This is a genomic window from Sulfitobacter sp. 1A13679 (assembly GCF_043557115.1).
Lineage (GTDB): Bacteria > Pseudomonadota > Alphaproteobacteria > Rhodobacterales > Rhodobacteraceae > Sulfitobacter > Sulfitobacter faviae.
Window position 1 is genome coordinate 168,497 of sequence record NZ_JBIFFO010000003.1, and the last position, 55,782, is coordinate 224,278.

At 63.1% G+C, this 55,782-nt stretch carries 52 protein-coding genes, 2 tRNA genes and 2 riboswitches (2 of these 56 only partly in view); of the genes, 25 read left to right on the top strand and 29 right to left on the bottom strand.

Annotated elements, in window-relative coordinates; genetic code table 11:
* From lptC to pcaF, 11 genes are all read right to left on the bottom strand, one after another.
* Window positions 1-140, bottom strand: the start of a protein-coding gene (gene lptC / locus ACGYLA_RS03975) for an LPS export ABC transporter periplasmic protein LptC (RefSeq protein WP_209216978.1). It extends 469 nt beyond the left edge of the window; only the first 140 of its 609 coding nucleotides appear in the window; it begins with the start codon at window positions 138-140; its stop codon lies beyond the left edge, outside the window.
* Window positions 141-146: 6 nt separating this feature from the next.
* Entirely contained in the window at window positions 147-1,115 is a 969-nt protein-coding gene (locus ACGYLA_RS03980) for an SIS domain-containing protein (RefSeq protein WP_394419886.1), read from the bottom strand.
* A complete protein-coding gene (locus tag ACGYLA_RS03985; RefSeq protein WP_394430483.1) occupies window positions 1,112-1,726 on the bottom strand; it encodes a ribonuclease D in 615 nt (204 codons plus the stop codon). Before ACGYLA_RS03985 ends, ACGYLA_RS03980 begins: the two co-directional genes overlap by 4 nt.
* Window positions 1,727-1,780: 54 nt before the next feature.
* Window positions 1,781-2,560, bottom strand: a complete 780-nt coding sequence (locus tag ACGYLA_RS03990; RefSeq protein WP_394430485.1) for a PaaX family transcriptional regulator C-terminal domain-containing protein — start codon at window positions 2,558-2,560, stop codon at window positions 1,781-1,783.
* On the bottom strand, window positions 2,550-4,574 hold the full coding sequence (paaZ, locus tag ACGYLA_RS03995) for a phenylacetic acid degradation bifunctional protein PaaZ (RefSeq protein ID WP_394430487.1): 2,025 nt from the start codon (window positions 4,572-4,574) through the stop codon (window positions 2,550-2,552). The genes ACGYLA_RS03990 and paaZ overlap by 11 nt, the downstream gene beginning before the upstream one ends.
* Window positions 4,575-4,584: 10 nt before the next feature.
* Complete coding sequence (locus ACGYLA_RS04000; protein WP_394430489.1) at window positions 4,585-5,649, bottom strand: 2Fe-2S iron-sulfur cluster-binding protein; 1,065 nt, start codon at window positions 5,647-5,649, stop codon at window positions 4,585-4,587.
* A 7-nt stretch (window positions 5,650-5,656) separates the two neighbouring features.
* Window positions 5,657-6,154, bottom strand: coding sequence for a 1,2-phenylacetyl-CoA epoxidase subunit PaaD (gene paaD, locus ACGYLA_RS04005; protein WP_394430491.1), 498 nt, complete (start codon window positions 6,152-6,154; stop codon window positions 5,657-5,659).
* 65 nt (window positions 6,155-6,219) lie between these two features.
* Window positions 6,220-6,942, bottom strand: coding sequence for a 1,2-phenylacetyl-CoA epoxidase subunit PaaC (gene paaC / locus ACGYLA_RS04010; protein WP_394430572.1), 723 nt, complete (start codon window positions 6,940-6,942; stop codon window positions 6,220-6,222).
* A gap of 32 nt (window positions 6,943-6,974) precedes the next feature.
* Window positions 6,975-7,319, bottom strand: a complete 345-nt coding sequence (gene paaB / locus ACGYLA_RS04015) for a 1,2-phenylacetyl-CoA epoxidase subunit PaaB (protein ID WP_259983744.1) — start codon at window positions 7,317-7,319, stop codon at window positions 6,975-6,977.
* A gap of 5 nt (window positions 7,320-7,324) precedes the next feature.
* Window positions 7,325-8,317: a 1,2-phenylacetyl-CoA epoxidase subunit PaaA gene (gene paaA, locus ACGYLA_RS04020; protein WP_394430494.1), complete on the bottom strand. Its 993-nt coding sequence runs from the start codon at window positions 8,315-8,317 to the stop codon at window positions 7,325-7,327.
* A gap of 28 nt (window positions 8,318-8,345) precedes the next feature.
* Window positions 8,346-9,551, bottom strand: a complete 1,206-nt coding sequence (pcaF, locus tag ACGYLA_RS04025; protein ID WP_394430496.1) for a 3-oxoadipyl-CoA thiolase — start codon at window positions 9,549-9,551, stop codon at window positions 8,346-8,348.
* Window positions 9,552-9,757: 206 nt separating this feature from the next.
* Here pcaF and ACGYLA_RS04030 point away from each other — a divergent pair, with 206 nt between their 5' ends.
* The gene (locus tag ACGYLA_RS04030; protein ID WP_394430498.1) at window positions 9,758-11,305 is read left to right on the top strand and encodes an alkaline phosphatase D family protein; all 1,548 of its coding nucleotides are present in this window, start codon (window positions 9,758-9,760) and stop codon (window positions 11,303-11,305) included.
* Window positions 11,306-11,362: 57 nt separating this feature from the next.
* Here ACGYLA_RS04030 and cobO read toward each other — a convergent pair whose 3' ends face one another.
* The 3 genes from cobO to aroC all read right to left on the bottom strand — a co-directional run bounded on the left by cobO (window position 11,363) and on the right by aroC (window position 14,097).
* A complete protein-coding gene (cobO, locus tag ACGYLA_RS04035; protein WP_067265789.1) occupies window positions 11,363-11,968 on the bottom strand; it encodes a cob(I)yrinic acid a,c-diamide adenosyltransferase in 606 nt (201 codons plus the stop codon).
* Window positions 11,969-12,038: 70 nt separating this feature from the next.
* Window positions 12,039-12,977 carry a DMT family transporter gene (locus ACGYLA_RS04040; RefSeq protein WP_394419876.1) on the bottom strand — a complete coding sequence of 313 codons (939 nt, stop codon included), beginning with the start codon at window positions 12,975-12,977 and terminating at the stop codon, window positions 12,039-12,041.
* A gap of 10 nt (window positions 12,978-12,987) precedes the next feature.
* Window positions 12,988-14,097: a chorismate synthase gene (gene aroC, locus ACGYLA_RS04045; RefSeq protein ID WP_394430500.1), complete on the bottom strand. Its 1,110-nt coding sequence runs from the start codon at window positions 14,095-14,097 to the stop codon at window positions 12,988-12,990.
* A 92-nt stretch (window positions 14,098-14,189) separates the two neighbouring features.
* Window positions 14,190-14,291: riboswitch (TPP riboswitch) on the top strand.
* Window positions 14,292-14,325: 34 nt separating this feature from the next.
* Here aroC and thiB point away from each other — a divergent pair.
* Genes thiB through ACGYLA_RS04060 form a run of 3 tightly spaced genes read left to right on the top strand, consistent with a single transcriptional unit; the run spans window position 14,326 to window position 17,514 of the window.
* Window positions 14,326-15,303: a thiamine ABC transporter substrate binding subunit gene (gene thiB / locus ACGYLA_RS04050; protein WP_394430502.1), complete on the top strand. Its 978-nt coding sequence runs from the start codon at window positions 14,326-14,328 to the stop codon at window positions 15,301-15,303.
* Window positions 15,279-16,835 carry a thiamine/thiamine pyrophosphate ABC transporter permease ThiP gene (locus ACGYLA_RS04055; protein WP_394430504.1) on the top strand — a complete coding sequence of 519 codons (1,557 nt, stop codon included), beginning with the start codon at window positions 15,279-15,281 and terminating at the stop codon, window positions 16,833-16,835. Before thiB ends, ACGYLA_RS04055 begins: the two co-directional genes overlap by 25 nt.
* Window positions 16,822-17,514 (top strand): ATP-binding cassette domain-containing protein, encoded by a 693-nt coding sequence (locus ACGYLA_RS04060; protein WP_394430506.1) that lies wholly within the window; start codon window positions 16,822-16,824, stop codon window positions 17,512-17,514. Before ACGYLA_RS04055 ends, ACGYLA_RS04060 begins: the two co-directional genes overlap by 14 nt.
* On the opposite strand, the gene ACGYLA_RS04065 is transcribed toward ACGYLA_RS04060, so the two are convergent.
* On the bottom strand, window positions 17,511-17,993 hold the full coding sequence (locus ACGYLA_RS04065) for a 6,7-dimethyl-8-ribityllumazine synthase (protein WP_394409422.1): 483 nt from the start codon (window positions 17,991-17,993) through the stop codon (window positions 17,511-17,513). The two genes, ACGYLA_RS04060 and ACGYLA_RS04065, sit on opposite strands and share 4 nt — an antisense overlap.
* Before the next feature lie 76 nt (window positions 17,994-18,069).
* Window positions 18,070-18,209, bottom strand: a riboswitch (FMN riboswitch).
* A 58-nt stretch (window positions 18,210-18,267) separates the two neighbouring features.
* On the opposite strand from ACGYLA_RS04065, the gene ACGYLA_RS04070 reads away from it, so the two are divergent.
* From ACGYLA_RS04070 to ACGYLA_RS04090, 5 genes are all read left to right on the top strand, one after another.
* The gene (locus tag ACGYLA_RS04070) at window positions 18,268-18,882 is read left to right on the top strand and encodes an FMN-binding negative transcriptional regulator (protein WP_394430508.1); all 615 of its coding nucleotides are present in this window, start codon (window positions 18,268-18,270) and stop codon (window positions 18,880-18,882) included.
* A 60-nt stretch (window positions 18,883-18,942) separates the two neighbouring features.
* The gene (locus ACGYLA_RS04075) at window positions 18,943-19,551 is read left to right on the top strand and encodes a glutathione S-transferase (protein WP_394430510.1); all 609 of its coding nucleotides are present in this window, start codon (window positions 18,943-18,945) and stop codon (window positions 19,549-19,551) included.
* A gap of 190 nt (window positions 19,552-19,741) precedes the next feature.
* Window positions 19,742-20,302, top strand: coding sequence for a ubiquinol-cytochrome c reductase iron-sulfur subunit (petA, locus tag ACGYLA_RS04080; protein ID WP_067623073.1), 561 nt, complete (start codon window positions 19,742-19,744; stop codon window positions 20,300-20,302).
* Between the two features lie 15 nt (window positions 20,303-20,317).
* Complete coding sequence (petB, locus tag ACGYLA_RS04085; protein ID WP_067265773.1) at window positions 20,318-21,661, top strand: cytochrome b; 1,344 nt, start codon at window positions 20,318-20,320, stop codon at window positions 21,659-21,661.
* Between the two features lie 11 nt (window positions 21,662-21,672).
* The gene (locus ACGYLA_RS04090) at window positions 21,673-23,067 is read left to right on the top strand and encodes a cytochrome c1 (RefSeq protein WP_394430513.1); all 1,395 of its coding nucleotides are present in this window, start codon (window positions 21,673-21,675) and stop codon (window positions 23,065-23,067) included.
* 271 nt (window positions 23,068-23,338) lie between these two features.
* Here ACGYLA_RS04090 and mtaB read toward each other — a convergent pair whose 3' ends face one another.
* Entirely contained in the window at window positions 23,339-24,592 is a 1,254-nt protein-coding gene (gene mtaB / locus ACGYLA_RS04095) for a tRNA (N(6)-L-threonylcarbamoyladenosine(37)-C(2))-methylthiotransferase MtaB (protein ID WP_394430515.1), read from the bottom strand.
* Window positions 24,589-25,422, bottom strand: a complete 834-nt coding sequence (dapF, locus tag ACGYLA_RS04100) for a diaminopimelate epimerase (protein WP_394430574.1) — start codon at window positions 25,420-25,422, stop codon at window positions 24,589-24,591. The genes mtaB and dapF overlap by 4 nt, the downstream gene beginning before the upstream one ends.
* A gap of 104 nt (window positions 25,423-25,526) precedes the next feature.
* Between dapF and ACGYLA_RS04105 the strand changes: the two genes are divergently transcribed.
* Window positions 25,527-25,602, top strand: a tRNA-Lys gene (locus ACGYLA_RS04105).
* A gap of 62 nt (window positions 25,603-25,664) precedes the next feature.
* On the opposite strand, the gene ACGYLA_RS04110 is transcribed toward ACGYLA_RS04105, so the two are convergent.
* Genes ACGYLA_RS04110 through ACGYLA_RS04125 form a run of 4 tightly spaced genes read right to left on the bottom strand, consistent with a single transcriptional unit; the run spans window position 25,665 to window position 30,002 of the window.
* A complete protein-coding gene (locus tag ACGYLA_RS04110; RefSeq protein WP_394430517.1) occupies window positions 25,665-26,513 on the bottom strand; it encodes an ABC transporter permease in 849 nt (282 codons plus the stop codon).
* A gap of 4 nt (window positions 26,514-26,517) precedes the next feature.
* Window positions 26,518-27,747, bottom strand: coding sequence for an ABC transporter permease (locus ACGYLA_RS04115; protein WP_394430519.1), 1,230 nt, complete (start codon window positions 27,745-27,747; stop codon window positions 26,518-26,520).
* A gap of 60 nt (window positions 27,748-27,807) precedes the next feature.
* On the bottom strand, window positions 27,808-28,851 hold the full coding sequence (locus tag ACGYLA_RS04120; protein ID WP_394430521.1) for an ABC transporter substrate-binding protein: 1,044 nt from the start codon (window positions 28,849-28,851) through the stop codon (window positions 27,808-27,810).
* 59 nt (window positions 28,852-28,910) lie between these two features.
* The gene (locus ACGYLA_RS04125) at window positions 28,911-30,002 is read right to left on the bottom strand and encodes an ABC transporter ATP-binding protein (RefSeq protein WP_394430523.1); all 1,092 of its coding nucleotides are present in this window, start codon (window positions 30,000-30,002) and stop codon (window positions 28,911-28,913) included.
* A 249-nt stretch (window positions 30,003-30,251) separates the two neighbouring features.
* On the opposite strand from ACGYLA_RS04125, the gene ACGYLA_RS04130 reads away from it, so the two are divergent.
* From ACGYLA_RS04130 to ACGYLA_RS04140, 3 genes are all read left to right on the top strand, one after another.
* Window positions 30,252-31,334 (top strand): NAD(P)/FAD-dependent oxidoreductase, encoded by a 1,083-nt coding sequence (locus ACGYLA_RS04130; protein WP_394430525.1) that lies wholly within the window; start codon window positions 30,252-30,254, stop codon window positions 31,332-31,334.
* Between the two features lie 118 nt (window positions 31,335-31,452).
* Entirely contained in the window at window positions 31,453-31,632 is a 180-nt protein-coding gene (locus tag ACGYLA_RS04135) for a hypothetical protein (protein ID WP_168613435.1), read from the top strand.
* Window positions 31,633-31,706: 74 nt separating this feature from the next.
* Window positions 31,707-32,102: a PleD family two-component system response regulator gene (locus tag ACGYLA_RS04140; protein WP_394430527.1), complete on the top strand. Its 396-nt coding sequence runs from the start codon at window positions 31,707-31,709 to the stop codon at window positions 32,100-32,102.
* A gap of 93 nt (window positions 32,103-32,195) precedes the next feature.
* Here the strand turns inward: ACGYLA_RS04140 and ACGYLA_RS04145 are convergent.
* Window positions 32,196-32,281, bottom strand: a tRNA-Leu gene (locus ACGYLA_RS04145).
* A gap of 168 nt (window positions 32,282-32,449) precedes the next feature.
* Here ACGYLA_RS04145 and ACGYLA_RS04150 point away from each other — a divergent pair.
* From ACGYLA_RS04150 to ACGYLA_RS04190, 9 genes are all read left to right on the top strand, one after another.
* The gene (locus ACGYLA_RS04150) at window positions 32,450-33,436 is read left to right on the top strand and encodes a complex I NDUFA9 subunit family protein (protein ID WP_394430529.1); all 987 of its coding nucleotides are present in this window, start codon (window positions 32,450-32,452) and stop codon (window positions 33,434-33,436) included.
* Window positions 33,436-34,242: an undecaprenyl-diphosphate phosphatase gene (locus ACGYLA_RS04155; RefSeq protein WP_271688732.1), complete on the top strand. Its 807-nt coding sequence runs from the start codon at window positions 33,436-33,438 to the stop codon at window positions 34,240-34,242. The genes ACGYLA_RS04150 and ACGYLA_RS04155 overlap by 1 nt, the downstream gene beginning before the upstream one ends.
* Before the next feature lie 159 nt (window positions 34,243-34,401).
* Window positions 34,402-35,835 (top strand): NAD(P)-dependent oxidoreductase, encoded by a 1,434-nt coding sequence (locus ACGYLA_RS04160; RefSeq protein WP_271688733.1) that lies wholly within the window; start codon window positions 34,402-34,404, stop codon window positions 35,833-35,835.
* A gap of 163 nt (window positions 35,836-35,998) precedes the next feature.
* Window positions 35,999-40,531 (top strand): glutamate synthase large subunit, encoded by a 4,533-nt coding sequence (gltB, locus tag ACGYLA_RS04165; RefSeq protein ID WP_394430531.1) that lies wholly within the window; start codon window positions 35,999-36,001, stop codon window positions 40,529-40,531.
* 108 nt (window positions 40,532-40,639) lie between these two features.
* On the top strand, window positions 40,640-41,344 hold the full coding sequence (locus tag ACGYLA_RS04170; RefSeq protein ID WP_394430533.1) for an SGNH/GDSL hydrolase family protein: 705 nt from the start codon (window positions 40,640-40,642) through the stop codon (window positions 41,342-41,344).
* Window positions 41,345-41,351: 7 nt separating this feature from the next.
* Entirely contained in the window at window positions 41,352-42,080 is a 729-nt protein-coding gene (gene mtgA / locus ACGYLA_RS04175) for a monofunctional biosynthetic peptidoglycan transglycosylase (RefSeq protein ID WP_168612441.1), read from the top strand.
* 58 nt (window positions 42,081-42,138) lie between these two features.
* The gene (locus tag ACGYLA_RS04180; protein ID WP_394430535.1) at window positions 42,139-42,807 is read left to right on the top strand and encodes a glutathione S-transferase family protein; all 669 of its coding nucleotides are present in this window, start codon (window positions 42,139-42,141) and stop codon (window positions 42,805-42,807) included.
* Entirely contained in the window at window positions 42,807-43,871 is a 1,065-nt protein-coding gene (gene queG / locus ACGYLA_RS04185; RefSeq protein WP_394430537.1) for a tRNA epoxyqueuosine(34) reductase QueG, read from the top strand. The genes ACGYLA_RS04180 and queG overlap by 1 nt, the downstream gene beginning before the upstream one ends.
* Window positions 43,872-43,882: 11 nt before the next feature.
* Window positions 43,883-45,889, top strand: a complete 2,007-nt coding sequence (locus ACGYLA_RS04190) for a hydantoinase/oxoprolinase N-terminal domain-containing protein (RefSeq protein WP_394430539.1) — start codon at window positions 43,883-43,885, stop codon at window positions 45,887-45,889.
* Between the two features lie 28 nt (window positions 45,890-45,917).
* Here the strand turns inward: ACGYLA_RS04190 and msrA are convergent, their stop codons facing one another.
* The 6 genes from msrA to ade form a co-directional block, all read right to left on the bottom strand.
* Window positions 45,918-46,427 carry a peptide-methionine (S)-S-oxide reductase MsrA gene (msrA, locus tag ACGYLA_RS04195; protein WP_394430541.1) on the bottom strand — a complete coding sequence of 170 codons (510 nt, stop codon included), beginning with the start codon at window positions 46,425-46,427 and terminating at the stop codon, window positions 45,918-45,920.
* Complete coding sequence (gene msrB / locus ACGYLA_RS04200) at window positions 46,424-46,873, bottom strand: peptide-methionine (R)-S-oxide reductase MsrB (protein WP_067263849.1); 450 nt, start codon at window positions 46,871-46,873, stop codon at window positions 46,424-46,426. The genes msrA and msrB overlap by 4 nt, the downstream gene beginning before the upstream one ends.
* Before the next feature lie 79 nt (window positions 46,874-46,952).
* Complete coding sequence (locus ACGYLA_RS04205; protein ID WP_168612445.1) at window positions 46,953-47,822, bottom strand: DMT family transporter; 870 nt, start codon at window positions 47,820-47,822, stop codon at window positions 46,953-46,955.
* A gap of 180 nt (window positions 47,823-48,002) precedes the next feature.
* Window positions 48,003-48,290, bottom strand: a complete 288-nt coding sequence (locus tag ACGYLA_RS04210; RefSeq protein ID WP_007118569.1) for an HU family DNA-binding protein — start codon at window positions 48,288-48,290, stop codon at window positions 48,003-48,005.
* Window positions 48,291-48,417: 127 nt separating this feature from the next.
* Window positions 48,418-49,881 (bottom strand): AMP nucleosidase, encoded by a 1,464-nt coding sequence (locus tag ACGYLA_RS04215; protein ID WP_394430542.1) that lies wholly within the window; start codon window positions 49,879-49,881, stop codon window positions 48,418-48,420.
* Window positions 49,878-51,680 carry an adenine deaminase gene (gene ade / locus ACGYLA_RS04220; protein ID WP_394430544.1) on the bottom strand — a complete coding sequence of 601 codons (1,803 nt, stop codon included), beginning with the start codon at window positions 51,678-51,680 and terminating at the stop codon, window positions 49,878-49,880. Before ade ends, ACGYLA_RS04215 begins: the two co-directional genes overlap by 4 nt.
* A gap of 123 nt (window positions 51,681-51,803) precedes the next feature.
* Here ade and ACGYLA_RS04225 point away from each other — a divergent pair, with 123 nt between their 5' ends.
* A complete protein-coding gene (locus ACGYLA_RS04225; protein WP_394430546.1) occupies window positions 51,804-53,048 on the top strand; it encodes a glycosyltransferase family 4 protein in 1,245 nt (414 codons plus the stop codon).
* A 2-nt stretch (window positions 53,049-53,050) separates the two neighbouring features.
* Here the strand turns inward: ACGYLA_RS04225 and ACGYLA_RS04230 are convergent, their stop codons facing one another.
* On the bottom strand, window positions 53,051-54,169 hold the full coding sequence (locus ACGYLA_RS04230; protein WP_394430548.1) for a polysaccharide biosynthesis/export family protein: 1,119 nt from the start codon (window positions 54,167-54,169) through the stop codon (window positions 53,051-53,053).
* A gap of 141 nt (window positions 54,170-54,310) precedes the next feature.
* Here ACGYLA_RS04230 and ACGYLA_RS04235 point away from each other — a divergent pair, with 141 nt between their 5' ends.
* A complete protein-coding gene (locus tag ACGYLA_RS04235) occupies window positions 54,311-55,204 on the top strand; it encodes an NAD-dependent epimerase/dehydratase family protein (RefSeq protein ID WP_394430550.1) in 894 nt (297 codons plus the stop codon).
* A gap of 10 nt (window positions 55,205-55,214) precedes the next feature.
* Window positions 55,215-55,782, top strand: the 5' portion of a protein-coding gene (locus tag ACGYLA_RS04240; protein WP_394430552.1) for a sugar transferase. It continues 44 nt past the right edge of the window; only the first 568 of its 612 coding nucleotides appear in the window; its start codon is at window positions 55,215-55,217; its stop codon lies off the right edge, out of view.

A 55,782-nucleotide genomic window follows, 5' to 3' on the forward strand; every position in this document is an offset into this window, starting at 1 on the left:
TCTTTGTCCGCAAAGGGGATCACGGCTTGCGGTTCAATCGCCCGCGACAGCAGGAATAGGGTCGATAGCAGCGCCAGCGCGATCAGCGGAAAGAGCACTTTCAGCCACGACACGACACGAGAGTGGCGATCCCCCTTCATCTCGCGTCACCCCAGCCCGACGCGCAGGCAGTCGTGGATATGCAGCAGGCCGATGGGCGATTTGCCGTCGTTCTGCGCGGGGTCAGTCACGATAAGGCAGGTGATCTTGCGGCTGTTCATCACGCCCACGGCCTTTTCGGCCAATTCGTCGGGGGTGATGGTCACGGGCGAGGGGGTCATGACGTCGCGGGCGGTCATGGTCATCAAGCCATCCAGATGCCGGGCGAGGTCACCCATGGTGATGATCCCGGCCAGCGCGCCTTCCGCATCGGTGACGCAGACCACGCCAAAGCCCTTGCGGCTGATCTCGCTCAGCGCCTCGGGCATCGGGGCGTCGGCGGTGACCAGCGGCAGCTTGTCGCCCACATGCATCAGATCGGCCACGCGGCTCAGCCTTGCACCCAGCTTGCCGCCGGGGTGAAAGTCGCGGAAATGCTCTGCGGTGAAGGCGCGGTTCTCCATCAGCGCCACGGCCACGGCATCCCCCATCGCCAGCGTCAGCGTGGTCGAGGTGGTGGGCACCACGCCGGTGCCGCAGGCCTCTGCCGCTCGGGGCAGTTCGAGCACCACGTCGCTATGGCGGCCAAGGCTGCTCTCGGGGCGGCTGGTGATGCCGATGAGCGGAATGGCGTAGCGGCGCGAATAGGCGATGAGGTTGGCCAGCTCCGGTGCTTCGCCCGAGTTGGAAATCGCCAGCACCACATCGGCGGCTGTGATCATGCCCAGATCGCCGTGGCTCGCTTCGGCCGGGTGGACGAATTGCGCGGGCGTGCCGGTGGAGGCCAGCGTTGCCGCGATCTTATTGCCGATATGGCCCGACTTGCCGATGCCGGTGACGATCACGCGGCCCTTGCAGGTGCGCATCAGGTCAACCGCGGCGCGAAAGCGGTCATCAAGGCTGTCGGCCAAGAGCGTCAGCGCGTCGGCTTCGCAGCGGATCACCCGGCGGGCGGTGTCGAGGAAAGGTGTGTTCATGCGTGTGCGAAGATGTCCGTATCCGGCCATCCCTCCAGATCCAGCCGCGCGCGCATGGGCAGGAAATCGAAACAGGCCTGCGCCATGTCCATCCGGCCTTCGCGTATCAGGCGTTTGTTAAGTTCATCGCGCAGCCGGTGCAGGTAAAGCACGTCAGAGGCGGCATAGTCGATCTGCGCTTGGGTCAGCTCTTCGGCCCCCCAATCGCTGGATTGCTGCTGTTTCGAGATATCGACGCTCAGAAGTTCTTGGCAAAGCTTCGCCAGCCCGTGCCGGTCGGTATAGGTGCGCACCAATCGGCTGGCGATCTTGGTGCAATAGACCGGCGTCGCGGTGGCGCCAAAGGTGTTGCGCATCGCGGCAATGTCGAAGCGGCCATAGTGGAACAGCTTCAGCACATGAGGGTTCTCCAGCAGCGCGCAGAGGTTCGGCGCCTCGGTCTGGCCCTTGGCGACCTGCACCAGATGCGCGTGACCATCGCCGCCCGAAAGCTGCACGACACAGAGCCGGTCGCGATGCGGATGCAGCCCCATCGTTTCGCAATCAATCGCGACCATCGGCCCAAGGTCGAGGTCATTCGGCAGGTCGTTCTGATAGAGGAAATTTGTCATGAGCACGTCTATATCCTGCTTGTCCGGCATGGGAAAGCAGGGCTTTGCGCCGCGTCAGGCGGTGGCCAGATCCTGCAGTGCGGGGCGCGGGTAGCGGCGCAGAAGGCGGTCGACCAGCAGATGGCAGCGGTAGCCGGGCCACTCGGGGCGGATCAGCCCGCCGGGCAGGGTGGGATGCTTTAACACCAATCGCCGCCAATTGTGCACGATCAGGCAGCGCAAGACCGCGACGTCCAAGGGGGTGAGTTGCTCCGGGGCGGGAAGCTCGGCATCCAAGGCCGTGAGCGCGGCCAAGAGTGCGTCATAGTCAGCCTCAAGCTCGGCGGGTTCCACTGCGCGGCGCAGCCACTCGGGCGGTGGGGTGCCGGGCAGGGCAAGGCAACCCGTGGGGGCCGCGCTCACGGCCCGGCCGACATAGACGCGGGGCAGGGCGGCGATAAACCCCGCCTCTCGCAAGGCGCTGTCGGTCTCGCGCCCGTTCTCCTCGGTCACGACCATCTGCCAAGGCTCCGACAGGTCCGGGGGCGCGGCGTAGATGCGCGGACTGGCAGCAGCGCTTTCCGCGCGGCCTTGGGCGGTCAGGCTGTGCTGGCTGATCCGCCCCACCTTTTGCGACTGTAGCCAGCCGTCATTGCGCAGCCGGTGCAGCGCCACGCGGCTTGCCTCGGGCCGCACGTCGAGCGCGGCCATGATCTGCGACAGCACCGGCCCGTCGATTGCGTCGCCCTGTCCCTGTGCCAGATCGCCGAAGAGGCTGACCATCAGCGACCAGACCCGCTGACCGCCAAGGCCAGCGAGTGCCGCGACGACCGAGGGGGCGTGGTCAGACGGCATTCATCGTCAGCAGGTCGTATTCGGCGACCGCTTCCTCACGCTGGTTGGTGAGGGTCACATGCCAGCGGACCTCGCCGTATTCCTCGTTGCGCGGTGTCTTGTGCTTGACCGAAAGCCGCACCTTGATGCTGTCGCCAGCCGAAACCGGTTCGAGAAACCGCAGGTTGTCTAGGCCGGTGTTGGCCAGAACCGGGCCGGGATCGGGCTGCACGAAGAGCCCGGCAGCGAAGCTTAGCAGAAGGTAGCCATGCGCCACGCGCCCCGGGAAGAACGGATTTGCGGCGGCGGCTTGGTCGTCCATGTGCGCATAGAAGGTGTCGCCAGTGAAATGGGCGAAGGTCTCGATATCTTCCAGCGTCACTTCGCGGCTGGGGGAATGGAAGGTCTCGCCCAGATCCAACTCGGTGAAGCGGCGGGTGAAAGGATGGGCGCGGTCGGTGACTTCCTCGGCTCCCGGCACCCATTGTTTGCCGATGGCCGTCAGGATGTCGGGGCTGCCCTGCACAGCGGTGCGCTGCATGTAATGCATCACGCCGCGCACGCCGCCCAGCTCTTCACCGCCGCCCGCGCGGCCCGGTCCGCCGTGCACCATATGCGGCAGCGGAGAGCCATGACCCGTCGCCTCGCCCATCGACTTGCGGTTGTTGAAATAAAGCCGTCCGTGGAAGGCCGCGGAGCCCATCGTCAACTCGCGCGCGACCTCGCCGTCGTTGGTGATGATCGACGCCACCAGCGAGCCTTGGCCGCGATTGAGAAGCCGCGTCGCATGGGCCAGATCGCGGTAGGGCATGAGGGTGGAGACGGGGCCGAAAGCCTCGGTGTCATGGACGCGCTCGGCGGCATCGGGATCGGCGCAGTGGAACAGCATCGGCGGCAGAAAGGCGCCCTTGTCGCGGTCGGCGCCCTTCACGGTGAAGTTGTCGGGGTCGCCGAAAACGCGCTCGGCTTCGGCGCTCAGCAGCCCGACTTTTTCCAATACGTCGCGTTTCTGGCTGCCCGAGACCAGCGCGCCCATGCGCGTGTCCTCGGCCCGCGGATCGCCGATGGTGGTCTTGGCGAGGCGTTCGGACAGCGCCGAGATCACCGCGTCGATCTGCGCTTGCGGCACCATGATGCGGCGAATGGCGGTGCATTTCTGCCCCGCCTTGGCCGTCATCTCGCGCTGCACTTCCTTCACGAAAAGGTCGAACTCCGGCGTGCCCGGCACGGCATCGGGGCCGAGGACGGAAGCATTCAGGCTGTCTTGTTCAGAGGTGAAGCGCACAGAATTTTCCATGAGCTTCGGATTGCCACGGAGCTTCAGCGCCGTGTCGGCGGAGCCGGTGAAGGCCACGGCATCCTGACAACCAAGCAGGTCGAGCATGTCGCCCAAGCCACCGCTCACGAATTGCAAAGCACCCTTCGGCAGCAGCCCGCTGTCCAGCATCAGCCGCACGCAATGCTCGGTGACATAGCAGGTGGCGGTGGCCGGTTTCACGATCGCGGGAACGCCGGCCAGCAGGGTCGGCGCGAGTTTTGCGAGCATGCCCCAGACCGGGAAGTTGAAGGCGTTGATATGCACCGCGACGCCCTGCAGCGGGGTGCAGATGTGCCGCCCCATGAACTGCCCCTCGCGGCCCAGTTGCTCGGGCGCGCCATCGAGGTAGACATGGGCGTCCGGCATCTCGCGCCGGCCCTTGGAGGCGAAGACCAGCATCGTGCCGATTCCGCCATCCACGTCGATCTTGTGGTCCGAGAGCGTGGCCCCGGTGTCGTAGCTCAGATCATAAAGCGCCTGTTTGTGCTCCATCAAATGCAGCGCCAGCGCCTTCAGCATGCGCGCGCGGTCGTGGAAGGTCATGGCGCGCAGGGCAGGGCCGCCATGCTCGCGGGCAAAGCCCAGCATGGCGGCCGCGTCCAGCGCGTCGTTGCCCGCCTGCGCGATCACCTCGCCGGTAATGGCGCTGGCAATGTTGCGGGCGCCGGCCCCGGGGGCCAGCCATTCGCCGGCGGCGTAACTGTGGATATCGCGCATGTCGGCTCCTTCAGTGGGTGTCGTAGTCGATGGTGAGTTTGTCGCTCAGCGGGTAGCTCTGGCAGGTCAGCACATAGCCGCGTTCGACTTCGTAATCCTCCAGCGCGTGGTTCGAGATCATCTCGACTTCGCCTTCCAGCACCTTGCCCATGCAGGTCGAACAGACCCCGGCCTTGCAGGAGAACGGCGCCTCCTGCCCGTTCTCCAGCGCCGCTTCGAGGACCGACTGCCCCTTCTGCATAGTGAAGCTGCGCCGCGCGCCGTCGATGATGACGGTGATCTCGGTGCCCTTCTGGCCCTCGCTGCGCTTGGCCATTTCCTGTTTCGCCAGACGGCCCTGCTGGCTTTCGCTGAACAATTCGAACTTGATCTGCTCGTCGGTCAGCCCATTGGTCTTCAGCGCCTCAGCGATGGCCAGCATCATCGGCTCCGGCCCGCAGATGAAGGCGGTGTCGATGTTGTCGATCTGAATCCAATGCTTGAACAGCGCGTTGCATTTGTCCTGATCGACGCGGCCCTCGAAAAGCTTCATGTCCTGACCGGATTCGAGGATATGGATCACCGTCAGGCGGCCCATGTAGCGGTTCTTGAGGTCTTCGAGTTCCTCGCGGAACATGATCGTGTTCACCGCGCGGTTGGCATAGACCAGTGTGAAGGTCGACTGCGGCTCGCGCTTCAGCACCGTCTTCAGGATCGACAGCACCGGGGTGATGCCCGAACCGCCCGCAAAGCCGAGGTAGTTCTTGGCCACCTCCGGTTCGATCGGGGTGAAGAACTTGCCCTGCGGCGGCATGGCGTGCAGCACGTCGCCGACCTTGAGCTCTGTATTGGCATAGGTCGAGAAGGCCCCGCCATCGACGCGTTTGATGCCGACCTTCAGCTCGCCGTCGTCGAGCCCCGCGCAGATCGAGTAGTTGCGGCGCAGCTCAGTGCCGTCGAAATCCTGCTTGAAGGTCAGGTACTGGCCTTGGGTAAAGGCAAAGGCCTCGGGGTCTTCCGGCTTTAGCGTCAGTACCACCGCGTCGCGGATGGTGTGGTGAATGTCGGTGACGGTGAGAGGGTGGAACTGGCTCATCGGGGCCTCAGATACATTTGAAATAGTCAAAGGGTTCGCGGCAGTCGCAGCATCGCCATTGCGCCTTGCAGGGGGTCGAGCCGAACTGGCTGATCCGCTCCACCGCTTTCGATTTGCAATGCGGGCAATGCTGCGGCCCGCCTGCGGGGCGGGGCGGCGCGATGCCATAGGCTTCGAGCTTGGCGCGGCCGGTGTCGCACATCCACTCGGTGGTCCAGGGCGGGGAAAGTTGGCGTTTAAGCTTTAGATTCTCGATGCCGTGGTCGCGCAGCGCCGTCTCGATATCGAGGTTGATGATGCTGGTCGCGGGGCAGCCCGAATAGGTCGGCGTGATGGTCACGACCAAGGTTTCGCCCTCCCAAGCGACATCGCGGATAATGCCGAGATCGGTGAGCGAGATCGCCGGGATCTCGGGGTCCGGAATGGCCGACAGCCAAGCCCAAACAGTCTCTAACGAGGGTTTTTGCCCGCCCCCCACATGGTTGCGCCGGGCGGGCGGGCGCACCACCCCCGGCACCGGCGCAGGGGCCGGCCGGCTGTGGGGGGCCGGCCGGCTGTGGGGGGCCGGTTTCACCATGTGGCGTCCGGGTAGGCGCGTTGCAGCCATTGCATCTGGGTCAGCATATGGCCCAGATGTTCACTGTGCCGCGCGCCGGTCTTCCCGCCTCGATGGGCAAAGTCGTCCTCGGGCTTACGCAGGGTTGCCGCCGCCAACGTGTCGCCCACCAACTGGTCATAGCCTGCTCGCAGGCTCTCAGGCTCGGGCGCGATGCCCGCCTCGGCCATCGCCGCATCGACGTCGTCGCCGATGAACATCTCGCCCACGTAGGGCCAGAGCAGATCGAGGGCCGCCTGCATGCGCCGGTGGCTTTCCTCGGTTCCGTCGCCAAGGCCGATCACCGTGTCTGAAGAGCGTTCGAGGTGGTAGGTGACCTCTTTCGCCGATTTCTCAGCGATGGCGGCGATTTCCTTGTCGCTGGAATCGATCAGCGCGGTCAGTTGCGCCAAATGCCAGGCGTCGAACAGGAACTGCCGCATCATGGTCTGGCCGAAATCGCCGTTGGGCTGTTCGACGAGCAGGACATTGCGGAAATCCCAGACATCGCGGTGAAAGGCGAGCTTGTCGGCATCGCGGCCTTCGCCCTCGACCTCGCCCGCCAGACCCAGCCAAAGCTGGGTCTGGCCGATCAGGTCGAGCGCCACGTTCGCCAGCGCGATGTCTTCCTCCAACACCGGGGCCACGCCGCACCATTCCGAAACGCGGTGCCCGAGCACCAGCGCGTTGTCACCCATGCGACAGAGGAATTCGAACTTGGGATCGGTGCTCACATCGCCCCCACTTCGTCGGGAATGTCGTAGAAGGTCGGGTGGCGGTAGACCTTGTCGTTCGCGGGCTCATAGAGCGCGCCCTTCTCCTCGGGCGAGGAGGCGGCGATGGCGCTGGCTTCGACCGCCCAGATGCTCACGCCTTCGTTGCGGCGGGTATAGACGTCGCGGGCGTTCTTGATCGCCATTTCCGCATCGGCCGCATGCAGGCTGCCGACATGGCGGTGGCTCAAACCGTGCTGGCCCCGGATGAAGATCTCCCACAGGGGCCATTCGGTGGCGCGCGCCTTGCCGTGGGGCGCGGCCTCGGTGCCGTCGTATTCGCTGGATTCAGGGCTGCTCATGTCGCTTACTCCGCTGCCATTTGTCTGCTGCGCTTTTTCTCGGCGTGGGCCAGAAGCCCCTCGCGCACCCAACGGCCTTCCTCCCAGGCCTTGTTGCGCGCCGCCAGCCGTTCGGTGTTGCAGGGGCCATTGCCCTTGAGCACCTGATAGAACTCTTCCCAGTCCGGTTCGGCGAAATCGTAGTGGCCGGTCTCCTCGTTGAACTTGAGGGTCTCGTCGGGGATCGTGAGGCCGAGGTATTCCGCCTGCGGCACCGTCTCATCGACGAACTTCTGACGCAGCTCGTCATTGGTGTTCATCTTGATCTTCCACGCCATCGATTGCGCGGAATGGACCGAATCCTTGTCCGAAGGGCCGAACATCATCAGCGCCGGGAACCAGAAGCGGTTAAGCGCGTCTTGCGCCATCTTGCGCTGCGCGGGGGTGCCGTTGGCCATCTTCATCATGATGTCGAAGCCCTGACGCTGGTGGAAGGATTCCTCCTTACAGATACGCACCATGGCGCGGGCGTAGGGGCCGTAAGAGGTCCGCTGCAGCGGCACCTGGTTCATGATCGCGGCACCGTCGACCAACCAGCCCACGGCGCCCATGTCTGCCCATGTCAGGGTCGGATAGTTGAAGATCGAGGAATACTTCATCTTCCCGGACAGCAGATCGCGGGTCATCTGGTCGCGGGTCACGCCCAGCGTTTCCGCCGCGCAGTAGAGGTAGAGGCCGTGGCCGGCCTCGTCCTGCACTTTTGCGAGAAGGATCGCCTTGCGCTCCAATGTGGGCGCGCGGGTGATCCAGTTGCCCTCGGGCAGCTGGCCGACGATCTCGGAATGCGCATGCTGTCCGATCTGGCGGATCAGGTTCTTGCGATAGCCCTCGGGCATCCAGTCCTTCGGCTCGATCTTGCCGCCCGCGTCGATGCGTTCCTGAAAGGCGCGCTCTTCGGGGTCCATCTCGTCAAGGGATTTGACGCCCTTGCCGGTGGATTTGATCATCTGTGCATACATCGGTCCGTTCCTTTCGAGGAAAGAAGTGTCAGCCAGCGTTTTCGAGGATCAGGGCGACGCCCTGACCCACGCCCACACACATGGTACATAGCGCGTATTTGCCGCCTGTCCGCTTGAGCTGCAGCGCCGCGGTCATCACCAGACGCGCGCCGGACATGCCAAGCGGGTGGCCGATTGCGATGGCGCCGCCGTTGGCGTTCACATGGGGCGCGTCATCCGGCACGCCAAGAGCGCGCAGGGTGGCGAGGCCCTGGCTCGCGAAGGCTTCGTTGAGTTCGATCACGTCCATCTGCTCGATCGTGAGACCCGCGCGGTCCAGTACCTTGCGCACGGCAGGGATCGGGCCGATGCCCATGACGCGCGGTTCAACGCCTGCAGCAGACATCGCCACGAAGCGGGCGATGGGGGTCAGGCCGTGGTCCTTCACGCCCGCTTCCGAAGCCAACAGCATCGCTGCCGCGCCGTCGTTCACGCCCGAGGCATTGCCGGCAGTAACAGTGAGATCCGCGCCGTTGATGCCGCGCAGCTTGCCGAGTTTTTCCAACGTGGTGCCAGGGCGGGGGTGTTCGTCGCTGTCGACGACGATATCCTCGCCCTGGCGCTGCGGAATGGTGACCGGGGCGATCTCCTCGGCAAAGATGCCTCTCTCGGCGGCGGCGGCATAGCGTTCCTGGCTGCGTGCCGCGAAGGCGTCCTGATCTTCGCGCGAAACGTCGTAGTCTGCGGCGACGTTGTCGGCGGTTTCCGGCATGGAATCCACGCCGAACTGCGCCTTCATCTTCGGGTTCACGAAGCGCCAGCCGATGGTCGTGTCATAGACGGCATTGTTGCGCGAAAAGGCGGTCTCGGCCTTGGGCATGACGAAGGGCGCGCGCGACATGCTCTCGATCCCGCCGGCGATGGCGAGGTCCATGTCGCCCGCGCGGATCGCCCGGGCGGCGGCGCCGACGGCGTCCATGCCGCTGGCGCAGAGACGGTTGATCGTGGCACCCGGCACATCGACCGGCAGACCGGCCAATAGCGACGCCATGCGTGCCACGTTGCGGTTGTCCTCGCCCGCCTGATTGGCGCAGCCCATGATCACGTCATCGACCCGCGCCCAATCGACGGAAGGGTTCCGCTCCATCAGCGCCTTCAACGGTACGGCGGCCAGATCATCGGCGCGAACCGAAGAGAGGGCGCCGCCGTAACGGCCAATGGGGGTGCGCTGCGCGTCGCAGATGAATGCCTGCATGGGGGTCTCCTGTTGTTGCACCGCAATCTACACATCGGGGCGATTCGGTTCAATAAAAATGTTACGGAATGAAATTAGAGGGTCGATTTTGGTAACACGTCACCGCCCTGTCACCAAAGCTTTGCCAAAGAGTCACGCATTCGTCGGCCATCTGTCACGCGCCGGGGGTTCTGTGCTGCCATCGCCACCCTCAGAGGAAGCTCAAGATGACCAAACTGATCCGCCCGACCCGCCGTGCTGTGCTGGCGGGCTCCACCGCCTTTGCCGCAAGCCTTGCCATGCCCAGCCTCAGCCGTGCGGCCTCGCGCCCGGTGTTTACCCATGGGGTGCAATCGGGCGATGTCGACACGCAGTCCGGCATGATCTGGACCCGTACCGACCGCCCGGCACGGGTGCAGGTCGAAATCTCCACCACCGAAAGCTTTGCCAACGCGCGCCAGCTTGCGCCGATGAATGCGTTGCCGAACCACGATCTGGCGGTGAAACGTCTGGTCGAAGGGCTGCCCTCGGATCAGGATATCTTTTACCGCTTCACCGCCGCCGATCTGAGCGACATCAACGCCACCTCCGAGCCGATCATCGGCCAGTTCCGCACCGCGCCCACCGCGCGCCGCGACGTGCGCTTTGCTTGGTCCGGTGACACCGCCGGTCAGGGCTGGGGCATCGACGATGAGGGCATGCGCACCTATGCGACCATGGCCAAACACCGCCCCGACTTCTTCCTGCATTCCGGTGACACCATCTATGCCGATGGCCCGCTTGAGGATGAGGTGCAGCTTGACGATGGCGCGATGTGGAAGAACACCACCATCATCGACGAGAAGCGCAAGGTGGCCGAGACGCTGGACGAATACCGCGGCCAGTGGAAATACAACCTGATGGACGCCCATGTGCGTGAGATGAACGCCCATGTGCCGACCTTCATGCAATGGGACGACCATGAAGTCGTGAACAACTGGTCCTCCTCGCGCAGCCTGATGGAAGACGACCGCTATAGCGAGAAGTCGATCCATGTCCTCGCCGCGCGCGCTTCGCAGGCCTTCCATGAGATGACCCCGCTGCGCATCACTCCTGCCGAGCCGGGCCGGGTCTATCGCAAGATCAACTACGGTCCGATGCTGGATGTCTTCTTCCTCGACCTGCGCAGCTACCGGGGGCCGAACAGCGAGAACATGCAGACCGAGATGTCGCAGGCCACCGATATCCTCGGGGCCGAGCAGATGGCATGGCTCAAGCGGGAGCTGACCAATTCGGCGGCCACGTGGAAGGTCATCGCCTGCGACATGCCCATCGGTCTGGTCGTCGGCGGCGGGGCCGAGGCGGTTGCCAATGGCGACAATGGTGCCACCAAGGGCCGCGAGCAAGAGATTGCAGGGCTGCTGCGTTTCATCAAGACCGCGCAGGTCGACAACGTGGTCTGGTTCACGGCGGATGTGCATTACACCGCCGCGCATTACTACAATCCCGACAAGGCGCAGTTTCAGGACTTTGACCCGTTTTGGGAGTTCGTCTCGGGCCCGCTGCACGCGGGCACCTTTGGTCCGAACGAGTTGGACGGTACCTTTGGCCCCGAGTTGAAATACGTCAAAGCACCGGAAGAGGGTCAGGTGAACCTGCCGCCTTCTGCTGGTCTGCAATTCTTTGGGTTGGTCGATATCGACGCCAAGACCCAGCAGATGAAAGTGCGCCTGATGGACCGTGCCGATACGGAGCTTTATTCGGTGACGCTCGACCCTAAAGGGGCGGCGATCTAAGCGCCCTCCGCTTGGCACAGTGAGAGGATCGCCCGGATGCGGGCGATCCTTTTCGTTTCAGTAGTCGACGCCGCGCTGTGCTTTGATGCCCGCTTTGAACGGGTGTTTAACCTCGGACATTTCGGTCACCAGATCGGCATAGTCGCAAAGCTCGGGCCGGGCGTCGCGGCCTGTCAGCACCACGGCGGTGCGCTTGTCGCGGGCGTCGAGCCCGGCGATCACATCTTCGATCTTGAGGTATTCATAGCGGATGGCGATGTTGATCTCATCCATCACCACAAGGTCATAGTCGCCGCTCTCCATCATCTCGCGCGCCTTGCCGAATGCGGCCTCGGCGGCGGCGATGTCGCGGTTGCGGTCTTGGGTGTCCCAAGTGAACCCTTCGCCCATCGTGTGCCATGTCACCTCATCCAGCCGTTCAAAGAACAATCGTTCGCCGGTTTTCCATTTGCCCTTGATGAACTGTACCACGCCGACGCGCTGCTTCCAGCCAAGCGCGCGCACCACGACGCCGAAGGCGGAAGAGGATTTGCCCTTGCCCGGGCCGGTATGGACCAGCACCAGACCCTTGTCCGGGTCTTGCAACTCGGCCACCTTGGCGCGCTGTTCGGCCTGACGCTGCTGCATCTTTTCCTTGTGATCTTTCGGATCCGCGTCGCTCATCGGTCATCTCCTCTATCCGGTTTCGGGGCACCATAGGGAGAGGACCGGTCAGGCGAAAGCCCGCATTCGATCACGCCTTGGGATCGGTGACAGACCGCGCCTTGCCGCGCTCCATCCCCAACTGCCGCTCACGCCAGATCACCAGCGCGCCTGCGCTGATCACCAGCGCCGCGCCCGCCAGCATCATCATCGTGGGCAGTTCGGCAAAGAAGACATAGCCCAGCAAAATGGCGAAAAGCATCGAGGTGTAATCATAGGGTGCGAGCATTGAGGCCGAGCCGAAGCGGTAAGCCGAGGTGATCAGGATCTGCGCCACCCCGCCGATCAACCCGGCGAGAACCAGAAGACCAAAGGTTTGCAGATCGGGCATGACCCAGCCGAAGGGCAGGGTGAAAAGCGCCAGAATCGACGCGGTGGCCGAGAAATAGAACACGATGGCTGCGGTGTCTTCGCTTTGCACCAACTGGCGAATGTGGATCTGCACAAGGCTGCGCACCATGGTCGCCATCAGGATCAGCAGCGCGCCGATGGTGGCCGTCTGCTCCATCGTGCCGATGCTGGTGAAGCGCGGCCAGAGGATGATCATTACGCCCACCAGCCCAATCGCCACGGCACTCACGCGGATCAGCCGGATTTTCTCGCCCAGCAACACGGCAGCGAGGATGACGGTGAAAATCGGTGTGGCAAAGCCGATGGCCGTGACCTCGGGCAGGGGCAGCAGGCCGAGGCCGGTAAAGGTCAGCCCCATCGCCGTGGTGCCGAAGAGCCCGCGCCAGACATGGCCCATCGGGTTTTGCGTCTTTAGCCCGCTTTTCAGTTTGCCGCGCTGCGCCAGCCAGATCAGGATCACTGGAATGGCAAAGAAAGACCGGAAAAAGACCGACTCCCCGGCGGGAACCTCATCGGCCAGCGATTTGATGATCGCGGACATGCAGGTGAAAAGCAGGATCGCCGTGATTTTCAGTCCGACACCAAGGGCGGGGCGGGCGGAGAAATCATCGACTTTCATGCTTTGATCCTCACGCCTCGGGGCCAATTATGCCGCGGTTCTGGCCAATCTGTCCGCGATGCAGCAGCAGGTGATCCAGCAGCACGCAGGCCATCATCGCCTCGCCCACCGGCACTGCGCGGATGCCGACGCAGGGATCGTGGCGGCCCTTGGTGATGATCTCGGTCTCTTCGCCCTGTTTCGTGATCGTGCGCCGCGTGGTCAGGATGCTGGAGGTCGGCTTCACCGCGAAACGCAGCACCACATCCTGCCCGGTGCTGATCCCGCCCAAGATGCCGCCCGCATGGTTCGAGGAATATTCCGGCCCATCGGGCCCCATGGTGATCTCATCGGCGTTCAATTCGCCCGTCAGCATCGCCGCCGACATGCCCTCGCCGATCTCCACACCTTTGACGGCATTGATGCTCATCATCGCGGCGGCCAGATCGGTGTCGAGCTTACCATAGACCGGCGCGCCGAGGCCCGCGGGCACGCCGCGCGCCGTCACCTCGATGATCGCGCCGACGCTGCTGCCCGATTTGCGCAGCCCGTCGAGGTAGTCGGCCCAGTCCGCCGCTGCTTTGGCATCCGGCACCCAAAAGGGGTTTTGGTCGATCTGGTCCCAGTCAAAGGCATCGCGGTCGATCTTATGCGGCCCCATCTGCACCATGTAGCTGGTGATCTGAAGCTCCGGCGCCAGCGCCTTGATCGCCTCACGCGCCAGACCGCCCGCCGCCACCCGCGCGGCGGTCTCCCGGGCCGAGGAACGGCCACCCCCGCGATAGTCGCGGATGCCGTATTTCTGGAAATAGGTGATGTCGGCGTGGCCGGGGCGGAACTTGTCCTTGATGTCGCCGTAGTCTTTGGAGCGTTGATCGGTGTTCTCGATCATCAGCTGCACGGGCGTGCCGGTGGTGACCCCTTCGAAGGTGCCCGACAGGATCCGGACCTCATCCGCCTCACGCCGCTGCGTGGTGTATTTGTTCTGGCCCGGTTTGCGCTTGTCGAGCCACTGCTGGATCATGCCTTCGTCAATCGGCACGCCGGGTGGGCAGCCGTCGATGGTCGCCCCAAGGGCGGGCCCGTGGCTCTCGCCCCATGTGGTGACCCGGTAAAGATGGCCAAAGCTGTTGATCGACATGGGCGGACCTCCTGTTGTCAAACCCTTAGCCGGGGCAGCGCCCTGCCTCAAGGGGATTTGCCTTGCCAATTGTGCAGGTCCGATCTACCCCTGACGCTACCTCGGGGGGCCTTTGGGCTGAGATGTGCATGCTGTGCGGACCCGTTGAACCTGAACCGGTTAACACCGGCGGAGGGAAGGTCAGGACAGACATCCACCTTTTACCTTTCGCCGCAAAAGGAGGATGCGATGAAGTATCTTACACTTGCTGCGGGCGTCATGGGCGCATCAGCCGCATGGGCCGAGACGCCTGAATTGACGGTCTATACCTACGACAGTTTCGTCACCGAATGGGGGCCGGGCCCGGCCATCGAAGAGGGGTTCGAGGCCGACTGCGGCTGCGATCTGAAATTCGTCGGCATGGGCGACGGTGCGGCCTTGCTGGCGCGGCTCAAGCTGGAAGGCGCGCGGTCTGACGCGGATATCGTGCTGGGACTGGACACCAGCCTCGTCGCCGCCGCGAAAGAGACCGATCTGTTCGCGCCGAGCGGTTTGCAGGCCGACTATGACCTGCCGATCACTTGGGAAGACGAGGTCTTCGTGCCCTATGACTGGGGCTACTTCGCCTTTGTCCACGGCACCGATCTGGGCGCGCCGGGTAATTTCAAAGCGCTGGCCGAAAGCGATCTGAAAATCGTGATCCAAGACCCGCGCTCTTCGACGCCCGGCTTGGGGCTGCTGATGTGGGTCAAAGCGGCCTATGGAGACGCCGCGCCGGAGGTTTGGGCGGGGCTGGCCGACAATGTCGTGACCGTGACCAAAGGGTGGTCCGAAGCCTACGGCCTCTTCCTCGAAGGCGAGGCTGACATGGTGCTGAGCTACACCACCTCTCCGGCCTATCACCTGATCGCGGAGGAGGACGACAGCAAGACCGCGGCGCTGTTCGACGAGGGCCATTACATGCAGATCGAAGTGGCGGGGAAGCTTGCCGGGTCGGATCAGCCGGAACTGGCGGATCGGTTCTTGCAATACCTCGTCTCTGATGCCGCGCAATCGGTGCTGCCGACGACCAACTGGATGTATCCCGCGGTCACGCCCGAAGGCGGGCTGCCCGCAGGGTTCGAGGGCATGATCCAGCCCGACAAGGCGCTGTTGGTGCCGAACGGCGAGGTCCCCGCGCTCCGGGAGGAGGCTTTGGACGAATGGCTGACCGCGCTGTCGCGTTAAGCGGCAAAACGGGGCTTTTCGCCGCCGCGCTGGTGGCGGGGCTGATCCTTGCCGCTTTGGTCGCCGTCTTCGCGGCGGCGGATGTGGGCGCAGGGCTTGGCCCGGCGGATTGGGCGGCGGTGCGGTTTACCGCGACACAGGCGGTTTGGTCGGCGGTGCTTTCGGTGCTGCTGGCCGTGCCGGTGGCGCGGGCACTGGCGCGGCGGCGGTTTTGGGGGCGCGGCGCGCTGATCACGCTGCTGGGCGCGCCCTTCATTCTGCCGGTGATCGTGGCGGTGCTGGGGCTGCTGACGGTCTTTGGCCGGTCGGGGGTACTGAACCAATTTGGCGCGGCTCTGGGCCTGCCGCCGGTGTCGATCTACGGGCTGCATGGCGTGGTTCTGGCGCATGTCTTCTTTAACCTGCCGCTGGCGACGCGGCTTTTGCTGCAAGGCTGGCAGAGCATCCCTTCTGAGCGGTTTCGGCTTGCTGGGCAGCTGCAGATGACGCCGCGTGCGTTGTTTCTGGCGCTGGAATGGCCGATGCTGCGGCAGGTGCTGCCCGGCGTGGCGGCGCTGATTTTCGTGATTTGCCTGACCAGTTTCGCCGTGGCGCTGACGCTGGGCGGTGGGCCGCGGGCGACGACGATTGAATTGGCGATCTATCAGGCCTTTCGGTTTGACTTTGATCTGGGGCGTGCCGCGCTTCTGTCCGTGGTGCAGCTTGTTCTGGCTGGCGCAGCGGCGGTGGCGGCGCTTTGGCTGATCCCGCCGATCAGCTTGGGCGGCGGGTTGGACCGCCCCCTGCGCCGCTGGGATGCGCGGGGGGGCGTGCAGCGGGCGTTGGACGGGTTGGTGATCGCGCTCGCCGCGCTGTTTTTGCTGCTGCCGCTGGGCGCCGTGGTGCTGCGCGGGCTGGCGGGGATCGCGGAACTGCCTGCCTCGGTCTGGCAGGCCACCGGGAATAGCATTCTGGTGGCGGGGTTGAGTGTGGCGGTGCTGGCCCTGCTGGCGCTGCCGATGGCAGGCTGGATCGCCACCCGGCGGCGCGGCGGGGTGGAGGCGATTGGCCTGATGGGGCTTGCGGCCTCTCCGCTGATGATTGGCACGGGGTGGTTCATCCTGATCAACCCTGTGCTCGACCCGGCACGGCTGAGCCTGCCGGTCACCGCCTTGGTCAACGCGCTGATGGCGCTGCCCTTCGTGCTGCGCATTCTGGTGCCGCGCCTGCGCGAGACCTTGCAGGATTATGGCCCCCTGACCCAAACCCTCGGCATGACAGGTTGGGCGCTGTGGCGGCTGCTGGTCCTGCCGCGTCTGCGCCCGCAATTGGGCTTTGCCGCCGGGCTGACGGGGGCGCTGTCGGTGGGGGATCTCGGCGTGATCGCGCTTTTCGCCGATCAGGAACGTGCGACGCTGCCCTTGCAGATGTATCGTCTGATGGGCGCCTACCGGATGGAGGCCGCGGCGGGCGCAGCGCTGCTTTTGCTGGTCTTGGCGCTGGCGGTGTTTTTCATCTGCGACAAATGGGGGCGCTGGCATGCTGACGCTTGAAGACATGCGCATTGAGCGGGGCGAGTTCTCCCTCGTGGCCGATATGACACTGGCGCAGGGGCGCAACTACGCGGTGATCGGCCCCTCCGGGTCGGGCAAGTCGACCCTGCTGGCGGCAATCTGTGGGTTCGTGCCGGTGGCGGCGGGGCGGTTGTTGCGGGAGGGGGAGGAGATCACGGATCAACATCCCGGCCAGCGCGGCATGACGATGCTGTTTCAGGACAACAACCTATTCCCGCATCTCACCGTGCGGCAGAACGTCGGCCTTGGCCTGCGCCCCGACCTGCGGCTGAAAGCGGCGGATCGAGAGGCGGTCGATGCCGCCCTCGCGCGGGTGGGGCTCAGCGATCACGCCGCCAAACGCCCCGGCGCGCTGTCGGGCGGGCAGCAAAGCCGCGTGGCGCTGGCGCGGGTGCTGGTGCAGGCGCGGCCTTGGGTGCTGTTGGATGAGCCCTTTGCCGCGCTCGGCCCGGCGCTTCGGGTCGAGATGCTGGATTTGGTCCAAGACCTCGCCCGTGAGACCGGCGCGGGGCTGATCATGGTGACCCATGCCCCCGATGACGTGCGCCGCATCGCGGATGAGGTCATCTTTGTCGAAGGCGGGCGCGCACATGCGCCGGGACCGGCGGCGGAATTGCTCGACAACCCGCCCCCGGCCCTGCGGGCCTATCTCGGCTAGGCGGCGGAAATTTTTGAAATTTCCGCGCCGTTTTCTTTTGAAGAAAACGTCTCCAGCGCTTGGGTCATGCCAAGGGCGGCCTGCGCGGCCTCGCGGCCCTTGGTGACGAAATGATCGCGGTAGATCGCGTTGTGATGATCCGTTTCCTGATAGTGGTGCGGCGTGAGCGAGACCGAAAGCACCGGCAGGTCGCAGTCGAGCCCCACGCGCATCAGCCCATCGACCACCGTCTGCGCCACGAAGTCATGTCGGTAAATGCCGCCATCTACCACGAAGGCCGCGCAGATCACGGCGTCGTAGCGACCCGTCTTGGCCAGACGCTGCGCCATGAGCGGCAGTTCAAAGGCACCGGGAACGGCAAAGCTGTCCACCTGCGCGGCGTCGATAACTTCGGTAAACCCGTCATAGGCGCGGTCGACGATATCCGCATGCCAGCTTGCACGCACAAAGGCGAAACGGGCGGAACGTTCTTGTGTCATGGTGATCTCCTTTAGGTTCAGACACGTCCACCCAAGGCGATCACGCGCAACGACCGGGGCTTCGCCCCGTCTTTGTTCGCATTCTCTTTCATCCGGACTGTGACCGTCGGCTCTGGAGTTGCACCAGATCTGCTGACACCTTCGAAAAGGCCGCTCGCGGGCTTGCGGGGACCGCTTACCGCCGGTGGGGAATTCCGCCCCGCCCTGAGAATGATGTCAGGTTGCCAAGTTGCGCAAGGCTCTGCAATACCAAAAGAAACGCATAGGAGGCACCATGCACCCCAATCCGATCTACCGCAAAGAGGGCCGCGACCGGAACCTTGCCTTTGCCCGTGACACCGGCTTTGGCGTGTTGGCGATAAACGCCGACGAGGGGCCGTTGATGGCGCATGTGCCGTTTATCTTGAACGAAGCCGGGGATTTGGCTGAGTTGCATCTGGTACGCTCGAACCCCATCGCGCGGGCGTTGAAAACCCCGCAGCCGGTGCGTTTGGCGGTAGCGGGGGCCGATAGCTATGTTTCGCCCGACTGGTACGGGATCGAGGATCAGGTGCCGACATGGAACTATGTAGCCGTGCATCTGACCGGCACGCTCGCGCTGCGCCCGGCAGAGGAACTGCCCGATCTGCTGGCCCGGCAATCGGCGATCTATGAGGCGCGGCTGGCCCCAAAGACCCCGTGGAAGATGGACAAGATGACCCCCGAAGCGCGGGACAAGATGCTGCGGATGATCGTGCCTTGCCGCCTCCGCGTCACCGGGATGGACGGCACATGGAAGCTGGGCCAGAACAAGGATGCGGCCGTGCGTCTGGCGGCGGCGGAGCAGATGGCGGCGCATGGGTTCGGTACGGATCCGGCGGTGATGGCGGCTCTGATGCGCGGGGTGTGATCGCCGTTGCGTCCGGCGCGGCGCCGTTGAATAGTGCGGGCAACCAAGGGGGGACTTCACGTGAAACTATTTTATTCTCAAACCTCGCCCTATGTCCGCAAGGTCATGGTGCTGCTGCACGAAACTGGCCAGCTTGATGATGTCGCGCTGGAGCCGACATCGGGCACACCATTGGCCCCGGCCGAGGGCTTTGCCGCGCGCAATCCGCTGACCAAAGTACCCGCGCTGGAGCGACCGGACGGATGCACGCTCTATGACAGCCGGGTGATCTGCGCCTATCTGGATGACCGCGCCGGGGCGGGGCTTTACCCTCAAGGCGCAAGCAGGTGGGACACTTTGACGCTGGAGGCCACGGCGGATGGGATGCTCGATGCTGCGCTCGCCATGGTCTATGAGGGCAAGCTGCGCCCCGAAGACAAACGCATGTCGGAATGGGTCGAAGGCCAGTGGGGCAAGGTCGATCGGGCCTGTAAGACGCTTAACAATCAATGGACTGCGCATTTGGCCGGACCTTTGGACATGGGGCAAATCGCGCTTGGCTGCGCCTTGGGATATATCGATTTTCGCCATGCTGGGCGGGATTGGCGGGCCGGAAACCCCGACCTGGCGGCATGGTTCGATGCCTTTGATTCGCGCCCTGCGATGACCCATACCGCGCCGCCGCAGTAAGCGCGCCGTAATGATATTGCCACAATCGCGGTATTTTTGCCGCGTTGGGGCGCGGTTGATCCAAGATGCGCGGCTTTGACATCTGGACGGGCGCGGTCCATCCCGGTAGATAGCGGCGAGAAGTCAGGTGGCAAGGTGACGCCACCCCTATGTCTGACGGCCAGATTTGGCCAAGAATTGGAGTAAACCCGTGTCCCAAGCAGAAGAACACGCAGGCACCCGGAGGGATTTCCTGTATTACGCGACAGCCGGTACAGGTGCCGTCGCCGTTGGTGCCGCCGTCTGGCCGCTGGTCAACCAGATGAACCCCTCTGCCGACGTAAAGGCGCTGTCGTCCATTCGTGTGGATGTGTCTGGCGTTGAAGTCGGGACGCAGCTGACCGTGAAATGGCTGGGCAAGCCGGTGTTCATTCGCCGCCGCACCGAAGCCGAGATCGAAGAGGCGAAAGCCGTCGATGTATCGACGCTGCCCGATCCGATCGCGCAGAACGAGAATCTTGGTGGCGACGTGCCTGCCACGGATGAGAACCGCGCGCTGGATGAAACTGGCGAATGGCTGGTTCAGATGGGCGTTTGTACGCACCTTGGCTGTGTGCCTTTGGGTGATGCGGGTGACTTTGGCGGCTGGTTCTGCCCCTGCCACGGGTCGCACTATGATACCGCAGGCCGCATCCGTAAGGGGCCGGCCCCACGCAACTTGTCGGTGCCTGTCGCCGAATTCGTGGACGAGTCCACGATTAAACTGGGTTAAGGGAGCGGAAGAAAGATGTCTGGAATTCCTCACGACCATTACGAGCCGAATTCGAACGGCGAAAAGTGGCTGCACCGCCGCCTTCCCATCGTTGGCCTTTTGTACGACACATTGATGATCCCCACGCCCAAGAACCTGAACTGGATGTGGATCTGGGGCATCGTGCTGACTTTCTGTCTGGCACTGCAGATCATCACCGGCATCGTTCTGGTGATGCACTACACGCCGCATGTCGATCTGGCCTTCTCGTCGGTTGAGCACATCATGCGCAACGTGAACGGCGGCTATATGATCCGCTATCTGCATATGAACGGCGCGTCGCTGTTCTTTATCGCGGTCTATGCGCATATTTTCCGTGGTCTCTACTATGGCTCCTATAAAGCCCCGCGTGAGATCACATGGATCATCGGCATGTTGATCTATCTGCTGATGATGGCCACCGGCTTTATGGGCTATGTTCTGCCTTGGGGTCAGATGTCCTTCTGGGGCGCGACCGTGATTACCGGCCTCTTTGGCGCGGTGCCCTTCGTCGGTGAAACACTGCAGACATTCCTGCTGGGTGGACCTGCCGTTGATAACGCGACGCTGAACCGCTTCTTCTCGTTGCACTATCTGCTGCCCTTCGTAATTGCGGGCCTTGTGGTTCTCCACATCTGGGCCTTCCACACAACCGGCAACAACAACCCCACCGGGGTCGAAGTGCGCCGCACCTCGAAGGAAGACGCCAAGAAAGACACGCTGCCGTTCTGGCCCTACTTCGTGATCAAGGACTTGTTCGCGCTGGCCGTGATCCTGACGCTGTTCTTCGCGGTTGTTGGCTTCATGCCGAACTATCTGGGCCACCCGGACAACTACATCGAAGCCAACGCTCTGGCGACGCCTGCACACATCGTGCCGGAATGGTACTTCCTGCCCTTCTACGCGATCCTGCGGGCCTTCACCTCTGAGGTTTGGGTTGTGCAGATCGCGTCCTTCGTGACCGGTGGCATCATCGACGCCAAGTTCTTCGGCGTGCTGGCGATGTTCGGTGCGATTGCCGTGATGGCGCTGGTGCCATGGCTGGACACATCCTCTGTACGTTCGGGCCGGTATCGTCCGATGTTCAAATGGTGGTTCGCTCTGCTGGTGATCGACTTCTTCGCCCTGATGTGGCTGGGTGCGATGCCCGCAGAAGAGCCCTATGCGAGCTTCTCACTGATCGCTTCGGCCTATTGGTTCGCCTACTTCCTCGTGATCCTGCCCCTCTTGGGCGTGATCGAGAAGCCGCTGGCGCAGCCTGAAACCATCGAAGCCGACTTTGACGCGCATTACGCGCCGAAGGCAGGCGGCACCAAGACGCTTGTGAACCCGGCGGAATAAGGATCATGACCATGATGAAGACCAACCTCCTTTCTGCCGTGGTAACTCTGGGCCTTGCCCTGCCGGGGACGGCGGTGCTGGCGCAGGACACAGCGACAGAAGAAGAACTGCTAACAACTCCGGCGGAAACGCCGGAGGCCGAAGCCGAAACCGCGCCTGCTGAAGCGCCAGCGGCGGAAGAGGCACCTGCCGAAGCTGACACCACCGCAGCCGAACCCGAGGTCGACGCGGCCCCGGCAGAGGAACCCGCGGTTGAGGCAGCCCCTGCTGAGGACACCGCAACCGAAGAGGCACCTGCTGCCGAGGCTCCGGTTGAAGACGCACCAGCTGAAGAGGCGACAACCGAAGAAGCTCCGGCTGAAACGGCGCCTGCCGAGGAAGCACCAGTAGCGGAAGAGGCCCCGGCCGAAGAAACCGCCACTGAGGATGCTGCCACCGAGGAAGCGCCCGAAGAGGTTTCTGCCGAAGACGCCGAAGAAGCGCCTGCCGAGGAAGTCGGAGCCACGGACGAAGCGCAATCGACAGCCGAGGAAAACGCTGAAAACGAAGTGATCGCCGAAGACGATGTTGCCGGTCAGGCGCATAGTGATGACCCCAACGTGGGTGTCATGGAAGCGGAAGACCACGGCGAGGAAACTGCCGCTGAAGATCACGCCGGTGACGACGATCAGGGTGACGATTCCCACGCCACACCGCATATCGACAACATCGATTTCTCTTTCGATGGTCCGTTCGGCGGTTACGACGTAAACCAGCTCCAGCGCGGTCTGCAGATCTACACCGAGGTTTGCGCGGCCTGCCACGGTCTGGAGTATGTCGCGATGCGGACATTGTCGGACGAAACCGGTCCGAACATGCCCGAAGAGCAGGTGATCGAATACGCAAAAGGCTATGACGTCTATGACGCCGAGCTGGACGACACCCGCCCCGGCACCCCGGTTGACCACTTCCCCGGGTCCAACCTGCCGAACGCACCTGACCTCTCGCTGATGGCCAAGAAACGCGCCGCGTTCCACGGCCCCTACGGTTTGGGCATCAACCAGTTCCTCAAAGGGATCGGCGGGCCGGAGTATATCACCGCGCTTCTGACCAGCTACACCGGCAAAGAGAAAGAGCAGGCCGGCACGGTTCTTTACGAGAACACCGTTTTCCCCGGCGGCTGGATCGCTATGGCGCCCCCGCTTTCGGATGAGCTGGTCGAGTTCGCGGATGAGCATGCCAACGACGTGCAGCACATGGCCGAGGATGTCTCTGCCTTCCTGATGTGGACCGCCGAGCCGAAGCTGGGCGCACGCAAACAAGCTGGCTTTGCCGGGGTTGTTCTGCTCGGTCTGCTCTCGGTCCTGCTCTATCTGACCAACAAGAAGCTTTGGGCGCCGGTCAAGAACCGCCGCAAGGACGGCTGATCGGGCTACGGCCTTTTAGAAATGAGAAGGGCGCCGGGAAACCGGCGCCCTTTTTTGTGGCCATGCGTTATGATGGCGGCCATTGGACCTAGAACCACTCAACAGGTTCCGCCCGGTGGCACAGCGGGCATCGCCCTCCCCCCCCCGGAGGGCGATTTGGCGAGGTTTCATGATGCGGAGTCGTTTCGAGTACGGCAGCCATTCCGACCGCAGTCTCGTTCCATCGCCCCCTAGGGAGGGCAATGCCCTCCGCGCTGCAGAGCAGCCGTTTTCAGGCGGTCAGCTGATTGCCTGAAATCCCGGTGATCTCGGCCTGCACGATCCCCCCCTCAACCTGCGGCGAGGCAAAGCTCACCTCGGTGAACTGCGCCGTGCGGCCCATGTGGGGGTTCTCCATCAACACGTCATGTGTGCGCCCGACCTGCGCCTCCAGATGCCGTTGCACCTGCCGCTCGCCAGCCGCCCGCAACCGTGCCGCACGCTCCTTGATCGCCGCACCATTCACTGCGGGCATCCGCGCCGCAGGGGTGCCGGGGCGGGCGGAGTAGGGGAAGACATGCAGCCAGGTGAGGTCGCATTCCTCGACCAGTTTCAGGGAGTTCTCGAACATCGCCTCGGTCTCGGTCGGGAAGCCAGCGATGATGTCCGCGCCGAAGGTCATATCGGGGCGCAACGCGCGGGCCTCTTGGGCAAACCGGATCGCGTCGTCGCGCAGGTGCCTGCGCTTCATGCGCTTGAGGATCATGTCGTCGCCATGCTGCAGCGACAGATGCAGATGCGGCATCAGGCGCGGTTCGGTGGCGATGGCCTGCATCAGGTTCTCGTCCACCTCGATCGAATCGATTGAAGAGATCCGCAACCGCGGCAGGTCGGGTACCAGCTTCAGGATGCGCATCACCAAGTCGCCGAGCTTCGGCGTCGCCGGCAGATCGGCGCCCCAAGAGGTTAGGTCGACCCCGGTCAGCACCACCTCGTTGAAGTCCTTGTCCACCAGCCGCTTGATCTGGTCCACCACCACGCCCGCGGGCACTGAGCGCGAATTGCCGCGGCCATAGGGGATGATGCAGAAGGTGCAGCGGTGATCGCAGCCGTTTTGGACCTGCACATAGGCGCGGCTGCGGGTGCCGAACCCGTCGATCAGATGGCCCGCGGTTTCGGTCACCGACATGATGTCGTCGACCTGCACGGTCTCAGTCTCGCCGATGAAATCGGCGGCCATGCCCTGCCATGTCGCGCCCTGCATCTTCTCGGTGTTGCCGATCACGGCATCGACCTCGGGCATGGCGTTAAAGGTCTCGGGCTCGGTCTGGGCGGCGCAGCCGGTCACGATCAACCTCGCCTCGGGATGTGCATTGCGCAGCTTGCGGATGTCCTGACGGGCCTTGCGGACGGCTTCAGCCGTGACCGCGCAAGTATTGACCACCACGGCGTTCTCCAGCCCCGCCTGTTCGGCAAGTTCCTTCATCGCCTCGGTCTCATAGGCGTTGAGGCGGCAGCCCATGGTGCTGAAAATCGGGGCGCTCATGTCAGGCTCTCCAAAAATGCGGGGGTGAGGCTGCCGGAGAAGACATGCATCGTCGGCCCGGTCATCCAGACGCCATCCTCGCGCCAGTCGATATGCAGCGTGCCGCCGTCGAGATCGATCCGCACGGCACGGCCCGTGAGGCCCCGGCGCGCGGCGGCCACGGCGGTGGCGCAGGAGGAGGAACCCGAGGCGAGCGTCACGCCGACGCCACGTTCCCAGACGCGCATACGGATGTGGTCCGGCCCGACGATCTGCGCGACCTGCACGTTGGTGCGCTCAGGGTAGAGCGGGTCATGCTCGGCGCGGGGGCCGAGGTCGGAGAGGTCCACCGCTTCGGCATCCGCGACGAAGAAGGTGCAATGCGGGTTGCCCATGCCGGTGGCTGTCGGATCGCCGTCGATCGGTAGGTGCAGCGTATCCATCTCGCGCGCCAGCGGCACCTCGTCCCACTTTAGCTGCGGATGACCCATGTTGACCGAGGTCAGGCCCCCCCCGGCGTCTTTCGCTGCCAGATCGCCACGCGCGGTGGTCAGATGCAGCGAATCGCGGCCTGTGTCGTCCATCAGATAGCGCGCGATGCAGCGGGTGGCGTTGCCGCAGGCGGCGGAGAGGGAGCCGTCGCTGTTGTAAAAGGTCAGATGCGCGTCGCCCGTGCCGCGCGTGATCACCGCAAGCTGATCGAATCCCACACCAAATTGCCGGTGCCCGATGGCCTGCGCCATCGCCGGGGTCACGTCGATTGCCTCCGCGCGTGCATCAAACACGACGAAGTCATTGCCAAGCCCATGCATCTTCATGAAGGGCAAACCGGGGGTCTGATCGCTGTACATTCGGCGCATATAACCCCGGCATGAAAACTAATCCAGCATCTCGCAAGATTTTCGTAATTAAGGGCTTGACCCTGCCGCCCGTAATTTCTAGTTACCCGCCTAGTGGGCCGTTAGCTCAGTTGGTAGAGCAACTGACTTTTAATCAGTAGGTCGATGGTTCGAACCCATCACGGCTCACCACTCACCCCCCTTCCTAAATGGTTATGGATCAGGTGTTTGGTGCCGCCCGCGGGCGGTTTCGCCTATTCCTGACCGCGCAGCCGGGCCGAGCGTCGGCGCAGGGCTTCCAGCACAAAAAGCATCGTCGCCGAGAGCACCACCAGCAGCGTCGCCACCGCCAGAATCGTCGGGTTGATCTGCTCGCGCAGGCCCGAGAACATCTGCCGCGGAATCGTGCGCTGCTCTGGCCCCGCGAGGAAGAGCACCAGCACCACCTCGTCAAAGGATGTCACGAAGGCAAAAAGCCCGCCCGAGATCACGCCGGGGCGGATGAGCGGAATCACCACGTCCCAGAACACTTTAATCGGTGAGGCGCCGAGGCTCAGCCCCGCGATGAAGAGCGAGCGGTCGAATCCGCTGAGCGTGGCCGTGACGGTGATGATGACAAAAGGCACGCCAAGTGCGGCATGGGCGATGATCAGCCCGGTGAAGGTGCCGACGAGGTTGAACTGCGTGTAAAAAAAGAACATGCCCGCCGCGATGATGATCAGCGGCACGATCATGGGCGACAGCAGCAACGCCGTGATCACCCGTTTGAACGGCATCCAAGGCGAGGAGAGGCCCACCGCTGCCAGCGTGCCCAGCACAGTGGCGATGCTGGCCGCCGCAATGCCGATGACGAAGGAATTGCGGATCGCGATGCGCCATTTCTGATCATCGACGATCTCCTGATACCAGCGCGTCGAATAGGCGTCCGGGTCGAGCGACAGCATGCCTTGGGTGAAGGTGAAGAATGGCTCGGCGTTGAACGACAGCGGCATGATGACGAGGATCGGCAGCATCAGGAAGACCAGCACCAGCCCGGCCATGATGCGCAGGCCGTAATGCCCCGCCTTGTGCCAGATCGTGTAATAGTCGGGCAGTTGGCTCATGACGTCATCCCAGCTTGAGGTTGTCGGTGCCGACGAAACGGTCGAACAGCCAGTAGAGAACGAGGATCAGGATCAGCAGGAGCGAGCCCAAGGCCGCCGCCAGTTCCCAGTTGTTGGACACCTGCATGTGGAAGGCGATGATGTTCGAGATCATCTGCCCATCGGTGCCGCCCACAAGTGCGGGCGTGATGTAGTAGCCGACCGAGATGATAAAGACCAAGAGCGCCCCGGCAGAGAGGCCCGGCAGGCTCATCGGCAGGTAGATTTTGTACCACGCGCCGATGGAGTTCGACCCCATGGAGATCGCCGCGCGCATGAAGCTCGAATCGATCCCGCGCATCACCGCGTAGAGCGGCAGCACCATGAAGGGCAGCAGGATGTGGGTCATGGCGAGGATGGTGGAGAACTCGTTGTAGAGAAGCTCGATCGGTTCGTTGATCAGCCCGGCCCAGATCAGGGAGGAGTTCACCACGCCCCCGGCTTGCAAGAGCGCGATCCACGCGGTGGTGCGCACCAAGAGCGAGGTCCAGAAGGGCAGCAGGACAAAGACCATCAGGAAGTTCGCCGTCGCGGGGCTGGCTTGCGACATGTAGAAAGCCAGCGGATAGCCCAGCAGCATCGTCAGCCCGGTGATGATCAGCGCCATCTTCAGCGTCTTGGTATAGAGCTGTTTGTAGATCTGTGTGTCGCGTTGGACGATGTCCCCTTCGGAGTCGTATTCCATATCGACAGCGGTGAGGTAGTAGCTCGACGTATAGACCTGCCCGGCGCTGCGGATCGCGCGCCAAGTGGCGGGTTTGGCCCAACGGTCGTTCTTTTCCAGCAGCATCTCGGCGCCATTGGCGGCGAGCTCGACGTCCTCGGCGCGGCGCAGGCCCCGGGCGGTGGATTTGATGACGCTCGACATGCCCGGCAGGGCGCGGTTGATCTCATCGGCGAACCTGCCGGAGGTGCGGTTGCCCGCCATGCGCTTCATGTCGATGGCCATCTGGGTGATGACCGCCGTGTCGGGCAGGCTCTCGCCCTCCCAGTCTTCGAGCATCTCCAGCGTTTCGGGCACCAGTTCGGCCACGGTGGGGTTGTAGACGCTGCGGAACAGCATCGTGGTGATCGGCGCGACAAAGGCGAAAAGAATGAAGAGCAGCAGCGGCACCACGAAAAGAAACGCCTGCAGGCGGCGTCTGCGCATTTGGCGACGGGCGTTGGCGGCGTCTTGGGAAGTGAGGCTGGACACGCGGTTACTCTTCTATAGGGGTTGGGTGCCCCGCGCCCGGTCAGGCGCGGGGCGGGGTGCTTATTGCAGCAGCCATTCGTTGAACTTCTCGCCCAACGTCTCGCCATAGTCGGCCCAGAAGATGCCATCGGCTTTGACGCCTTCGTCAAGATGCGCGGTGGGCAGGTCTTGTTTCACGTCCTCGGGCAGCAGCGCTTGGGCAGAGGCGCGGGTCGGACCATAGGCCACGTCCTGCATGCCCGAGAGCGGCACGGTGCCGGTGGCGAATTTGATGAACTCCATCGCCTCTTCTTTCTTCTCGGTGCCCTTCATGATGGCCCAAACGTCGAGGTCATAGATGTGGCTGTCCCAGACGATCTCGAAGGGGGCGCCATCATCCTTGATCGCGGCGAAAATGCGGCCATTGGCGGATTGCACCATGGTCGCCCCGCCGTCGTTCAGCAGCACGGGGGCCTGCGACCAGCTGTCGTACCAAGTGATGTCGTCCTTGATGGTGTCGAGTTTGGCAAATGCGCGTTTCTGCCCCTCTTCGGTGGCCAACACCTCATAAACTTCTTCCGGGGCGACGCCATCGGCCAGCAGCGCCCATTCCATGTTGACCTGAGGCCGCTTGCGCAGACCGCGTTTGCCGGGGAACGCCTCGATATCAAAGAAGTCTTCGATGGTTTTGGGGCCTTCGCCGTTCTCGGTGTTTACGGCAAAGACGACGGACCAGACGATATTGCCCACGCCGCATTCATTGGCCAGCGCGTCATCGATGAAGTCATCTGCCGCCGGGGTGCCATCGTCGCCATCGGGCAGAACCGATTGGTCGATCACTTCCAGATAGCCCTCGGCACAGGCGCGTTCGAGGTCGATCACCTCAATGTCGACGACATCCCACAGGATGTTGCCCGCCTCGACCTGCGCCTTCATCTCGGCCACGCCGCCGCCGTAATCTTCGAACAGGATGTTGGTGCCGGATTTATCCATATAGGGTTGGATCATATGTTCCATCTGCGCGGCGCCATAGGCCCCGCCAAAGGAAGTCACCGTCAGATCCTCGGCCAAGGCGGGGCTGGCGATCAGCGCCGCGGTGGCCAAATAACTCAGATGCTTCTTCATCGGTCTCTCCTTGTCATGTCCAGGTTTTATGCGGGGCCCCGGTTTGCCCCCGGTCGCCCTTAATTGGCAAAGGCGATGCAGTCTTTCGTCAGGGACAACAGCTGCGCCGTCGCGCCCTCTTCGAACTCGGGCGCGGACAGGTCGTTGAGCACTTTGACGATAATGTCGGTGCCGTCCGGCAGGCGGAAATAATAGCGAATGAAATCGCCCACATAGATGCGCGTGACGAAAGTCGCCGTTAGCGCGTTGTCATGGGCATGGGTCGTGGGATGGATGAACAGTTTCTCGGGCCGGATGGAGACCCGGCATTGCGCGCCTTCGGTCAGCCCTTCGGAGGTTTGCGTGGTGATCGTGCCGGTATCGGTCTCGATCTTGGCGACCTCCCCCTCGATCCGGCTGACCTTGCCCTGCACGAAATTGTTCTCGCCGATGAACTCGGCCACGAAGGCATTGACCGGCCGCTCATACAACTCCGCCGGGGGCGCGCATTGCTGCACCACACCGTCGTTGAAGACGGCGATCCGGTCGGACATCGACAGCGCTTCGGTCTGGTCGTGGGTCACGTAGATGACGGTAAAGCCGATCTGCTTGTGCAGGCGGGTGATCTCGAACTGCATCTGTTCGCGCAGGTTCTTGTCGAGCGCGCCCAGAGGTTCGTCCATCAGGATGAGCGTCGGCTGGAAGATCATCGCGCGGGCCAGCGCCACGCGCTGCCGTTGCCCGCCCGAAAGCTGCCCGGGGCGGCGGTCGCCAAAGGCCGAAAGCTCGACCAGCGACAGATACTCGGCCACACGCTCTTTGATATCCGCCTTGGACATTTTCCGCACGCTCAGCGGATAGGCGAGGTTTTCGGCCACGGTCATATGCGGGAACAGCGCGTAGTTTTGGAACACCATGCCGATGTTGCGCTTGTTCGGCGCGGTCTTGTTGATCGACCGGCCATTGATTGCGATATCGCCTGAGGTGACACTCTCAAACCCCGCCAGCATCATTAAGACGGTGGTCTTGCCCGAGCCCGAGGGGCCAAGAAGGGTGATGAACTCCCCCTCCTGCACATCCATGTCGAAGCCTTTGACGACGAGATTTTCCTGATCGTAGCTCTTCTTGACGTTATCGAAACGCAGAAAAGTCTCTGCTTTGGTGTCTTTCATTGTGTCGCGGCTCTCCCTGTCGCTGGGGGGAGTTAAGCAGGTGCGATGATTCTAAACAATATGTTGCACCATTTAAGAGAATCGCGCCCTTCCCCGCGCTTATCGCGTGAGCATCTAGCCTCCTGTGGCGGCAGGATCGGCGGCTTTCGCCACGTTCTGCGAGAAATCGGTGGTAGAGCACCTATGTAGAAAGCTGACCACGCGGGCAGACTGTCCGGCAGGCGAAACCGATCAAAAGGAGAGGCACCGATGGGCAAGCGTATCGCAATCGTAGGGGGCGGCTATCTGGGGGCCGAACTGGCCAAGGCGATGGACCAGATCGCCGAGGTGACCTTGATCGAGCCGCGCAGTCATTTCGTACATGCCTCCGCGATGATCCGCGCCGTGGTGCAGCCCAGTTTGGTCGAGGAATCGCTGATCCCCTATGACCGGTTGCTGAAGCGGGGCCGCGTCGTAGCGGCGCGGGCGACTGCTGTCGATGGCAAGGGTGTCACGCTGGCGGACGGCACGCGGGTCGAGGCGGATTACATCGTCGTCGCCACCGGCTCGGACTATGCGACGCCGTTCAAACCCAAGGGCGCAGATATCGACGGGCTGCGGGCCGCGAACCAAGAGACGCGTGAAAAGCTGCTGGCGGCTAAGACCGTAGGCATCATCGGCGCGGGCGCTGTCGGGGTCGAGCTAGCCGGTGAGATCGCCCATGCCATGCCCGACAAAGAGATCACCCTGATCACCAAAGACGACAAGCTTTTTGCCGGAAAGCCTGACAGCCTCGGCGCCTCGCTGAGCAGGAAGCTGAAACGCGCCGGGGTGGAGCTGATCCTCGGCAAGAAGGCCGAAGGGCTCGCCTCCATGACAGAGCCGCATGCGGGCAGCCTCACCCTTGACGGCGGGGCGGAGCGGGCATTCGATCTGATCTTCCCCGTCTTGGGCGCGCGCGCCGCGTCAGAATTGTTGAAGAACCTGCCGGGGGCCGAGGTTACCGCCGCCGAGCGGATCAAGACCGATGGCTATTTGCGCCCCTCATCCCTGCCCAATGTCTTTGCCGCAGGGGACGTGGCGGACCCGGGCGACAATATGACCATCGTCGCGGTCAGCCGGCAGTTGCCTTGGCTGCGAAAGACCCTCACCGGGCTGATCACGGGCCGCAAGCTGGCGGATATGAAAACCTATCGCCCTTGGGGCGCGGAGGCACCGATTCTGCTGCCCTTGGGGCCGGTGCGCGGCAATAGCTTTTTGATGCTCTTCACCGCGGGCGATTGGGTGACGCAAAAGATGAAGGGTGCGCATCTCTTTGTATCGAAGTACCAAAAGCTGCTGAACAGGCATTAACCGCAGCCCGAGGGTGGGGCGCTCTATACCTTAGAATAGGGCGCTTATCCCGACGTCAGCAGGCATTGCGCGGCGAGATGTGTGAAGGTTGAGGCAAGTCAACTCAGGAGCACAAGCCATGTCCATTCAGTTCAGCAACAGTTTCGACGCCGCACAAGCCGTTACCGAAATCACCCCGATCACCGCCTGCGTCAGCATGGGCAAATACGCGACCGCACAGGGGGAGCTTATCTGGCAAAGGGGTGAGATCGCCTGCGTGCGTTCCGACTCGGCGATGTTCGTCGGCAAACGCATTTAAGCATTCACGTCATATTAAGTCCCGCACCACTAGGGTGACCCTTGGGGCGTGATTAAGGTGTAAGGCGGGGCGTGATGAACTGGAATGCAATCGTTATCGACGATTCTGAAATCGCACGACAGTTCATCCAAGCGTCCCTCGCCGAGGTCGGGTTTTCCTGCGTGGCAGATTATGGCTGCCCCGCCCAAGCTCTGGTCGCGCTGGCGCAGGAGCGGATCGCGACGGATGTGATCATCACCGATTTCATGATGCCCGCAATGGATGGGCTTGAGTTCTGTAGCCATGTCAGGGGCTTGCCGTTCTATCGGGGCATCCCGGTCGTCATGATCTCCACCCGGAAAGACGCCGATCTGCTGCGCCGCGCTTTGGCGGCGGGGGCAAGCGATTGTTTGAAAAAGCCTTTCAGCTTGGCCGAGCTTGCTACGCGGCTACAGCTTTGCCTGCAAAATGCGGGTGTCCGCGTCCAATAGGGCCGTGCGTGACCGGCGGTCGCAGCGCCCCCGAGGGGGTAGCGTCGGGGCCGTTTAAGGCCTGATCTACAGTCAATCATTTGTCGGGGAATATGGTGCCCAGGAGAGGACTCGAACCTCCACACCGTTGCCAGTACTAGCACCTGAAGCTAGCGCGTCTACCATTCCGCCACCTGGGCACGTATCGTGTGGGGTGCTCTAAGGCTCAGCCGGGTGACTGTCAATCGCAATTTATGCGAAAATCGGAAAATCCTGCGCGCGAGGTGCTGCAACCGGGGGTTTGGCCTTGTGACAGGGGCGGTGCGCGGGTACATCCTGTCAGAGAATTTATCTACAGGAGCGGCAGAATGTCTAAGCTGGTCACGATTTATGGCGGTTCGGGGTTTGTCGGACGCTATATCGCGTATCGCATGGCCAGAGCTGGTTGGCGGGTGCGGGTGGCGGTGCGCCATCCCAACGAGGCGCTCTTTGTGCGGACCTATGGTGTGGTCGGCCAAGTCGAACCTGTTTTGTGCAACATCCGCAACGATGGCTCCGTGGCCGACGCGCTGCGCGGCGCGGATGCGGTGGTGAACTGCGTTGGCATTCTGGTCGAGACCGGCAAGAACAGCTTTGACGCCGTGCAATCCGAAGGGGCCGAGCGTATCGCCCGCATGGCCGCCGCCGAAGGGATCGGCCATTTCGTGCATGTCTCTGCCATCGGCGCGGATATGGAGGCCGAAAGCGATTATGCCCGCACCAAAGGTGAGGGCGAGGCGGCCATTCTCAAACATATGCCCCAAGCCGTGATTCTGCGCCCTTCGATCATGTTCGGGCCAGAGGACGAATTCTTTAACCGTTTTGCAGGCATGACCCGCACCGGCCCGATCCTGCCGGTCGCCGGTGCCTCGACCCGGTTCCAGCCGGTGTTCGTCGACGACGTGGCCAAGGCGGCGGAAAAAGCACTGGAGGGGCAGGTCCCTTCGGGCGTCTATGAACTCGGCGGTCCCGATGTGGATACCTTCCGCGGGTTGATGCAGCGCATGCTTAAGGTAATTCACCGCCGTCGTTTGGTACTCAACATGCCGTGGTTCCTCGCCAAAATCGTCGCCTTCGGGTTCGATATGGTGCAGACGGCTACCTTTGGGCTGTTCACCAACAAGATGCTGACCCGCGATCAGGTCAAGAACCTGCGCAAGGACAATGTCGTAGCGGAAGACGCGCGCGGCTTTGCCGAGCTTGACATCACCCCAACCGCGATGGATGCGGTGCTCCCCGACTATCTCTGGCGGTTCCGGCCCTCGGGGCAATATGACGCCATCAAAGCATCGGCACGTAATCTGCGGCAGGGATAATGGAACAATCGACCACTCTGATCGCCGCCTTTCTGGGTTTGCTGGAGGGGCTGACAGAGTTCATCCCCGTATCTTCGACCGGGCATCTTTTGTTGGCCGGTCATTTCTTGGGTTTCGAAAGCGCCGGACGGACCTTTGAGGTCGTGATCCAATTGGGCGCTGTGCTTGCCATCCTGACGGTCTATTCCGCGCGGCTTTGGGCGGTCTTCTCGGCAGCACCCCATGATCCACAGGCGCGGCGGTTCATCTGGTCGGTGCTTCTGGCCTTTCTGCCAGCGGTCGTGATCGGCGTTTTGGCGCATGACTTCATCAAAACGGTCCTTTTCGAAACGCCCTTGCTGATTGCTGTCATGTTGGTACTGGGCGGGGTGGTCCTGCTGGTCGTGGACCGCATTGCCCCTGCGCCGACCCATTCCGATGCGACCAAATTCCCGCTCTCCATGGCGTTTAAGATTGGGGTGATCCAATGTCTCGCCATGGTGCCGGGCACTTCGCGGTCGGGCGCGACGATCGTCGGGGCTTTGTTGTTGGGGGCCAGTAAGCGGGCGGCGGCAGAATTCTCCTTCTTTCTGTCGATGCCGACGATGGCGGGCGCTTTCGCCTATGACATCTATAAGAACCGCGATGTGCTGGATGCCTCGGCCATGGGCGAGATTGCCGTGGGCTTCGCCATGGCCTTTATCTCTGCCGTTTTCGTGGTGCGTTGGGTGCTCGATTACATCAGCCGCTATGGCTATGCGCTTTTCGGGTGGTGGCGAATCCTTGTGGGCGGGGTGGTTATCCTCGCGCTTTGGGCTGGGTTTTAGTGGGTAGGTCCGCATCGGACCTTAAATGATGCATAAAAATGATGGCCGAGCCGCTCATTTGCTCGGAAAGAAGTAAATAGGTCAGCATTGCTGTCTTTTATTTACTTTGGCGCTCTCGTATACGAGCCTTCTGGCGGAATTTGTCGAAGGAACGGGTATATGGCGAAGCAGGTCATGCTAAAATTTACAGACGTTGCGCGGGATATGCCCGAAAAACGCCCGCCCGATTTGCGCCGGACGGATTTCGATGAAATTTACGCCGAATATGCGGATGCAAAAGCGGCCGAGCAATCGAGCCGGTGCAGCCAATGCGGCGTGCCCTACTGCCAAACCCATTGCCCCCTGCACAACAACATCCCCGACTGGCTGCGCCTGACCGCCGAGGGGCGTCTGCAAGAAGCCTATGAGATCAGCCAGGCCACCAATACCTTCCCCGAGATCTGTGGCCGTATCTGCCCGCAGGACCGCCTCTGCGAAGGCAACTGCGTGATCGAACAGTCGGGCCATGGCACCGTCACCATCGGCTCGATCGAGAAATACATCACCGATACCGCTTGGGAGCAGGGCTGGGTCAAACCCGCCGCCCCGCGCGAAGAACGGCCCGAGAGTGTCGGCATCATCGGCGCAGGCCCGGGCGGACTGGCGGCAGCGGATATGCTGCGCCGCGCGGGCGTGCAGGTCACCATCTATGACCGCTACGACCGGGCGGGCGGATTGCTGACCTATGGCATCCCCGGCTTCAAGCTTGAGAAAGACGTGGTTGAGCGCCGCAATGCGCAGTTGGCCGAAGGCGGCGTGACCTTTGAGTTGAACTGCGATGTCGGTGTCGACATCAGCTTTGGCGCGATCCGGGGCAAGCATGACGCCGTGATCATCGCGACCGGCGTCTACAAAACCCGTGAGATCGAAGCCCCCGGTGTGGGCGGATTCGGCGTGGAGCGGGCGATCGACTTCCTCACCGCCTCCAACCGCAAGAGCTTTGGCGACACGGTCGAAGAATTCGAAAACGGCCGTCTGAACGCCGCGGGCAAAAAGGTTGTCGTGATCGGCGGCGGCGACACCGCGATGGACTGCGTGCGCACCTCGATCCGTCAGGGTGCGGAAAGCGTCAAATGCCTCTACCGCCGCGACCGGGCGAATATGCCGGGCAGTCAGCGCGAAGTGCAAAACGCCGAGGAAGAGGGCGTGATCTTTGAATGGCTGAGCGCGCCCAAGGGCTTCGTCGGCGATCCGGTGACCGGCGTGATGGTGCAAAAGATGCGCCTCGGCGCGCCTGACGTGACGGGCCGCCAGTCGCCCGAGGTGATCGAAGGCGCCGACTATGTCGAAGAAGCCGACATGGTGATTATGGCCCTCGGCTTTGAGCCCGAAGACCTGCCGACGCTCTGGAACGAGCCGGAGCTGCCGGTCAACCGCTGGGGCACGATCAAGGCCGATTACGTCACCGGGGCCACCGCGCTCGACGGGGTCTATGCCGTGGGCGACATCGTGCGCGGGGCGAGCCTTGTGGTTTGGGCGATCAAGGACGGGCGCGACTGCGCGCAGGCGATCCTTGACGATTTCAACGGCGCGCAGCGCATCGCGGCGGAGTGATGGTATCGGGGCGGCCTGCCGCCCCGGCCCCTGCGGCGCTGCCCGAGACCAAGAGTGAAATAGACGTGACGCCCGACGGCCCTGCCTTTGCCGCAGCGCACGAGAATAAAACCAAGGCCCAAGTCAAAGCAGGATTTGCGGCGTTTGTGGAAGGAACCAAGCCATGACCAAATATGATGACGCCTGGGTGGCCCGCGAAGAAGCCAAACGCGCGATGATGGCCGAAAAGGGCATGTATAGTTTCGAGGAAGAGCATTCCTCCTGCGGCGTGGGCCTTGTGGTCAACATCAATGGCGAAAAGACCCGCGAGGTCGTGGTCAACGGGATCAACGCGCTCAAGGCGATCTGGCACCGCGGCGCGGTCGACGCAGATGGGATGACCGGCGACGGCGCGGGCATCCATGTACAGATCCCCGTGCCCTTCTTCTATGAGCAAGTCCGCCGTACCGGCCACACCCCGCGCGAAGACGAGTTGATCGCCGTGGGTCAGGTTTTCCTGCCGCGCACCAATTTCGCCGCGCAAGAGACATGCCGGACCATCGTGGAGACCGAAGTGCTCCGTATGGGCTACTACATCTATGGCTGGCGGCATGTGCCGGTCGACATTTCGGTGCTGGGTGAAAAGGCCAATGCGACCCGGCCCGAGATTGAGCAGATCCTGATCTCCAACGCCAAGGGCGTGGATGAAGAGACATTTGAGCGTGAGCTCTACGTGATCCGCCGCCGCATCGAGAAAGCCGCCATCGCGGCGCAGGTGCCGCAGATGTATATCGCTTCGATGTCCTGCCGCTCGATCATCTACAAGGGCATGATGCTGGCCGAACAGGTGGCGGAGTTCTATCCCGACCTGAAAGACGACAAATTCATCAGCGCCTTCGCGATCTATCACCAGCGCTATTCCACTAACACTTTCCCGCAGTGGTGGCTGGCGCAGCCCTTCCGCATGTTGGCCCATAACGGTGAGATCAACACCCTCAAGGGCAATATGAACTGGATGAAGAGCCATGAAATCCGCATGGCCTCTGCCACCTTTGGCGAGATGGCCGAGGACATCAAGCCGATCGTGGCCTCCGGCTCCAGCGACTCCGCGGCACTCGACTCGGTCTTCGAAGTGCTCGTGCGCGCGGGCCGCTCCGCGCCGATGGCCAAGACGATGTTGGTGCCGGAATCCTGGTCTAAACAGGCCGTGGAACTGCCGCAGGCGTGGCGTGACATGTATTCCTATTGCAACTCCGTCATGGAGCCTTGGGACGGTCCCGCTGCCCTAGCGATGACCGATGGCCGCTGGGTCTGCGCCGGGCTTGACCGCAACGGGCTGCGCCCCATGCGCTATGTCGAAACCTCGGACGGCATGTTGATCGCCGGTTCCGAAGCCGGGATGGTGCCGCTGGACGAGGCGCGCGTCGTGGCCAAGGGCGCGCTTGGCCCCGGGCAGATTATCGCGGTGGATATGGCAGAGGGGAAACTCTTCCATGATACTGAAATCAAAGACAAACTAGCCGCCAACCAACCCTTCGGCGAGTGGGTCGGCAAGATCACCGAGATGGATGGCGTCCTTGCCGGTGTCACCGAAAAGCCGCTGTTCGAAGGCGCCGAGTTGCGCCGCCGTCAGGTGGCCGCGGGCTATACCATCGAAGAATTGGAACAGATCCTTGCGCCGATGGCCGAGGACGGCAAGGAAACGCTGGCCTCGATGGGCGACGACACGCCTTCGGCGGTGCTTAGCGGCCAGTACCGCCCCCTGAGCCATTTCTTCCGCCAGAACTTCAGCCAAGTCACCAACCCGCCGATCGACTCCTTGCGCGAATTCCGGGTGATGAGCCTCAAGACACGGTTCGGCAACCTCAAGAACGTGCTCGACGAAGACAGCTCGCAGACCGAAATCATCGTGCTCGACAGCCCCTTTGTGGGCAACGCGCAGTTCGATGAGCTGATGGCCCAGTTCAAGGTGCATACCGTCACCATCGACTGCACATTTGAGCCCGGCAACGGCAATCTGAGCGCCGGTCTGGCGCGCATCCGGGCCGAGGCGGAAGACGCCGTGCGCTCGGGCGCGGGGCATCTGGTGCTGACCGATCAGCACAGCGGTGCTGACCGCGTGGCGATGCCGATGATCCTTGCCACCAGCGCGGTGCACAGCCACCTCGTGCGCAAGGGGCTGCGGACCTTCACCTCGCTTAACGTGCGCTCGGCAGAATGTGTCGATCCGCATTATTTCGCCGTACTGGTGGGCTGCGGTGCGACCGTGGTGAACGCCTATCTGGCCAAGGATTCCCTCGCCGACCGGATTGAGCGCGGGCTGCTGGACATGACCCTGACGCAGGCGGTGCAGAAATACCGTGAGGCGATTGACCAAGGCCTGCTCAAGATCATGGCGAAGATGGGGATTTCCGTGATCTCGTCCTATCGCGGCGGTCTGAACTTCGAGGCGGTGGGCCTGTCCCGCGCCATGTGTGCCGAGTATTTCCCCGGCATGACCAGCCGCATCTCCGGCATCGGTGTCGTCGGCATCCAGCGCAAGGCCGAAGAGGTTCACGCCAAGGGCTGGCAGGGCGACGGTGTCGTGATGCCCATCGGTGGCTTCTACAAGCTGCGCCGCTCGGGTGAGAAACACGCTTGGGAGGCGAGCAGCATGCATATGCTGCAAATGGCCTGCAACAAAGCGTCCTACCAGATGTGGCAGCAGTATTCGAAAAAGATGCAGAGCAATCCGCCGATCCATCTGCGCGACCTCTTGGACATCAAGCCGCGCGGCAACCCGGTGCCGTTGGAGGAGGTGGAGAGCATCACCTCAATCCGCAAGCGTTTCGTAACGCCGGGCATGTCGCTGGGGGCGCTGTCGCCCGAGGCGCATAAGACGCTGAACGTGGCGATGAACCGTATTGGCGCCAAGTCTGACAGCGGCGAGGGCGGCGAAGATCCGGCGCATTTCGTGCCGGAGGCCAATGGCGACAACCCCTCGGCCAAGATCAAACAGGTCGCCTCGGGCCGTTTCGGCGTGACGGCAGAGTACCTCAACCAGTGCGAAGAGCTGGAAATCAAGGTCGCACAGGGCGCCAAGCCCGGTGAGGGGGGCCAGCTTCCGGGCATGAAGGTCACCGACCTGATCGCGCGGCTGCGCCATTCGACCAAGGGGGTGACGCTGATCTCCCCGCCGCCGCACCATGATATCTACTCAATCGAAGACCTCGCGCAGTTGATCTACGACCTCAAGCAGATCAACCCGCGCTGCAAGGTGACCGTTAAGCTCGTCGCTTCGAGTGGCGTTGGTACAATTGCCGCCGGGGTGGCCAAGGCCAAGGCGGATATCATCCTGATCTCGGGCCACAACGGCGGCACCGGGGCATCGCCTGCGACCTCGATCAAATATGCGGGTCTGCCGTGGGAGATGGGCCTCACTGAGGCGCATCAGGTTCTGTCGATGAACAACCTGCGCGACCGGGTGACCCTGCGCACCGACGGCGGGCTGCGCACCGGGCGCGACATCGTCATGGCGGCGATGATGGGGGCCGAAGAATATGGCATCGGCACCGCGGCACTCATCGCCATGGGCTGCATCATGGTGCGCCAGTGCCAGTCCAACACCTGCCCCGTCGGCGTCTGCACGCAGGACGAAGCGCTGCGCGGCAAGTTCACCGGCAATGCGGATAAGGTCGTGAACCTCATCACCTTCTACGCGCAGGAGGTGCGGGAGATCCTCGCCTCCATCGGGGCGCGCAGCCTTGATGAGGTGATCGGCCGCGCGGACCTGCTGACGCAGGTCAGCCGAGGCTCGGCGCACCTTGATGATCTCGACCTGAACCCGCTGTTGATCACCGTCGATGGCGCGAATGAGAACGTCTATGACCGCGACAAGCCGCGTCAGGTCGTGCTCGACACGCTGGACGCGCAGATCGTCCGCGATGCGGCGCGCTTCCTTGAGGACGGTGAGAAGATGCAACTGTCCTATGCCGTCCAGAACACGCACCGGACCGTCGGCACGCGGGTGTCGAGCCATATCGTCAAACGCTTCGGGATGCGCAATTCGCTGCAACCGGACCACCTAACGGTGAAGCTGACCGGCTCGGCTGGGCAGTCACTGGGGGCCTTCGCGGCGCCGGGGCTCAAGCTCGAAGTCTCGGGCGATGCCAATGACTATGTCGGCAAGGGTCTGTCGGGTGGCACGATCGTGGTGCGGCCTTCGATGGCAAGCCCCGTGGTGGCGTCGGAAAATACGATCATCGGCAACACGGTGCTCTATGGCGCGACGGCGGGATACCTCTTTGCCGCGGGCCGGGCGGGCGAGCGTTTTGCGGTGCGCAACTCGGGCGCGCATGTGGTGATCGAAGGCTGCGGCAGCAACGGTTGCGAATATATGACCGGCGGTGTGGCGGTGATCCTCGGTGAAATCGGCGCGAACTTCGCTGCCGGGATGACCGGGGGGATGGCCTATCTCTATGATCCCGAAGGCTCGGCCCATAAGTTGATGAACGCCGAGACCATCGTGACCTGCCCAGTCACCGTCGATCATTGGCTCGATCAGTTGCACGGTCTGCTGGAGCGCCATGTCGCCGAGACCAAGAGCCGCAAGGCCGCTGATATCCTTCAGCATTGGGAGACCGAGAAGCACAACTTCTTGCAGGTCTGCCCGAAGGAGATGTTGGTGCATCTGCCCGCGCCGCTCAGCGTGGAAGAGGCGGCGGTTCCGGCGGAGTAACCTTTGCCCCGCGCGGCTCCGGTCGCGCGGGGAGGGCCATCGGCTTGCTTCCGGGCCGGGGTGGTAGACGGAACGGGATGCGCTACCTCCTCCGCATCGGAGGACTCCATGCATAAAATTCTGATCGCCATCGCCTTTGTCACCGGCCTTGCCGCTTGCACCGACACCGCCCCGCGCGGCGGGGGTGACATCCTCGTCTTGGGCGACTCCATCATGGCGTGGAACGGGGGTCGGGCCATCCCTGATGTCATCGCCAGTCAAACGGGTCGCAACGTCACCAGCCGCGCCGTGCCGGGCGCTCAGTTCGACAATGCCTCGACCGTGGCCTCTGCCGTCGGCTTTGACATCCAGCAGCAGTTCCCCGGCGGGCGCTGGAACTGGGTGGTGGTCAATGGCAGCGCGAATGACCTGAACGCCGATTGCGGCTGTGGCGCCTGCGGAGCCGCTGTCGATGCGCTGATTGCGCCGGATGGTCAAAGCGGTAGCATCCCTGCCTTCCTGCAGCGTCTTCGCGCCCAGACCGGCGCGCAGCTCATGTGGATGGGCTATTACGCAGGTTCCGGTTCGGGCGCCTTCGCGGGCTGCCGTGATGATCTGGTCGAAATCGAATCCCGCATCGCCCGCTTCGCCGCGCGCCGCCCCGGGATCCATTTCGTCGATTCCGAAGATGTGATCGACCGGGGGGATCGCGGGCTCTTCGCTCGCGACAATGTGCACCCCTCGGCCCGAGGCTCTGCCCGGATCGGGGCCTACCTCGCCCAAGAGATCACCGCGCGCGAGAGCCGTTCACAAAATCCCGCAGACGGCCTATAGCTGATCTATGGCGACACGGAAAAAGACCGCCCCCAAGGGTAAGAAATCGAGCAAGAGCAGCCCCTCGCTCAAGAAACGCGCGCGCCGTTGGGCCTTGCGCGCCTTGGCGCTGGCCTTTCTCTTGGCGGTGCTGCTGGTGCTGCTGTTCCGCTTCGTCAATCCGCCCACGGGTTTCTACATGTTCTCGGAATCGCGCCGTTTGGGGGGGGTGCAGCGGGACTGGGTGCCGCTTGAGCAGATCGCCCCCGTGATGGCCCGCGCCGCCGTGGCGGCGGAGGATGCGAATTTCTGCAATCACTGGGGCTTTGACATGCAGGCGATCCGGACCGCGATCGAAAACGGGTCGGCCCGCGGGGCGTCGACGATCAGCCAGCAGACGGTCAAGAACGTCTACCTCTGGCATGGCCGGTCGTGGCTGCGCAAAGCGCTTGAGGCCGGGATGACCCCGCTGGTCGAAACCCTCTGGCCCAAGCGGCGGATCATCGAGGTCTATCTGAATGTGGCCGAGTTCGACGAAGGTGTCTTTGGCGTTGGTGCGGCGGCGCCGCATTACTTTGGCGTCGCGGCGGCAGACCTAAGCGCCACGCAGGCCGCCCGCCTTGCCGCGATCCTACCCGACCCGAAAGAGCGTTCCGCCTCGCGCCCCGGTGACTTTACCCGCAAGCGCACGGCCCAGATCATGGACGGGGCGGCGACCATCCGCGCGGACGGTCGCGCCGCCTGTTTCGAGAGTTGAAAATCCCTCCGCCAGCAGGCATGGAAGAGTGCAATCCCTTTAACCACACGGACTTTATATGACGGCTCGCTTGTTTCACGTTCCCTTGTCCCCCTTCTGCCGCAAGGTGCGGCTCAGCCTTGGGGAGAAGAAGATCGAGGTGGAACTGGTCGAGGAGCGCTATTGGGAGCAAGACCCCGATTTCCTGCGCCGCAACCCGGCGGGGAAGGTGCCGGTGCTGCGGCTCGACGGGATCATGATGGCGGAAAGCGCCGCGATTTGTGAATATATCGAAGAGACCCGCCCGGAGGCGTCCTTGCTGCCCAGTGACCCGGTGCAGCGCTTGGAAGTGCGGCGTTTGGTCAGTTGGTTCGACGACAAGTTCCACGACGAGGTGACCTCGAAACTGCTCTATGAGCGGGTCAACAAGAAGGTCACCAAACAGGGCTACCCGGACAGCAAGAACGTCAAGGCCGGGGCCAAAGCGATCAAATATCACCTCGACTACATGGCGTGGCTGCTGGATCACCGCCGCTGGCTGGCGGGCGACGTGATGACGCTGGCCGATTTCGCCGCCGCCGCGCATCTGTCCTCGCTCGACTATATCTCGGACGTGGATTGGAACCGCTCTGAGGTGGTCAAGGATTGGTACGCCAAGATCAAGTCGCGCCCGGCTTTCCGCTCGATCCTCGCCGATCAACTGCCGGGCTTCCCGCCTCCGCTGCATTACAACAACCTCGACTTCTGATGCCTGCAGCCCCCCGCGCCGAAATCGGGCCGGAGGCTCTGAAGGCGCGGGTGGTGGCCCGGGCCCTTGAGGAAGGCTTTGTCGCCTGCCGCATTTGCCGCCCCCAAGACGTGCCCGAGGTGCCCGAACGGCTCGCCCGCTTTGTCGAGGCCGGGTTTCACGGGCAGATGGGCTGGATGGAAGAGCGGATGCATTGGCGCGGCAACCCCGCTGCCCTCTGGCCCGAGGCGCGGTCGGTCATCATGCTGGCCGAAAGCTACACCCCCGAACATGACCCCCGCGCGGTGTTGGAGCATCCCGACAAAGGCGGGATTTCGGTATACGCACAGGGGCGCGATTACCACGATATCGTCAAGAAACGGCTGAAGCGGCTGGCGCGCTGGCTGATGGAGGAGGCGCGCGCGCTCGATCCGGAGGTGAAGGTTTTCGTCGATACCGCCCCGGTGCCGGAAAAGGCGCTCGCGCAGGCCGCGGGGCTCGGCTGGCAGGGCAAACACACCAACCTGCTTAGCCGGAAGTTCGGCAATTGGGCTTTTTTAGGCTCTGTTTTCACCACCCTCGATCTGCCGCCCGACGCCCGGGAGGTGGACCACTGCGGCTCTTGCCGGGCCTGTCTTGAGGCTTGCCCCACGGATGCTTTCCCCGCGCCCTATCAACTCGACGCACGGCGCTGCATCTCCTATCTGACGATCGAACACAAAGGGCCGGTCGATCTGGACCTGCGCGAGAAGATGGGCAACCGGATCTATGGCTGCGACGACTGCCTTGCCGCCTGTCCGTGGAACAAGTTCGCCGTGGCGGCCAGCGATATGCGCTATCACGGCCCCTCGGTGCAGCCCGCCGATCTGGCCGAGCTTGCGGGCCTTGATGATAACGCTTTCCGCGCGCGCTATTCCGGCTCTCCGATCAAACGGATCGGGCGGGATCGTTTCGTGCGCAACGTGCTCTATGCCATCGGCAATTCCGGGCTGGCGCGGCTGCGCCCCGTGGCGCAATCTCTGACCGAAGACGCTGACCCCACCGTGGCCGAGGCCGCGCGTTGGGCGGCAGCGCGTTTGGCATAGGAGGCACGCCCATGGCGGTGTTATTGGGCGTGGACACGGGCGGCACCTATACGGACGCGGTGCTGATCCGCGATGAGACCGAGGTGATCGCCACCGCCAAGGCGCTGACGACCCGTGCCGATCTGGCCGTGGGCGTGGGCAGGGCGGTCAGCGCGGTTTTGGCGCAATCCGGCGTGGCGGCGGAAGAGATCGCCATGGCCGCCCTCTCTACCACGCTGGCGACCAATGCGCTGGTCGAGGGGCAGGGCGGGCGCGTCGCCTTGATCTATGTCGGATTTCGCGCGGCGGATCTTGAAGCGCATGGGCTGTCGGAGGCGTTGCGGGGGGACCCTTGTCTGCTGCTTTCCGGCGGGCATGATCACGCGGGGGCAGAGGTGGCGCCGCTGGACGAACCGGCCCTGATCGCCTTTTTAGAGACGCATGAGGCCGAGGTCAGCGGCTTTGCCGTGGCCAGCCAATTCGCCACGCGCAACCCCGCGCATGAGCAGCGGGTCGCAGAACTGGTGGCAGAGGTCACGGGGCGCCCCGTCTCGGCCTCTCACAGTCTCTCGGCCAAGCTGAACGGGCCGAAACGGGCGCTTACGGCGTTGTTAAATGCGCGTCTGATCGGCATGATCGACCGGCTGATTGGCCGCGCAGAGGATCAATTGCGCCATCTGGGCATCCACGCGCCGTTGATGGTGGTGCGCGGTGATGGCGCCCTGATGTCGAGCGCACAGGCCCGCGAACGGCCCATCGAGACCATCCTCAGCGGCCCTGCGGCATCGCTGGTGGGCGCGCGTTGGTTGACCGGGGCAGAGACGGCGCTGGTGTCGGATATCGGCGGCACGACGACCGATGTGGCCCTATTGCGCTACGGTCGCCCGGCGATTGACCCGGCAGGGGCGCAGGTCGGTCCCTATCGAACCATGGTCGAGGCGGTCGCGATGCGCACCCACGGGCTGGGCGGCGACAGCGAGGTGCATTTCACGTCTCAGGGTCTAACCGCAGGCGTGACCCTTGGGCCGAAGCGCCTGCTGCCGATCTCTCTCATCGCGGTCGACGCGCCGGAGGTGGTGCATAACGCCTTGGACGCGCAGCTGCGCCGCAGCGTGGCGGCAGAGCATGATGGCCGCTTTGTCCGCGCCGTAGAGGGGCAGGGGGCCGAAGGTTTGGCCCCGCGCGACAGGGCGCTGTTGGAGCGGATCGGGGGCGGTGTCTGGCCCTTGGGGGATGTGCTGCGCAATCGGGTCGATCAAAGCGCTTTGGCGCGGTTGGTCGCACGCGGGTTGGTGCAACTGGCAGGGGTGACGCCCACGGATGCGAGCCATGTGACGGGGCATCTTTCTGCATGGGATGCCGATGCCGCGCGCAAGGCGTTGACCCTGTTCGGGCGCAAGCGCGGCGGTTCGGGGCTGCGGTTCTGCCCCGATCCTGATGAGCTCGCCCAGATCATCCTCGACCGTCTGACCGAACAGACGACTTTGGCCCTGTTAGAGACTGCATTCGCTGAGGAAGCCGCCGATTTCGACCTGCCGCCAGAGGTTCTGGCGCGCCATGTGTTGATGCAGCGTGGCCTATCGGGGCATCGCGGCGTGCTGCGGATTGATGCGGGGCTGAACCTGCCTGTCGTGGGATTGGGCGCCTCGGCGGCGACCTACTACCCGGCGGTGGGCAAAAGGCTGGGCAATGAGATGATCTTGCCCAAATACGCCCATGTCGCCAATGCTATCGGCGCGGTGGTGGGCCGGGTCATCATGCGCGAAAGCGCGACCATCACCGTACCGCAAGAGGGGGTGTTTCGCCTCCACCTCGCTAATGGCCCGCAGGATTTCCCGACCGCTGAATGCGCTTTGTCCCAAGCGGAGCGCGCTTTGACCGAAGCCGCCCGTGCCCGCGCGGGGGCAGCCGGGGCGGCGGAGATTGAATGCGATGTGACGCGGGATATTCGTCTGGCGGATGTCGAAGGGCGGGAAGTCTTCGTCGAGGCCGCGCTTACGGTCGAGGCTTCGGGCCGCCCACGGGTGGCGGTGGGCTAACCCCCGGCGCGGGGCCGGGGGCAGCGGTTCATTTAGCGGCGTCGCGTTTAGGTAGGACCCAATCGGCGCGGGGGAAGTGGCAGGTGTAGCCGTTGGGCAGACGCTCAAGGTAGTCCTGATGCTCGGGCTCGGCCTCCCAGAAGTCGCCCACCGGCTCAACCTCGGTCACCACTTTGCCGGGCCAGAGGCCGGAGGCTTCGACATCGGCGATGGTGTCTTCGGCGACGGCTTTCTGTTCGTCGTTCACATAGTAGATCGCCGAACGGTAGCTCATCCCGATGTCGTTACCCTGACGGTTCACCGTGGTCGGGTCGTGGATCTGAAAGAAGAATTCCAGCAACTCGCGGTAAGAGGTCTTCGCGGGGTCGAAGATGATCTCGATCCCTTCGGCATGGGTGCCGTGGTTGCGGTAGGTCGCGTTGGGCACGTCGCCGCCGGTATAGCCGACGCGGGTCGAGACCACGCCGGGGCGGCGGCGGATCAGATCCTGCATGCCCCAGAAACAGCCCCCGGCCAATACTGCGCGTTCGGTTGTCATGTCACATTCTCCACTTGGTTGAGATATTCGCCATAGCCTTCGGCTTCCATGTCGTCACGGTGGATGAAGCGCAGGGAGGCGGAATTGATGCAATAGCGCAGCCCGCCCCGGTCGGGCGGGCCATCGGGGAAGACGTGGCCAAGGTGGCTGTCGCCGTGTTTGCTGCGCACTTCCGTGCGGACCATGCCGAGCGAGGCGTCTTCCAGTTCTTCCACATAGGCAGGCTCGATCGGCTTGGTGAAACTGGGCCAGCCGCAGCCGCTTTCGTATTTGTCGGACGACGCAAACAGCGGCTCGCCCGAAACGATGTCGACGTAGATGCCCGGTTCCTTGTTGTCGAGGTACTTGCCGGTGCCGGGGCGTTCGGTGCCGCTGCGTTGGGTAACGTGGAATTCTTCGGGGCTCAGCGCGTCAATCGCGGCGTTGGTTTTCTCGTATTGGGGCATGGCGTCCTCCGTTCATGAGCTTGGCCTATTAGATGGGGTGTGGCGGTGAAATTCAAAGGGGGTGCGCCTCACACTGGCGTTATGCCCTGCGCTGGCGCGAGACTTGGACGGCGAGGATGCCGCCCGCGATGATCGCGACCCCAAGGATGTCGCGCGGCCCCAGCGTTTCGCCCAGCAGCAGCGCTGCGATGGCCACGCCGAAGAAGGGGTTGAGGAAGTGAAAGGTCGCCGCCCTTGTGGCACCGATGCGGTTGACCAGCCAGAACCAGACCACAGTGGCGGCCAAGCCGGGCACGAGGCAGGTATAGGCGAAGGCAAGCGTCAGGCGCAGGCTGGGGTCGATCCGGGGCGTTTCGAACAGCGCGGTGGCGATGGAGAGGGCGACGCAACCGACGAGCATTTGCAGGCCCACGACCATCAGGAAGTTGCCGCCCGAGGTCGCGCCGCGCACCAGCAGGGTGGCGGCGGTGAGAGCCACAACGCCGATGGCGCAGAGGATGAGGCCATAGAGGTCCACTTGCCCGCCAAGGCGCGCGCCCATGATGATGGCGACGCCGATGACACCGGCAAACAGTCCTGCGATGCCCAGAGGGCGCAGTTTTTCACCCAAGAAGGCCCAAGCGGCGAAACCGACCAGCAGCGGCATGGTGGAGGCGATGATCGCGGCGAGGGAAGCCTCAATGGTCTGCATGGCGATGAAGTTTAGGCCGAGGTAGACCGCGTTTTGCAGCACGCCGAAGATGATCGTCGCCCGCCATTGCGCAGGGGTGAGCCGCCAGCTTTGCCCCAAGGCCAGCGCAATGCCGACGCCGATCAGGCCCGAGATCAGGTAGCGCAGGGAGAGGGCCAGCAGGGGAGAGGCGTCCATCACGATGATGCGGGCTGAGGTGAAGGCCGAGGACCACATCACGGCAAAGGCCAGCCCCATGAGAATTGCGCGGATGTCCATGAAATGCCCCCTGTGCTGAACTTGCTAAGGAATGGCGGGTTTGTAGGGGGAGGGCAAGGTGGGTTTGGTAAGATGTGCCACCCGGCCCGGAAACAAGCCGGAGGCGATGGCCCTCCATCAATCCCACAACAAAAAAGGGCCGCCCGAAGACGACCCTTTCGTAAACGCTCAGCCCAAGGCTTACTCGTTCACGCTGTCCTTCAGCGCTTTCGCGATGGTCATCTTGACCACTTTGTCGGCGTCTTTCTTGAACTGTTCGCCAGTGGCGGGGTTGCGGACCATCCGCTCGGGGCGCTCACGGCAATAGATTTTGCCAACGCCCGGCAGGGTCACGGCACCGCCGGCGGACACTTCACGGGTGATCAGGTTGCAAACGGCGTCGAGCGCTGCGCCTGCGGATTTCTTGTCGGTGTCCATCTCTTCTGCCAGAGCAGCAACGAGCTGGGTCTTGGTCATCGGTTTTGCCATTTTATTCTCCTTAGACTGCCCGCTTTTTAGGGCCTCATGGCCGGAATGTAACGGTATGTTGTGGGATAACACAACGAATTGTGGCGCCATAAACGCGAAAACATGCGATTTTCCGCTGTTTCTAGCCCTATAGGAACGCCGTTTCGTCGAAGGACCGAAGTTTCCGGCTGTGGATCCGCTCCAGCGGCATGCGGCGCAGCAACTCCATGGCGCGGATGCCGATCATCAGATGGCGGGCGACTTGGGTTTTGTAGAAGTCCGAGGCCATGCCGGGCAGTTTCAACTCCCCATGCAGCGGTTTGTCCGACACGCATAGCAACGTGCCATAGGGCACCCGGAAGCGATAGCCATTGGCGGCGATGGTGGCGCTTTCCATATCCAGCGCCACGGCGCGGGACTGGCTCAGCCGTTGCACCGGGCCGGACTGGTCGCGCAGTTCCCAATTGCGGTTGTCGATGGTGGCGACGGTGCCGGTGCGCATGATGCGTTTCAGCTCATAGCCCTCTAGCTGGGTGACCTGCGCCACCGATTGCTCCAGCGCGATCTGGATCTCGGCCAGCGCCGGGATCGGCACCCAGACCGGCAGGTCGTCGTCGAGAACGTGATCCTCACGCAGGTAGCCATGCGCCAGCACGAAATCGCCAAGGGCCTGCGTGTTGCGCAGACCGGCGCAGTGGCCGACCATCAGCCAGGCATGCGGGCGCAGTACGGCGATATGGTCGGTTGCGGTCTTGGCGTTGGAAGGCCCGACACCGATGTTGACCAGCGTGATGCCAGACCCATCCGCCCGCTTGAGGTGATAGGTCGGCATCTGCGGCGTCTTCAGCGTTTCGGCCAAGGGCGCATCGGGATCGGTGATCTCGGCATTGCCGGTCGAGACGAAGGCGGTATAGCCGCTTTCCGGGTCGCGCAGCATCTCGCGGGCGTATTGCTCGAACTCCGTCACATAGAACTGGTAGTTGGTGAACAGCACATGGGTCTGGAAATGCTCAGGATCCGTGGCCGTGTAATGCGCCAGCCGTGCGAGGGAGTAATCGACCCGCTGCGCGGTGAAGGGCGCAAGCGGGCGCACGTCATCCTCGGGCACATAGGTGCCGTTAACGATATCGTCATTGGTCGTCGACAGATCCGGCACGTCAAAGACATCGCGCAGGGTGAAGTCCGCCGCCCCCTCCTGCGGCACGTTCAGCGCGTTGTCGCCGGACATGGCGAAATGCACCGGGATCGGCGTGGTCGAAGGGCCGACAATCACCGGCTGGTCGTGGTTTTCGATCAACAGGCCGATTTGCTGGATCAGGTAGTTCCGAAACAGATCGGGCCGGGTGATCGTCGCCGCAAAGGTTCCGGGAGAGGAGACATGCCCGAAAGACAGCCGCGTATCCACATGCGCATAGGAGGAGGTGCGAAACCGCAGCTCAGGGTAAAAGGCGCGGACGCGGGCATCGGGGGCCGAGCTCTCCATCGCCTTGGCAAAAGACTCCCGCAGGAAGGTGGTGGCTTGCTGATAGAGTTCGGTCAGACGGTTCACGGCAGCGGTCGCATCGCGGAAGCTTTCCGGGTTCGGGGTGTCCGGGGTCAGGATCGTTGTCATGTTTGCGGCTCTAACAAAGGTATGATTTCAAAGTTCTGCACATCGACCAGCCCAAGGTCCGAGATCCGCAGTTCGGGGATCACCACAAGGGCCAAGAGCGAATGCTGCATATAGGCGTTGTTCAGCTTGCAGCCACAGTCGATCATCGCCTGAACAAGGGCTTCGGCATCGGCGGCGACCTCAGCGGCGGGACGGTCGGACATCAGCCCGGCGATCGGCAGGGCCACCAGCGCCAGTTCCTCGCCTTCGCGGAAGATGGTGATGCCACCGCCCACTTCGCGCAGACGGTTGGCGGCGCGGGCCATCTCCTCGGCATCGGTGCCGACGACAATCATGTGGTGGCTGTCATGCGCCACGGTTGAGGCCATGGCCATGCGCCCTTCATAGCCGAAGCCAGAGACGAAAGCGTTGGTCACCGTACCCGTCGCGCGGTGGCGTTCCACCAACGCGATCTGGCAGACCTCGCCCGTGCCCTGCACGCGGCCCTCGGTCACCGGCAGTTCGAACTTCAGCGCGCGTGTGGGCGCTTGGTTTTCGACCACACCGATGACATTGGCGGTGACGGCATTGGCGCCTTCGGGGGCGGGGATGTCGAAGTCCGCCGCCGCGAGGTCACGCGCCATGTTCACCGTGTTGCGCGCGGTGTCTGGCCAATCGAAATGCGGGCAGTCGACAAGGCATTTGCCGTCTTCGGCCACCACTTCGCCGCGCGCGATCACTGTCTCGACCGGGAAACTCGCAAGGTCCGAGGTCAGGATCACATCCGCCCGACGGCCCGGCGTCAGCGAGCCGATTTCGCGCTCCAGCCCGAAATGCGTCGCGGTGTTGATCGTCGCCATTTGCAAAGCAATCAACGGATCGCAGCCACAGTCGATGGCATGGCGCAGAACGCGGTTCATATGCCCTTCGTTGGTGATCGTGCCCGAGTGGCTGTCATCGGTGCAAAGGATCATATTGCGCGGATCGAGGCCTTTTTCGGTGATCGCGGTGATCTGCGTCTTCACGTCGTACCAGGCCGACCCCAGCCGGATCATCGACCGCATCCCCTGCCGCATCCGCGCCACGGCGTCGGCCTCGCAGGTGCCCTCGTGATCGTCCGCCGGACCGCCCGCCACATAGGCGGCAAAGGCGGGGCCAATGTCGGGGGAGGCGTAATGCCCGCCCACGGTCTTGCCCGCCCGTTGCGTCGCTGCGATCTCGGCCAGCATCTGCGGGTCGGCATTGCTGACGCCGGGGAAGTTCATCATCTCCCCCAGACCGACAATGCCGGGCCATGTCATCGCCTCGGCCACATCCTCGGCGGTGATCTCAAAACCCGTGGTCTCCAGCCCCGGGGCGGAGGGCGCGCAGGAGGGCATCTGCGTGAAGATGTTGATGGGCTGCATCAGCGCCTCATCATGCATCATGCGCACGCCGTCGAGACCCAGCACATTGGCGATCTCATGCGGGTCGGTGAAGGCCGAGGTGGTGCCATGCGGGATCACTGCGCGGGCGAACTCGGCGGGGGTGAGCATCGTGCTCTCGATATGCATATGCCCGTCGCAAAGGCCGGGCGCCATGTAGCGGCCTTTGGCCTCGATGATACGCGTGCTCTCGCCCCGGCAATGGCTGGCGTCGGGACCGACAAAGGCGATGCGCCCGGCGGCGATGGCGATGTCATGGTCGGGCAGGCATTCGCGGGTGTGCACATTGACCCAAATGCCGCCGGTGATGATCGTATCGGCCGCGCGCCGTCCGGCGGCGACCTCGACCAATTGCGCGGCCACATCGGGCCAAGAGGGGAACGTTTTATCTGTCATGTCCAAAGGTGACATAGGGCCGAGGGAGGTTCAAGCGAACACGCCATCGGAAAGGGCGCGCGATGTTGCCAGAGCGCGCCGCTTGCGGCTAACTGGCGCGCAAGGCTTTTACGGAACGATTATATGAATTTTCTCTTTGTGCACCAGAACATGCCCGGCCAATACCGGGAATTGATACAATGGCTGGCGCAGACGGGCGGGCATCGCATTTATTTTCTGACCCAGCGTCAGAATGCGCCGCAGCTGCCGGGGGTCGAAACCCGTGTCTACCGCCCCCATCACCGCCCCGACGAGAAAGCCTATGGTCTCTCGCGCATTTGGGAGGAAGCCTCAGGCAATGGGTTCGGCGCCGTCAACGCCGCCCAGCAGATCGAAACGCGAGAGGGGTTTCGCCCCGACATCATCATCGGCCACGTCGGCTGGGGGGAGTTGAGTTTCTTCAAACAGCTTTGGCCGGATGTGCCGATCATTGGTTATTTCGAGTATTACTATAACATGACCGGCGGGATGGTGGGCTTTGACCCTGCCGAGAAAATCTCGGCCCATGCGCCCTATCTCAACCACGCGCGCAACATCGTGCCGCTTGCCAATATCGAAACCGTCGATCTGGGCCATTGCCCGACCTATTGGCAGCGCGATCGTTTTCCCGAGAGCTTTCACCGCAAGCTCTATGTCTGTCACGACGGCATCCGCACCGATCAGCTTTTGCCCGACCCGGATGTGAGCCTGCGTCTGGGGCGTTTGGCGCGGCCCGTGACGCGCGAGGATGAGATCATCACCTATGTCGCGCGCAATCTGGAAAAGACGCGCGGCTTTCACACGATGATGCGCGCCCTGCCGCGTATCTTGGCCGAGCGGCCCCATGCGCGGGTGGTGATCGTCGGCGGCAATGAGGTCTCCTACGGCAAGCAGAGCGATCATCCCGGCGGTCTGCGCGGAGAGATGGCGGCGGAGTTGCAGGATCGGGTCGATTGGGACCGCGTGCATTTCGTGGGCAAAGTGCCCTATCCCGACTTCAAGAAGCTGGTGCAGATCAGCCGCTGTCACATCTATCTGACGATGCCCTTCGTGCTGTCTTGGTCCTTGCTCGAGGCCATGTCGATGCAGGCCACGATCGTCGCCTCTGATGTGGCCCCGGTGCGCGAGGCCGTGACCCACGGTGAAACCGGCCTGCTGGTGGATTTCTTCGACCCCGATGCGTTGGCAGCGCAGGTGGTAGAGGTGCTCGCCCGTCCGCAGGATCACGCCCATCTCGGCCCGGCGGCGCGGGCTCATGTGGTTGAGAATTACGATTTCCTGACCCGCTGCTTGCCCGAACACCTTGCGCAGATCAACGCATTGGTGCCCGAGGGCAAGCGGATCGGCTAGGGTCAGTTGCTGAGGTTTCCGGCGGTATTCACCAGTCCGAAGACCGATCCGACAAGACCCAGAATGGTGCGGGTGTCCGACAGCGGGCTTTCCGTCGCGAGCACCAGATCGCCGGATTGAATGTGGAAATTCCGCGCCGAGAACAGCCCGTCGGATGTGGTCAGGTCCAGCGTGAACACCACCCGCGTGCGGCGCGGGCCGCGCACGCCCGTATTCACCGCGCTGGCGGGGTATTCGCGCAGGATCAGGATGCCTTCGGGATCGGCGCGGGATTCGTTCACCCCGCCGATGATTGCCAATGCATCCAGCGCCGAGACTTCGTCGCGGTTGAAGGGAAACTGTGCCTCCCGCCCGGCGGCACCTAGCGACAGGAAGTAGCGGCGGTCATCTTCGATGATCAGCTTGTCGCCCCCGATCAGCCGGGTGTCGAGGCTTGGGTTCTCATAAAGCCGGTCGATCGAGGTGGTATAGATATTGGCGCCGCGCAGCAGTTTGACCTGCGGGTTTTCGATACTGGAGAGCACGCCGCCGCCAGCCGAGATTGCGGCGAGAACGGTGAAGTTGTTGTCCGGCATCAGGATGTTGCCGGGCTTGTTCACCCCGCCCACGAGGTCCACCGAATTGCCGCGTCCTTCGGTCATCGCCAGTTGCACCTGTGCGGAAGGCACGATCCCCTCAAGCTGCCGTTGAAGCAATTGACGGGCCGAATCCGGCGTGCGGCCAGAGACTTTGACCTTGCCGATATAGGGCATGAAGATGGTCCCGCTTTCCGAGACGCGAATGCCGGGCAGGGTGGCGACTTGTTGAGCCGGAGAGGTCAGCAAGGAGTTATCGCCGCTGTCCCAGACCAAGAGGTCCAGCCGATCGCCGGGGCGGATGACTTGGGCATTTGACCCCCGGCTGGCGCCGATCCAACTATGGCGCTTACTATCGGTACGGGGCCATTGGGCGACATGGGGCAGAAAGGCATGGGTCACCGGATAGACAGCGATATCCGCATCCGGAGTCTCCGCCGCCCGTATCACCTCTTTCTGAATGGCGGCACCGCGCGGAAGGCTCGCGCAGGCGGCAAGAGAGGATGCCAGCAGGATCGAGAGGAACAGCTTGCTGAAGTGCTTCATAAGATGCGCATCGCTTCCGAATGTTTTGCCGGCAAACCGGGGTATTTGATCAATGTCTAATGTAAAATAACGGGTCTCGCAGAATGCTGCCTGCGCGGCCTATGATTACAATTCTAATTCGGCAGGATAATGGCTGAACCTATGGCGTCAATGATTTCAATGGGCAATGCGGCTTCGGGCAGGGGGTTGGCAATCGACGGAGTCCTCTTACTTGGTGCGACGGGCCGATTGGGCGGCATGCTGCGCCGTCATTGGCCAGAGCCGCAGGGTCTGCGCAGCCAGTCGCGGGCACCGCGCCCCGGTTTTTATGATTTCGATTTGCCAGATGCAGAAGAGAGCCCAAGCGACGCGGCCCTCGCAGCCGCGCGTGGGGCAAGAGCGATCATCTCTTTGGCGGGTGTGACACCGGCCCGCGCGGGTGCTTGTGATGCCGCTTTGGAAGACAATGCGACCCTCGCCTTAGCTGCGTTGAAACTGGCAGAGACGGCGGGGGTCCCGCGGCTTCTCGTCGCCTCATCGGCGGCGGTCTACGGTGCAGAGGACGGCCCGCTGCAAGAGGAACTGTCCTGCGCTCCGCTGTCGGATTACGGTAGGCAGAAGCTTGCGATGGAAAAGGCGGTGCAAGAGGCGAGCGGCGAGACCGCAGTCACTGCGCTACGGATCGGCAACGTAGCGGGGGCGGATGCGATCCTCGGGGGCTGGCGGCCGGGTATGCAGATTGATCGCTTCACCAATGGTCGCACGCCAAGCCGCAGTTACATCGGGCCGGTGACCTTGGCGCGGGTGCTGCACGCGCTCTGCCGAGCAGACAAACTGCCGCCCATTCTGAACATCGCGGCCCCCGGCGCGGTGGAAATGGGGGCGTTGCTGGATGCGGCGGGGCTGGCGTGGGAGGCCAAACCCGCCCCTCCCGCCGCCATTCCCGAGGTGCGGCTGGATACGAATGCACTTGAACGCCACGTCGATTTCACGCCAGAAACTCAAACGCCCGCCGGTTTGGTGCATGAATGGCAGCAGGATATGAACAAACGATGAAGACCCATCAATGACTTTGCGCAAGCGCATTTTCGATCTGTTCTTCGCCAGCCTTCTCGTTGTCATCTTGGGGCCGATCCTGCTGGGCTTGCTGGTCTGGCTGCTGGTCAAAGAGGGGCGGCCACTTTTCCATGTGGCCGAGCGGATGAAAACGCCGGAAGAGAGTTTCAAGCTCTGGAAACTGCGCACGATGACGGTGGCCGAAGAGGATCAGGGCGTGTCGGGCGGCAACAAGGCCGCGCGGATCACGCCCACGGGCGCATGGCTCAGGGCGCGGCGCTTGGATGAGTTTCCTCAGCTGTGGAACATCCTGCGCGGTGATCTGAGCTTTGTCGGCCCCCGCCCGCCGCTGCGCGAATATGTTGAGCGTTTCCCCGAGGTCTATGCCGACGTCCTGAAATCCCGGCCCGGGGTGACCGGTCTGGCCACGATCCGCTTTCACAAACATGAAGAACGGCTGCTGTCACGCTGCGAGACCGCGGCAGAGACCGATCGTGTCTATTGTCGCACCTGCGTCCCGCGCAAGGCGCAGCTTGATCTGATCTATCAGCGCCATCAAAGCATCTGTTTTGACTTTG

Excerpts from the sequence above, each read along its gene's own strand:
- ACGYLA_RS03980 (WP_394419886.1), bottom strand. The coding sequence starts at position 1,115 with ATGAACACACCTTTCCTCGACACCGCCCGCCGGGTGATCCGCTGCGAA.
- ACGYLA_RS03985 (WP_394430483.1), bottom strand. The coding sequence starts at position 1,726 with ATGACAAATTTCCTCTATCAGAACGACCTGCCGAATGACCTCGACCTT.
- ACGYLA_RS03990 (WP_394430485.1), bottom strand. The coding sequence starts at position 2,560 with ATGCCGTCTGACCACGCCCCCTCGGTCGTCGCGGCACTCGCTGGCCTT.
- paaZ (WP_394430487.1), bottom strand. The coding sequence starts at position 4,574 with ATGCGCGATATCCACAGTTACGCCGCCGGCGAATGGCTGGCCCCCGGG.
- ACGYLA_RS04000 (WP_394430489.1), bottom strand. The coding sequence starts at position 5,649 with ATGAGCCAGTTCCACCCTCTCACCGTCACCGACATTCACCACACCATC.
- paaC (WP_394430572.1), bottom strand. The coding sequence starts at position 6,942 with ATGGGTGACAACGCGCTGGTGCTCGGGCACCGCGTTTCGGAATGGTGC.
- paaB (WP_259983744.1), bottom strand. The coding sequence starts at position 7,319 with ATGAGCAGCCCTGAATCCAGCGAATACGACGGCACCGAGGCCGCGCCC.
- paaA (WP_394430494.1), bottom strand. The coding sequence starts at position 8,317 with ATGTATGCACAGATGATCAAATCCACCGGCAAGGGCGTCAAATCCCTT.
- pcaF (WP_394430496.1), bottom strand. The coding sequence starts at position 9,551 with ATGCAGGCATTCATCTGCGACGCGCAGCGCACCCCCATTGGCCGTTAC.
- ACGYLA_RS04030 (WP_394430498.1), top strand. The coding sequence starts at position 9,758 with ATGACCAAACTGATCCGCCCGACCCGCCGTGCTGTGCTGGCGGGCTCC.
- cobO (WP_067265789.1), bottom strand. The coding sequence starts at position 11,968 with ATGAGCGACGCGGATCCGAAAGATCACAAGGAAAAGATGCAGCAGCGT.
- ACGYLA_RS04040 (WP_394419876.1), bottom strand. The coding sequence starts at position 12,977 with ATGAAAGTCGATGATTTCTCCGCCCGCCCCGCCCTTGGTGTCGGACTG.
- aroC (WP_394430500.1), bottom strand. The coding sequence starts at position 14,097 with ATGTCGATCAACAGCTTTGGCCATCTTTACCGGGTCACCACATGGGGC.
- thiB (WP_394430502.1), top strand. The coding sequence starts at position 14,326 with ATGAAGTATCTTACACTTGCTGCGGGCGTCATGGGCGCATCAGCCGCA.
- ACGYLA_RS04055 (WP_394430504.1), top strand. The coding sequence starts at position 15,279 with ATGGCTGACCGCGCTGTCGCGTTAAGCGGCAAAACGGGGCTTTTCGCC.
- ACGYLA_RS04060 (WP_394430506.1), top strand. The coding sequence starts at position 16,822 with ATGCTGACGCTTGAAGACATGCGCATTGAGCGGGGCGAGTTCTCCCTC.
- ACGYLA_RS04065 (WP_394409422.1), bottom strand. The coding sequence starts at position 17,993 with ATGACACAAGAACGTTCCGCCCGTTTCGCCTTTGTGCGTGCAAGCTGG.
- ACGYLA_RS04070 (WP_394430508.1), top strand. The coding sequence starts at position 18,268 with ATGCACCCCAATCCGATCTACCGCAAAGAGGGCCGCGACCGGAACCTT.
- petB (WP_067265773.1), top strand. The coding sequence starts at position 20,318 with ATGTCTGGAATTCCTCACGACCATTACGAGCCGAATTCGAACGGCGAA.
- ACGYLA_RS04090 (WP_394430513.1), top strand. The coding sequence starts at position 21,673 with ATGATGAAGACCAACCTCCTTTCTGCCGTGGTAACTCTGGGCCTTGCC.
- mtaB (WP_394430515.1), bottom strand. The coding sequence starts at position 24,592 with ATGAGCGCCCCGATTTTCAGCACCATGGGCTGCCGCCTCAACGCCTAT.
- dapF (WP_394430574.1), bottom strand. The coding sequence starts at position 25,422 with ATGTACAGCGATCAGACCCCCGGTTTGCCCTTCATGAAGATGCATGGG.
- ACGYLA_RS04110 (WP_394430517.1), bottom strand. The coding sequence starts at position 26,513 with ATGAGCCAACTGCCCGACTATTACACGATCTGGCACAAGGCGGGGCAT.
- ACGYLA_RS04120 (WP_394430521.1), bottom strand. The coding sequence starts at position 28,851 with ATGAAGAAGCATCTGAGTTATTTGGCCACCGCGGCGCTGATCGCCAGC.
- ACGYLA_RS04125 (WP_394430523.1), bottom strand. The coding sequence starts at position 30,002 with ATGAAAGACACCAAAGCAGAGACTTTTCTGCGTTTCGATAACGTCAAG.
- ACGYLA_RS04130 (WP_394430525.1), top strand. The coding sequence starts at position 30,252 with ATGGGCAAGCGTATCGCAATCGTAGGGGGCGGCTATCTGGGGGCCGAA.
- ACGYLA_RS04135 (WP_168613435.1), top strand. The coding sequence starts at position 31,453 with ATGTCCATTCAGTTCAGCAACAGTTTCGACGCCGCACAAGCCGTTACC.
- ACGYLA_RS04140 (WP_394430527.1), top strand. The coding sequence starts at position 31,707 with ATGAACTGGAATGCAATCGTTATCGACGATTCTGAAATCGCACGACAG.
- ACGYLA_RS04150 (WP_394430529.1), top strand. The coding sequence starts at position 32,450 with ATGTCTAAGCTGGTCACGATTTATGGCGGTTCGGGGTTTGTCGGACGC.
- ACGYLA_RS04155 (WP_271688732.1), top strand. The coding sequence starts at position 33,436 with ATGGAACAATCGACCACTCTGATCGCCGCCTTTCTGGGTTTGCTGGAG.
- ACGYLA_RS04160 (WP_271688733.1), top strand. The coding sequence starts at position 34,402 with ATGGCGAAGCAGGTCATGCTAAAATTTACAGACGTTGCGCGGGATATG.
- gltB (WP_394430531.1), top strand. The coding sequence starts at position 35,999 with ATGACCAAATATGATGACGCCTGGGTGGCCCGCGAAGAAGCCAAACGC.
- ACGYLA_RS04170 (WP_394430533.1), top strand. The coding sequence starts at position 40,640 with ATGCATAAAATTCTGATCGCCATCGCCTTTGTCACCGGCCTTGCCGCT.
- mtgA (WP_168612441.1), top strand. The coding sequence starts at position 41,352 with ATGGCGACACGGAAAAAGACCGCCCCCAAGGGTAAGAAATCGAGCAAG.
- ACGYLA_RS04180 (WP_394430535.1), top strand. The coding sequence starts at position 42,139 with ATGACGGCTCGCTTGTTTCACGTTCCCTTGTCCCCCTTCTGCCGCAAG.
- queG (WP_394430537.1), top strand. The coding sequence starts at position 42,807 with ATGCCTGCAGCCCCCCGCGCCGAAATCGGGCCGGAGGCTCTGAAGGCG.
- ACGYLA_RS04190 (WP_394430539.1), top strand. The coding sequence starts at position 43,883 with ATGGCGGTGTTATTGGGCGTGGACACGGGCGGCACCTATACGGACGCG.
- msrA (WP_394430541.1), bottom strand. The coding sequence starts at position 46,427 with ATGACAACCGAACGCGCAGTATTGGCCGGGGGCTGTTTCTGGGGCATG.
- msrB (WP_067263849.1), bottom strand. The coding sequence starts at position 46,873 with ATGCCCCAATACGAGAAAACCAACGCCGCGATTGACGCGCTGAGCCCC.
- ACGYLA_RS04205 (WP_168612445.1), bottom strand. The coding sequence starts at position 47,822 with ATGGACATCCGCGCAATTCTCATGGGGCTGGCCTTTGCCGTGATGTGG.
- ACGYLA_RS04210 (WP_007118569.1), bottom strand. The coding sequence starts at position 48,290 with ATGGCAAAACCGATGACCAAGACCCAGCTCGTTGCTGCTCTGGCAGAA.
- ACGYLA_RS04215 (WP_394430542.1), bottom strand. The coding sequence starts at position 49,881 with ATGACAACGATCCTGACCCCGGACACCCCGAACCCGGAAAGCTTCCGC.
- ade (WP_394430544.1), bottom strand. The coding sequence starts at position 51,680 with ATGACAGATAAAACGTTCCCCTCTTGGCCCGATGTGGCCGCGCAATTG.
- ACGYLA_RS04225 (WP_394430546.1), top strand. The coding sequence starts at position 51,804 with ATGAATTTTCTCTTTGTGCACCAGAACATGCCCGGCCAATACCGGGAA.
- ACGYLA_RS04230 (WP_394430548.1), bottom strand. The coding sequence starts at position 54,169 with ATGAAGCACTTCAGCAAGCTGTTCCTCTCGATCCTGCTGGCATCCTCT.
- ACGYLA_RS04235 (WP_394430550.1), top strand. The coding sequence starts at position 54,311 with ATGGCGTCAATGATTTCAATGGGCAATGCGGCTTCGGGCAGGGGGTTG.